The sequence below is a fragment of the Nonomuraea sp. NPDC049158 genome (genome assembly GCF_040648335.1).
Classification (GTDB): Bacteria; Actinomycetota; Actinomycetes; order Streptosporangiales; family Streptosporangiaceae; genus Nonomuraea.
The window spans coordinates 1-56,223 of the sequence record NZ_JBEZDM010000027.1 but is presented as its reverse complement, the minus strand read 5'-3'; the positions used below and the strand labels follow the sequence as shown (position 1 = coordinate 56,223).

Sequence of the window (56,223 nt, the reverse complement as noted above, 5' to 3'; positions counted from 1 at the left end):
CACTCAACAATGCCGGAAATATCCCGACAGACCAGACCGTGGTCGTCACCGCCCAGTCCGGCACCCTCAAGGGCGTCCGGATCCAGGGCGGCGGCAAGGCGGGCGATCTGCCGGGCGTGCTCAGCGCCGACGGCACCGCCTGGCGCAGCACCCGTACCGCCAGGCCGGGCACCACGTACACGATCACCACGCTGGCCGCCGGAGCCGACGGCAAGCCGATCGAGAGCACCAGCACGTTCTCGACGGTCAAGGCGACCAAGACCTTCGACATCGAGACGGTGACGCCGAACCGCTACGACACCGGCCTGACGGTCGGCGTCGGCATGCCGGTCATGATCACCTTCGACCAGCCGATCACCGACCGGGTGGCGGTCGAGCGCAATCTCATGATCCACAGCTCGAAGCCGGTCGAGGGCGCCTGGCACTGGTTCGACGACCGGCACGTGGACTTCCGGCCGCTGCACTACTGGCCGGCGCACACCAACGTCCGCATGGAGGCCCACCTGGCCGGCGTACGCGGGGCCGAAGGCGTGTACGGCAAGCGCGACTTCGCCTTCGACTTCAAGATCGGCCGCTCACAGATCACCAAGGGCAGCACCGACGTCCACGTGCTGACGGTCCGCCGTGACGGCAAGACGATCCGCACCATGCCGATGAGCGCCGGTCAGGGCGGCGACTGGAAGTACTACACGACCTCCGGCATCCACCTGGCCATGTCCAGGGAGCCGGTGACCGTCATGACCTCGCCCGGCATCGGGCCCGGCTCGGCGGGCTACTACCAGCTGACCGTCTACAACACCGTGCGCATCTCCAACAGCGGCGAGTACGTGCACAGCGCGCCCTGGTCGGTCGGCTCACAGGGCTACTCGAACGTGAGCCACGGGTGCGTGAACGTCAGCCCGGAGAACGCGGCCTGGTTCATCAAGAACACGCTGATCGGGGACCCGATCATCATCACGGGCTCGCCCCGGGTGCTGGAGCCGACCAACGGGTGGGGGCACTGGCAGGAGAGCTGGCGGGAGTGGCTCAAGTGGAGCTCACTCAAGGCCGCCCCCACCATGCTCCTGCACCGCTGAACGCTCCTTCACCGCTGAACGCTCCTGCACCGCTGAACGCTCCTGCACCGCTGAGGGCTCTTATCGCGGAAGGCTCTGTCGCTGAGAGCTCCACTCGTGGAGGGCTCTACCGCTGAGACCCTCTGTCCGTCCCTGTAGCCCTCGTGGCGGCCCTCTTGAGGGTCCCGCCGCAAGTCAGGTCCCGATGGCGTCAGGCTGGGCGGAGGGAGCGGCTGGTCTCTATCCAGCGGTCCAGGGCGGCGGCGGCGCGGCCGGAGTCGACGGCCTGGACGGCGCGCGCGTAGCCGTCGATCATCGCCGCGTCGAGGTCGTCGCCGGGTCCGTCCAGCGCCACCAGGGCCGCCGCCGCGTTGAGCAGCACGGCGTCGCGCACCGGGCCCGTCTTGCCGCGCAGGAGGTCGTGCACCGCCTGGGCGTTGAAGGCGACGTCGCCGCCCTTGAGGGCGCCCGCGTCGGCCCGGGGGATGCCGAGGACGGAGGGGTCGAAGACGGTCTGGGTGGCCACGCCGTCCTTGACGATCCAGACCGTGGAGGTCGTGGCGATCGTGAGCTCGTCGAGGCCGTCGTCGCCGCGGAAGACCAGGGCGGAGACGCCGCGCTCGGCGAAGACGCCCGCCAGGACCGGCAGCATGTTCTTGTCGAAGACGCCGATGGCCTGGGCCGCGGGGCGGGCCGGGTTGGTGAGCGGGCCGAGGAAGTTGAAGACCGTCGGGACGCCGATCTCCTTGCGCGGCGGCCCGGCGAAGCGCAGCGCGGGGTGGTAGACCGGGGCGAAGCAGAAGGCGATGCCCGCCTCGCGGGCGACCAGGGCCGTCTGCTCGGGCGTCAGGTCGAGGCGGATGCCCAGGTGCTCCAGCACGTCGGCGGCGCCGCACGAGGAGGAGGCGGCGCGGTTGCCGTGCTTGACCACACGGGCGCCCGCGCCGGCGGCCACGATGGCGGCCATCGTCGAGACGTTGACCGTGTGGGCGCGGTCGCCGCCGGTGCCGACGACGTCGACGACCGGGCCCTCGACGTCGAGGGGGGTGGCCAGGTCCAGCATGGTGCGGGCCAGGCCCACGACCTCGGCCACCGTCTCGCCCTTGGCGCGCAGCGCGATCGCGAACCCGGCGATCTGGGCCGGCGTCGCGGAGCCGGACATGATCTCCCGCATCGCCCAGGACGTCTCATCAGCGGTCAGATGCTCACCCGACAGGAGAGCCGAGAGCAGGGCGGGCCAGGTCGTCCGGGCATCCACGGCAGGCACCTACTTCGCGTTGAGTCGGGTCGAGGCGCGGCGGCGCATGAGGTCGGCGACGGTGTCGGCCAGCACCATGGGCTCCAGCGGCTGCGGGACCACGGCGTCGGCCTTGGACCAGTCGGCCAGCCAGCGGTCGTCGCGCCGGGCGATGATCAGGCAGACGGGCGGGCAGTCGTAGACCTCGTCCTTGGCCTGGCGCGAGACGCCCATGCCGCCGGCGGGCTGGGTCTCGCCGTCGAGGATGGCCACGTCGATCTCGCCGGAGCCCAGCCACTGGTGAACCTTGGGCTCGGTGGCGCACTCCACGATCTCCACGAGGGGGACATCGGCGGCGGGTCGCCGGCCGATCGCCAGCCGAACCTCTTCACGGGTGGCGGCGTCGTCGCTGTAGACGAGGACCCTCATCGTGTCGTCGGTGCTCACGGTCGCGCTCACTATCGGTCGTAGCTGTATGGTCACCTGGGATCGTACCGGTGCCCCGGCCCGCAATCCCAGGCCGCCGTCTCTGGCGGGCGTTTTGTCCTCATTTTTTGAGGTTACGGGCATGTTTGTTCCTGCTTACGGGGGGGTCGTGCGCGGGACCGCCCACAGAAGCCGCAATAATGCTGCCCGTGGCGACAGCATCCGCAATAACTTCGACGACGACAGCACAGCCGTACCGCAGACCCAATCTGGTCAGCGTCGGTACGATCGTCTGGCTGTCCTCTGAGCTCATGTTCTTCGCGGCGCTGTTCGCGATGTACTTCACCATCCGGTCGGTGAGCGAGGGCAACGGCCTCGAGTGGGGGCCCGCGCTCCTGCAGAAGGGCGTGGAAGCCGAAGGCGCTCACCTGAACATCCCGTTCGCGACGGTCAACACGATCATCCTGGTCCTGTCGAGTGTGACGTGCCAGCTGGGCGTATGGGCCGCGGAGAAGGGGCAGGTCGGCAAGCTCCGCTTCTGGTACCTCGTGAGCTTCCTGATGGGCGCGGTCTTCGTCGCCGGTCAGCTGTACGAGTACGGCGAGCTGGCGAAGGAGGGCGCGACCCTTTCCGCGAACGCCTTCACCTCGGTGTTCTACCTGACGACGGGCTTCCACGGCCTGCACGTCACGGGTGGCCTGATCGCGTTCCTCTTCATGCTGGGACGCACGTACGCCGCGAAGCGCTTCACGCATGAGCAGGCCACCAGCGCCATCGTCGTGTCCTACTACTGGCACTTCGTCGACGTCGTCTGGATCGGTCTTTTCGCGACCATCTACATTATTCGTTAAGGAACGGGATCTCTGTGACTAGGATCACCGCTTGGCGGCGGCATCCCCTCGCGAGATACGCCGTCCTGATTTTCGCGTTGGCGCTGGTCGGGATGGCATACACCGCCTTTATCCAGGTGGGTAAGCCTGCTGACGCGGCCCTCGCGTCAGGCAGGGTCGACGACGTGGCCGAGGGCAAGGCCCTGTTCGAGCTGCACTGCTCCAGCTGCCACGGGCTCAACGCGCAGGGCATCAGCGGGAAGGCTCCCACGCTCATCGGCGTCGGGGCCGCGGCCGTCGACTTCCAGGTGAGCACCGGCCGCATGCCCGCGGCCGACTCCGGCGCCCAGGCGCCGCGCAAGCCGGAGCACAAATGGGTCAACCCGGACTCGATCCGCAAGCTCGGCGCCTACGTGCAGTCGCTCGGCGGCGGTCCGCAGGTGCCCGGCAAGGAGCAGGTCGACGCCAAGCTCGGCGACGCGGGCAAGGGCGGTGAGCTGTTCCGCGCCAACTGCATCCAGTGCCACAACTGGGCCGGCGCGGGCGGCGCGCTGACGCAGGGCAAATACGCCCCCAACCTGAACCAGGCGTCTCCCACGCAGATCTACGAGGCCATGATCACCGGCCCGCAGGCGATGCCGGTCTTCAACGACTCGACGATCACGCCTGAAGAGAAGCGCAGCATGATCGCCTACATCACCAGTGTTCGCGAGCAGCAGGACCCGGGAGGTTTTGGCCTCGGGCGTATTGGCCCGGTCACCGAAGGTCTCGTAGCTTGGATAGCGGGCCTCAGTGCCCTCGCCCTCGCCGCCATCTGGATCACCGCGAAGAAGCGACAGAAGTCATGACAGACAACGAGCACGAGATCGAGCAGCCGGACGAGCGCGTCCCTCGGCGCGTCATCGGCACCCCAGCACCGGGCACCTCGATGCTCGGCGCCCCCGAACGCGAGGACGCCGAGGTGGAGACCCCGGGCGTCACGCTGCAGGACGAGCAGAAGGCGCGCAAGGCCGAGAAGATCGTGGCGCTCTGCTTCACGATCACGTTCCTCGCGGCCATCGCGTTCATCATCTCGTACGTCTACTTCCAGGTCGGCAGCCCGGAGAGCACCGGCGTGTCCAACCTGGCGCTCGGCGGCACGCTGACGGTGGCGCTGCTGGGGTTGGCCGTCGGCATCGTGATCTGGGTCCGCATGATCATGCCGAAATACTCCCTGGTCCAGGAGCGCCACCCCATGGTCTCCGCCGAGGAGACCCGGGATGGCGTCGCCGAGACCTTCATTCAGGGCGCCAACGAGAGCGGGTTCGTCAAGCGCAAGCTGCTGCGCCGCACGCTGCTGCTCGCGGCCGCGCCGCTGGGCCTGCTCCCGGTGGTGCTGCTGCGCGACCTCGACAACTCCAAGATGCCCGGCGCCGCCTTCAACAAGATGCTGCGGCACACGGTCTGGGGTGAGAAGACCAAGGACGGCAAGCCGCGCAGGCTCGTCGTCGAGGGCACCGGCCAGCCGATCCGCGCGGCCGACTTCAACTCGCCGGGCGGCATCCTGTCGGTGGTGCCCGATGGCTACCAGCACGACCTGAACGCCCTGGCCAAGGCGACGCTGATCCTGATCAAGTTCCGGCCCGAAGAGATCAAGTCGGGGACGAACCAGAACTGGACGCACGACGGCATCGTCGCCTACTCCAAGATCTGCACGCACGTGGGCTGCCCCGCGGCCCTCTACGAGCAGACCACCCACCATATCCTCTGCCCCTGCCACCAGTCGACGTTCGACGCCGCCGACGGAGCGAAGGTCATCTTCGGCCCGGCCGCCCGGCCGCTGCCGCAGCTGCCGATCACGGTCGACGGTGAGGGTTTCCTCGTCGCCAAGGGGGACTTCAACGTGCCGCCCGGTCCCAGCTACTGGGAGCGCGGCGACGCCGAAGCCGAGGCCAGGTCCAAGGGAGGCCAGGCATGAGCGAGCTGACCACTGTTCCCAAGGCCATCGCCGGCCCGTCGAACTTCCTCGACGAGCGCCTCGGCGCGGGCAACTTCCTCAAGCGCAACTTCCGCAAGGTCTTCCCCGACCACTGGTCGTTCCTGCTGGGCGAGATCGCGCTCTACTCCTTCGTCATCCTGCTGCTGACCGGTACGTTCCTGACGTTCTGGTTCAAGCCGAGCATGGCGGAGATCGCCTACGACGGGTCGTACGCCCCGCTCAAGGGCGTCATGATGTCCCAGGCCTACGCGTCGTCGCTGGAGCTCAGCTTCGACGTCCGGGGTGGTCTGCTCATGCGGCAGATGCACCACTGGGCGGCCCTGATGTTCGTGGCCGGCATGATGGTGCACGCGCTGCGGGTGTTCTTCACCGGCGCCTACCGCAAGCCGCGCGAGCTCAACTGGCTGATCGGCGTCGGGCTGCTGACGCTGGCGCTCGCCGAGGGCCTGACCGGCTACTCCCTGCCTGACGACCTGCTGTCCGGCGCCGGTCTGCGGATCACCGAGGGTGTGGCGATCTCGCTGCCGCTGGTCGGCACGTACGTCACGTTCTTCCTGTTCGGTGGGGAATATCCGGGTGAGGATGTCATCTCCCGGTTCTACTCGCTGCACATCCTGCTCATCCCGGGCATCATCCTGGCGCTCGTCTCCGCCCACATGGTGCTCATGTGGACGCAGAAGCACACCCAGATGCCCGGCAAGAACCGCAACAACCACAACGTGGTGGGAGCGCCCTTCTACCCGGCCTTCATGGCCAAGGCGGGCGCGTACTTCCTGTTCACGTTCGCGGTGGTGGCGGGGTTGGCGACCTTCGCCCAGATCAACCCGATCTGGCTGTTCGGTCCCTACACGCCCGCCGACATTTCGGCCGGTTCGCAGCCCGACTTCTACATGGGCTTCCTCGAAGGCGCGCTGCGCATCATGGTGCCGTGGGAGATCAACCTGTTCGGCACGTCCCATGCCGGGACACTGCCGCTCAGTGTCATCATCCCGGCGCTGGTGCCCATGGGCATCATCATGACGGGCCTGGCGCTCTATCCGTTCCTGGAACGCTGGGTCACGGGCGACAAGCGCGAGCACCACATCGCCGAGCGCCCGCGCAACAACCCGCACCGCACCGCGATCGGCATGACGGCCATCGTGTTCTACGGTGTGCTCTGGCTGCTCGGCGCCAACGACGAGATCTCGGCCAACTTCCACATCAGCCTGAACGTGACCACGTACGTGGGGCGGGTGCTGATCTTCGTGGCGCCCGCGCTGGCGTACGTGATCACGTATCGCATCTGCCTCGGCCTGCAGCGCTACGACGCGGGTGTCGTCTCGCACGGCGTCGAGTCCGGTGTGATCAAGCGGCTGCCGCACGGCGAGTACATCGAGTTGCACACGCCGGCCGACGACGACATCGCCGCGCACGTCCAGGGCAAGGAGCCGGTGCTGATGCTGCCGGCCGCGCCCGACAGCGCGGGCATCCCGCCGAAGGGGATGCGCGGCCCGCTCGGCAAGCTGCGCGCCCGGATGTCCAAGGCGTACGGAGGGGAGAAGATTCCTCTCGGCGACGGGCATGCGCACGGTGAAGGGCATGAGGAAGAGGAGCACGCGGCGATCGGCGCCGGCGACGACCACACGCTGACGCGGTAGTTTCTCTTCGGTTCGGGCCCGGGCGGATCATCCGCCCGGGCCCGTTCTTTTGCCGTCAGGGCCCGTGCGGTGAGGGGTCGACGGAAGCCACGGTCTCACCGTCTCGTCACGGCGCCCAGCCCCGCACACCTCAGGACCGTATCCCTGGACAGGGCCCAGCCCCGCACGCGCATGGGGGCTCACCGGGCCGGCCGTAAAAAAGCCTGATTTGCCGCGCTATGGGCGGCGCTCAGCCCGTGCCGGTCGTAACGCGGCTAATCCCCGTGGGCGGCTAGTCGCTTTCGCCGAAGCCGATGGAGAACGCCGCGTCGAGATCGTGCTTGGAGTAGGTGCGGAAGGCGATGTGGGTCTCGGTGTGGAGCACGCCGGCCACCTTGTTGAGGCGCCCCGGGATCACCTCGGCGATCTGCTCGTAGGCGGCCACCCGGACCATCGCCAGCAGGTCGTATTCGCCGGTGATGGAGTAGACCTCGCTGACCCCCTCGATCTCGGCGATCGTCTGGGCGACCTCCGGGATCCGGTCTACCTCGGCGTTGATGTGGACGATAGCCGTGACCATGGGGCAACTCTAGCGGCCCTGATCGAGGCCGCGGTAGGCGAGGTCGATGCGGGCCTTGTGGCGGGCGGCGCCATGGGCGGGCAGGCTCCACTCGCCGTCGACCTCCACCAGGCGGACCCCCGGTGACTCCAGCCAGCGCAGGATGCACTCGGTCTCTTCGGCGCTGGCCGCGTGGACGGGCCCGGGGCCGGGGATGACGCTCTCGGCCATGGCCACGAGGGACTCGACGTAGGGGACGGGGTGGGCGCCGCGTGGCATGACGCCGGCCGCGCTGAGGCGCCCGTAGCGGATGACATGGATGTCCCAGCCGCCGTCGAAGGCCGGGCTGGCGGCGACCAGCTGGGGGATGCGGGTGATGCCCGTGAGGCGCTGCATGCGGGCCGCGGCGCGGACGAAGGCCGCCAGACGGTCACGGTCGATGGACGCCTCCTCGTAGCGCTGCTCGACCGAGAGGCGCTCCATGCGGGCCGACACCGCGGAGAAGACGGACGAGGCGTCGAGGGTCATGGCCCGGCGGGCGGCCTGGGCGTGCAGCGCGTAGTCGGCCTGGCTCTCCCTGCCCTCGCACGGCGCTCCGCAGCGGCCCATCTCGTAGAGGACGCAGGCCGCGCGCTGGGTGCGCAGGCTGATCGGCTGGGTGCACTGGCGCAGCGGCACCGCCTCGTGCAGCGCGATGCGGGCGTCGTCGGCCGCGCGGCTGCTGGAGAAGGGACCGAGGTAGGCGGCGCCGTCGTCCTTGAGCTCGCGCACGATCGACAGCCGGGGGAACGGCTCGTCGGTGAGCTTGAGCCAGACGACCTTCTCCGGGAAGCGCGACCTGCGGTTGTAGCGGGGTTTGGCGCCGCCGATCAGCCGCAGCTCGCGTACTTCGGCTTCGAGGCCGGTGGTGCAGACGATGTGGCGGACCCGCTCGGCGATGCCGATCATCTCGCGGATGCGCGGGCGGGTCTCGCTGGCGGTGAAGTAGGAGCGGACGCGGTTGCGCAGGTTGGTGCTCTTGCCGATGTAGAGGACCTCGCCGCGTTCGTCCTCGAAGAGGTAGACGCCGGGGGAGTGCGGCACCGACTCGGCCAGGTGGCGCTTGCGCTGCTGCTCGGGAGTGGGGGCGCGGACGAAGGACTTGAGCTCTTCGAGCGTGTGGACCTGGAAGGAGCCGGCCCGCTCGATCAGCCCGTGGAGCACGTGGACGGTGGCCTGGGCGTCCTGCAGGGCACGGTGGCAGGGATCGGTCGGGCTGCGGAAGAACCTGGCCAGCGTGGCGAGCTTGGCGTTGGGCGTCTCGTCACGAGTCAGCACCCGGCGGGCCAGGTCGACGGTGTCGACGACCGGGTTGGCCGGTGGGGGATAGCCGTGGGCCGCGCAGGCCGCCTTGACGAAACGGGTGTCGAAGCTCGCGTTGTGGGCGACCAGGGTCGTGCCGCGGATGAACTCCAGGAAGGCCGGCAGCACCGACTCGATGCGCGGCGCGGCCACCACCATGGCATCGGTGATGCCGGTCAGCACGGAGATGAACGGCGGGATCGGCCCGCCGGGATCGACCAGCGTGGAGAACTCGCCGAGCACCTCGCCCGCCCGCACCTTGACCGCGCCGATCTCGGTGATCATGTGATCGGCCGGGGAACCCCCGGTCGTCTCGAGGTCGAACACGACGAACGTGACGTCGCTCAGCGGAGTGCCGAGCTCGTCGAGAGTGCCTTGAACCGGATCCACGAACCAAGACCATAGAGAGGTAGACCGACAGTTATCAGATTCGCACGAATAACTGTCCGGCTTGATCCTTAGTTACCCTTCCGTTTATGTCCGGGGGAAGACTCGCCAGCCGCTACTCACTGCTGCGGCCGCTCGGCAGCGGCGGCATGGGCAGGGTGTGGCTGGCCAGGGACGAGATGCTTGACCGCGAGGTGGCGGTCAAGGAGCTCACGCTGCCCGAGGGCCTGTCCGCCAAGGAGCGCGGCGACCTCGTGACCCGGGCCGTACGCGAGGCCCAGGCGACCGCCCGGCTGCGGCATCCGGGCATCGTGGCGCTGCACGACGTCATCGTCGAGCACGAGCGGCCGTGGCTGGTCATGGAGCTGCTGCGGGGCCGCACTCTCGCGGACGCGGTCCGGGAGCGCGGGGCGATGCCGCAGGAGCAGGTCGCCGACATCGGGGCGCGCGTCCTGGACGCGCTGTCCGCCGCGCACGCGCAGGGGTTGCAGCATCGCGACGTCAAGCCGGGCAACGTGTTCCTCACCGACGGCGGCCGGGTCGTACTCACCGACTTCGGCATCGCCCGGCAGGAGGGGCAGGCGACGCTGACGGAGCAGGGGCTGATGATCGGCTCGCCCGGGTTCATCGCGCCCGAGCGGCTGGAGGGTGAGCCGGGCGGCTCGGCCAGCGACATCTGGTCGCTGGGCGCCACGCTGTTCACGGCCGCCGCGGGCGGGCCGGCCTACGGCGGCACGCCGGCCGAGCGGATCAGGGCGACGCTGACGCTGCCGCCGCCGGTCGTGCCCGGCCCGATCGGGCCGGTCCTCGGCGCCATGATGGCGCGCCATCCCGCCGCCCGCCTTGACGCGCGGGCCGCCGTTCACGCGCTCGGGGAGGTCGCGGCGGGGCGGACGGTCCGGCTCGCGACGCAGCACGACCTCACCGCGCCCGGCCGGGTGAAGCGTCGCGGTAAGGCGATCGTCTGGATCGCCGCCGCCGCGGCGGTGCTGGTGATCGCCGCCGGCGTCACCTACCTTGTGACGAAAAATCAGGACAAGGTGCCGGAAGCCTTCAGCGTCCCCATGAACGTGTGCTCGCTCCTCGCCCAGGCCGAGATCGGCGAGCTGCTGAACACCCGGCAGCCGCCCAAGCCACAGCCCGGCTCCGACGAGGTGGGCCCCAAGTGCGGCTGGCCGGTCCAGGGCACCGGCGTGGGGCTGCAGCTCCAGAAGGACTCCGACACCGCCGACCCGTGGTCGATGACTCCGGTGACGGCCCACACGCTGTTCGGCAACCAGCAGCGCTACTGGGCCAAGTACGACCAGGTCGACTGGACCTGGCCGGAGATCGGCGTGAAGAACTCGCTCAAGGCCAAGCGCACTCCGGTCCACGCCCTCACCGGCGTCGGGGAGGAGGCCTTCGCCTTCGAGCTCACCGGGCCGTCGGGGCGGGTGCACTCCGCCCACGTCTACTACCGGCTGGCCAACCTGGTGGTGAGCGTCGAGTACACCACGCTCACCACCAAGCCCACCGACGAGGACATCAGGCAGTCGGCGCTGAAGGCGGCGCGGGCCAGCGAGCGGGCGTTGCGCAGTGCAGGCTGACTTCTACCTCCTGGCCGGCCGTTACCGCCTGGTGGAGCGGCTCGGCGAAGGCGGCGCGGGCACCGTGTGGCGGGCGCTCGACCAGACGCTCGACCGGCAGGTCGCGGTCAAGCAGATGCGGGTGCCGGAGGGGCTGACGCCGCGCCAGCGGGCCGAGTTCGCCGATCGGGCCATCCACGAGGCCAGGTCCGCTGGACGGCTGCGCGATCCCGCCATCGTGCTCGTCCACGACGTGGTGCTCGACGGCGACCAGCCGTGGATCGTCATGGACCTGGTCGCCGGGCGCTCGCTGGACAAGGTCATCGAGGAGCGCGGCCCGCTGCCGCCGCAGGCCGTGGCCCGCATCGGCGCGCAGGTGCTGTCGGCGCTGCGGGTGGCGCACGCGCACGGCATCCTGCACCAGGACGTCAAGCCGGGCAACATCATGCTCGACGCCGACGGCTCGGCCATGCTCACCGACTTCGGCATCGCGACCCCGATGAGCGGCCGGGGCGACCGGCGGGGCACCGCGGGCTCGCCCGGCTACATGGCTCCCGAGCGGCTGAACGAGCAGGCCGCCGGCCCCGCCTCCGACCTGTGGTCGCTCGGCGCGAGCCTCTACACCGCGGTGGAGGGCCGGGCGCCGTTCGAGCGCGCCCTGCCGGCCGCGGTGGCCGCCGCGGTCCTGCTGCACGACCCGCCGTTCCCGGCCAGGGCGGGGCGCGAGCTCGGCGGGCTGCTGATGGCCATGCTGGCCAAGGACCCCGCGACCCGGCCGTCGGCCGAGCAGATCGGCGAGCGGTTGAGCGGCGTGCCGGCTTCCGGTGCCGGCCGGTGGCTCGCGCCCGCTCGCCGGCGCCGGTGGTGGCTCGTGCCCGTCGTGCTGGCCGTCGTCGCCGTGGTGGGGGTGGGCGGCTGGTACGGCGTGCGCGTACTGAACGGGCCGAGGGAGACGGGCAGCTACACGGCGGCGCCCGACCCGTGCGGGCTGATCGGTGACGCGCGGGCCGGGCAGCTGCTGAAGGATCCTTCGTTGCCGGGCGCGGTAAAGCGGCAACGCACCAGAGCGGGCGAGTGCGTGTGGCAGGTGCGCGACGGCTCCCGGATCGTCCGGTCGATCACCGTGCGGACCAGGGCCGAGCAGCCCGACGGCGACTACAGCGGCCCCGCCGTGGCCCGGCTGCGGTTCGACAGCGAGCGGGGCAGCCGGGCGGCGGCGAAGGGCACGGTCTTCCGCAAGACCGTCGGCCCTCTGGCCGACGTGCCGGGGGTGGGCGAGGCGGCGTTCGTCCAAGACGCTTATGAGCTCTACATGAACAGCACCAAATCCGGCCGATCGGACAGCACGCTGCTCTTCCGTACGAGTAACCTCGTGGGCGAGGTCATCCTGCGCCGCGAGGACGTTCCGCCGAGCTCCCCGGCCGACCGGAAGACGGCGATCGAGTCCGCCCGCGTGGTCTCCGATGCGCTGCGCAACTGAGCCCTTCGCAAGCATCTTGCAAGTGGTGTGACTAGCATGTTTCCCCGCAAGTCAGGGCAACCTCAGGAGTCCCTCGTGAATCCCGGTAGCGCGTTCGAGCCGCCGACAAACCCCTATCCGATCCAGGGCAGGCAGTTCGAGCAGCCGACCATGCCACCTGGACCGCCCGAATCGCCCTGGTGGCCGCCCCCACCCCCGGCCCCGCCTCCGCCCCCGCCGCGCGGGCGGTCGTGGATCCTGCCCGTGGTGGCCGTCGCCGTGGTCGTGCTGATCGCGGGCGGCGCGGGCGCGTACATCGTGTACGGGAAGGCCGCCCGCTCCACGCCCTCGACCGGGGCCAAGCCGGTCAAGTCGCCCGTCTCGGCGGCGGCGCCGGCGCTCGACGTGTGCTCGATGCTGCCCAAGAGCGAGGCCGAACGCCTCGTGCCGCAGGCGACGGTGTCCAAGGGCGCCAACGACTCCGACTACACGCTCAGCTTCACCTGCAACTGGCTCAACCGCCGCATCTCGTTCGGCGAATACTGGCGCAGCCGCGAGATCGACGTCCGCGTCGAGCAGCACCGCGGCGACGGCGCCAAGACCGGCCGGACCATGGCCCAGAACTCCTACGACATCGACTACGGCAGCGGCAAGTACGCCGAGACGGCCAAGCCCACGCCGGAGAAGGGGGAGAAGGAGTACGTCTCCCCGGTCAAGGACGTACCCGGCATCGGTGACGCCGCGTACGCCCAATACACCTGGCGCCGTTCCGGCAAGCTGCTGTGGTACTCCTTCGGCGAGGCCCACGCCCGCGTCGACGACATGACGATCAGGGTCAAGTACCAAGCCGACCAGCAGCGCAAGGACGCGCAGATCCTCAGCAACTCGACCACCCAGTCGGTCACCGAGGCCAACGGGATCCGCGAGGCCAGCACCGTACTCGGGCACATCGCCAAGGGCCTCGCGGCCTGGAAGGCGCAGCACCCCAACGTGCTGGCCCAGCCGGACAAGGCCGCCGTCACCAGCACGCCCAAGCCCGAGGGAACGCCCTCGCCGACCAACCTCGCCGTCTTCCCGCCCGCCTGCCAGGCCATGAAAGAACCGGTCAGCCGGCTGGTCCCCACGCCCACACCGCGCGCCCGCGGCACCGAGGTGGGCAACGACGCGCAGACCGAGTGCCGGTGGCTGAACCTGGACATCCCCGTGGGCGCCGACGTCAAGCGGATCCGCAGCGCGCTGATCACCACGCACCGCTTCACCAACCGGGCCGGCGTCGAGGACGCGCCGGCCGCGCGTGCCTACTACACGGGGCAGCGCGGCAGCCGCGGCACCAACGCGGGCTCCACCATCGGCGGCATCTCGTGGAGCGGGCTGTCCGAGGTCAAGGGCCTGGGGGAGGCGGCCTTCAGCCAGTACGTGCGGATCATGCACGGCGAGACGTTCGCCTCCTCCGGCACGGTGGTGCTGCGGCAGGGGGCGACGGTGATCGTGGTGGACTACTCGGGCGCCGAGCGGCCCAAGGACGAGCCGGTCAACTCACCCAAGGTCAAGCTGATGCCCGACAAGGAAGCGCGCGACGGGGCGCTGTCCCTGGCCAAGGCGTATCTGGCGGAGCTGGCCAAGAAGCCGATCGGTAGCTGACCGGGCAGCGGGCGCCCGGCCTGACCGGGCAGCGGGCGCCCGGCCTGGCAGCCTGCTTCAGGCCGTCCAGCGGCCACTGTCGCGCACCGCCGGCCCGGTCGCGGTCAACGGGCATGACCGGCGCCGCGCCGGACGTCTGGGGGCCGCTCAGCTCCCCGCAGAGGCACGCGGCTCACCTTGGCGCGCGGCTCGGCAGGTGAGTCGCCCTTCGAGCCGCCGCGTACCCTCCCGTCGCGGATCGTCCCCTCCGCAGGAGCTTGACGGCGACGGTTACAGCTCTGCAAGTGCGCTGCAAGCGCGGTAAATAACGTGGGCCCCGCGAAGCAAATGAGCCGCGTGATCTAGCTTGTCCAGTACAGGGGCATGGGCAAGCCGGGGGAGATCCGCGGCTCGCTGCTTTCCCCGGCGAGGAAGGGCTCCAGCAGGCCGGGTACGGCACGTGCCGCCAGGTCGAGCCCCTTGCCCGTGCCGACGTCGACCACGTCGTAGTGCCCGTCTCCCGCCGCCGTCGTCGCCGAGAGCGTGAGCAGGCCGGCGCGGCGCTGGAAGAACGACTGCTCGACCGTCCAGCCGACGATGCCGCTCCTGTCGAGCGCGACCGTACGCCGTGCGGCCGAACCGCTCCTGGTGATCAGGTGATGCGGGCCGAGCGCGTGGCCCAGCCCCCGGTAGGCGTCGGCGGCCAGCCACAGGCCGCTCGGGAGCCCGATGACCAGCACGGCCACGGGCCAGATCCAGCCGCCCTGCCACGTCCAGAGGAGTGGCGGGACTGCGGCCAACGCGGCCAGTGCCGCGACGGCGACGACGGCGCGGACGACGCGCCTGCGCTTAGCCGCCGTTGGATGGGCCACCAGCCCGGCCCGCCACGGGCTTACGGCGGGCGACGTCGCGCCCCGCTCCGGGCTCACCGCGGGCGACGCTGCGGCCTGCCACGGCTCCGCCAGGGGCGTCACCGCTCCGGACCGCCCCAGGCCCATGACGTGTTCGGCGATCTGTTCGGCCAGGGCGCGGGGGAGCGGTGGGGTGAGGGCGGCCACGTCCTCCGTCTCGTTCTCGGCCGCCTTGCGCAGCCCGGTGGCGACGGCCTTGACCCGCGCGCCGCCGCCCAGCCGCAACAGCAGCGGCTCGCTGATCTCCACGCCGCGCAGCCGCCGCTCCTCCAGCGTCAGCGATCGGCTGGTCAGCAGCCCGCGCCGCAGCCGCAGCCGCCCAGGCTCGCGCTCCAGCCGGTAGCGCCCCCACGACTCGGCGAACAACAGCAGCGCGCCCGCCACCCCGATCACCACGTTGGCCGCCACGAGCAGCGGCACCGCCAGCCACGGCCGTCCCGTGACCCAGCCCCAGGCGCCCGCCGCCGTCCCGGTGGTGAACAGGTTCACGCCGAACGCGTCGAGCAGCTTGTAGAGCGCCCCCAGCACCAGAGCGCCGCCCGCGAACGACCACACCGACAGCGGCGCGTACCTGATCCAGGCCCACCGCAGCTCCGCCACCGCGCCGCCGTCCGCGAGGGGGACCTCGCCGGTCCGCAGCAGGGTGCGGCGCAGCTCCTCGGCCTCGCGCCTGGTCAGCGGGTCCAGGGTGAGCTCGGTCCCCTCGCCCGGGTGCTCCCCGGTGCCGATCTTGACGACGGTCAGCCCGAACACCCGCCGTACCGGATCCGCGGTGAGGTCGACGCTGCGCACGCGGTCGCGCGGGATCGAGCGGTGCTGCCGTACGGCGATGCCCGAGCGCAGCTCCAGGCGCTCCGTGGTGAGCCGCCACCGGGTCGAGCGGAGCCGCGCCCCGTCGTAGGTCAGGACCCCGGCCACGATCAGCACCGCCGCGCCCGCGCCTGCCGCGACCGTGGCGCCGAGCGTCCAGTCGAGCCCGATCAGCGCGCGCACCAGGACGGTCACCGCGGGCACCACGATCGCCAGCGACAGCACCGCAGACGCGCCCAGGCTCCGTGAGGAGAGCTTCCGCCAGCTCACGTCGCATCCCCCGGCGTCGCCTGCGTGATCGCGGTGAGCCGCTGTGCCAGCTCGGCCGCCAGCTCGTGGTCCAGCGCCTCGATCTTGATCGCGCCCGCCGCCGAGCCCGTGGTCACCGTGACGTCCGCCAGCCCGAACAGTCGCTGCACCGGCCCCCGCGCGGTGTCGACCGTCTGGATGCGCGACATCGGCGCGACCCGCCAGGTGTGGGTCAGCCAGCCCTTGCGCGTGTAGACGGCCTCGCCGGTGACCTCCCAGCGCTCCACCCGGTAGTACGCGCGGGGCACGGCCACCGCCAGCAGCAGGCAGCCCGCCACGAAGACGGCCGTCACTATCCCCAGCCAGACGGACCGGTCGGTGAACAGCCAGTAGGCCGCCACCGCGGCGGCGGCCACCGGCACGGCCAGGATCATCGCCTGGACCGTCCACCAGGAGATCGCCCGTCTGTCGGCCTGGTTACGCGGCGGACGCAGCGTCGTCGTACTCACCTCTGGCTCGCCCGATCGCGGTGTCGTGCTCACGTCCGGTTCTCCGTCTTGCGCATCGACGCCGAAGCCGAGAGCAGCACCAGCCCGAGCACGCCGATCACGATGGCGGCGAAGATCTCGCGGCCGTGGAGGAACGGCAGGATGTTGACCAGCAGCAGGTCGTGGGCCCACCGCCACCAGCCGAACAGGGTGTTGGCCACGCCGCCGACGCCCTGCGCCACCAGCAGCCAGCCGACCAGGTCGAGTATCACCTTCATGCCATCCAGCGTTCCGCGCCCGCGATCCCCGCCGCGTCGGCCGTAGGTCTCGGCGACCATCGACTTTGGTCGCTGTCCTTGGGCCCGGGCAGGCTCTAACCTCGTGGAACGTGACGGAATACCGCTGGCTGCTGCCCTCAGTCCTGCTGGGGGACGGCGTTGAGCGGCGTCCGGTGCGCCGCTCGACCCGCGACTGGATCGTCGACGTCCTGCTGTTCCTGGCCGCCTGCGGGCTGGCCCTGCTGAGCATGCCGGACCTGGAGGGGCAGCCGACGCCCGTGGTGGCGATCGAGCAGGTGGTCGGCGCGCTGGCGTGCGCGGCGGTGTGGCTGCGCCGCAGGTGGCCGGTCGGGCTGGCGCTGGTGACCGCGGTGCTGTCGGTCTATCTGTCGCTGGTGGGCGGCCCCAGCCTCGTCGCCCTGTTCACCGTGGCGGTGCACCGGCCGTTCAAGATCTCCGGGCCGCTCGCGCTGCTCGGCCTCCTGACGCTGATCCCGTTCTCCGTGCTCAGGCCCGACCCGGAGCTGGGCGTGCTGGGGCAGAACGCCTTCGGGGCGACCATCGTGCTGACCGTGTTCGCCTGGGGCATCGTGGTCCGGGCCAGGCGGCAGCTGGTCTGGTCGCTCAGGCAGCGCGCCGACAGCGCGGCGGAGGAGGCCAAGCGGCTCGAGCGCGAGCGGATCGCCAGGGAGATGCACGACGTGCTCGCGCACCGCATCTCCATGCTCAGCCTGCACGCGGGCGCGCTGGAGTTCCGGCCGGACGCGCCCGCCGAGGAGATCGCCAGGGCCGCCGGGGCGATCAGGAACAGCGCCCACCACGCGCTGCAGGACCTGCGCGAGGTGATCGGCGTGCTGCGCCATTCGGCGCCCGCGGCCGGCGACCCCGTGCCCGACCGCCCGCAGCCCACGCTGGCCGACCTGCCCCCGCTGATCGAGGAGTGCCACGAAGCGGGCATGGAGGTGGACTTCGCGCTCGACGCCGGTGACGCGCCGGAAGGACTGGGCCGCAACGTCTACCGCATCGTCCAGGAGGCGCTCACGAACGCGCGCAAGCACGCGAGCGGCGCCCCCGTGACGGTCACCGTCGCCGGCGGTCCAGGGGCGGGCCTGACGGCCGAGGTCCGCAACCCGCTCCGGGTACGCCAGAGCACGCGCATCCCCGGAGCCGGCGCCGGGCTCATCGGCCTGACCGAGCGGGCCCAGCTCGCGGGCGGGCGACTCGAACACGGCGCGACCCGCGAAGGCGACTTCCTGGTGCGCGCCTGGTTACCTTGGCCGGTGGAGACTTCCCGGGAGGACGCATGACCGCGCCGATCCGCGTGCTGATCGTCGACGACGACGCCCTGGTGCGAGCCGGATTGTCGATGATCCTGGGCGGCACGGGCGACATCGAGATCGTGGCCGAGGCGGGCGACGGCTCGGAGGTGCCGCCGCTGGTCGCCGCGCACCGGCCCGACGTGGTGCTGATGGACATCCGGATGCCCGACGTCGACGGGCTCACCGCGACGGAGGCGCTGCGCGCCGCCGGGTCGCCGCCCGAGGTGGTGGTGCTGACCACCTTCCATGCCGACGCCCAGGTGGTACGCGCGCTGCGCGCGGGGGCGGCGGGGTTCCTGCTGAAGGACATCCCGCCGCGCGAGCTGGTCGAGGCGATCCGGAAGGTGGCGGCCGGCGAGCCGATCCTGTCGCCCGCCGTCACCCGCCAGCTCATCACGCACGTCTCCGAGGACGGCGGCGGCGCGGGCCGGCGTACGGACAGGGCCCGCGATGCCCGCGACCTGCTGGCCAAGCTCAGCGAGCGCGAGCGTGACGTGGCGCTGGCCGTCGGCCAGGGGAAGTCGAACGCCGCCATCGGCCGCGAGCTCTACATGAGCGTGGCCACGGTCAAGGCGCACGTCTCGCGGATCCTCACCAAGCTGGACCTCAACAACCGGGTGCAGATCGCGCTCATGGTGTACGACGCCAGCCTTTGAGCATCCGCTCGATCGTGGCCCGGTGCAGCACCAGGTCGTCGGGGTCGTCCGGCATGGGCTGCTCGCCGAAGTGGATCCGGCGCTGCCATACCCTGGCCATGATGGCCCCGTGGCGCAGCGCCGCGTACATCTCGTAGAACTCCATGTCCCGCACCCGATAACCCGTCAGCTCCTGATACTTCCCGCAAACGTCGTCGCGTTGCATGAAGTCGGGAATTCCGGGCATGCCCAGGGCCTCCGTTAGGTCCTGGAAGAAACGGTGCAGGAAGATCATCCACGCCAGATCGAGCTCGCGCGGCCCCACCGCGGCCATCTCCCAGTCGAACACCGCCACCGGGCTGAAGTCGCGATACATCACGTTTCCGATACGGGCGTCGCCCCAGCAGAGCACGTCGGGTCCCGACTCGCGCGGCCAGTGCGCCTCCAGCCAGTCGAAGCCGCGCTCCAGCAGTGGGATTCGCATCCCGCCGTGCGCCCACTCGTAATAGGCGCGCTGCTCGTCCACGTGGCGGCGCAGCCCGCCCTCCGGGAGTACGGCCAGGTCCCGGTCGGTGAAGGGCGCGTCGTGCAGCGCGGCCACGATCGCCACCGTCGCGTCCTGCAACCGGCGCCGATCGTGCGGCGCCGCGTCGAGCATCCAGCCCTCGAACGTGTACGGCAGGACATCGGGCGGTACGTCACCATCCTCCCGTTCCATGATGAAAAAGGGCGTGCCCAGCGGGCCGGGGTCGGGCTCGAACCAGAGGGCCCTGGGCGCTGGAATCCCAGCTTTTTCCCTGGCCGAGCGCATGATCTCGAACTGGGCCCGCAGATCGTAGGAAGGGAAGACGGGCACCGCCTCCTGGGCGGGCGCCATCCTGGCCACGCACCGGACGCGCTGTCCGGGCCAGGACGCGGTGAAGAAGAGCGTTTCGCTGGACATGCCGTTTTCCATGGGCCTCGACAGCTCGGACACCGTCACCTGCCGGTCAACTCGCCCGCTGAGCCAGATTCCCAGCCGATCGTGCAGTTCCTCCAGGTCACGGGTGGAGGTGCGCATCTCGTCCGTCATGGTCGGCCTCCTGGATGAACACCGGGTGAACGCGGGTCCCGGCCCAGTCGTATACCCCTAGCAAGCGCTTGTCCATATGCGACCTGCCGTTACGGTCAGGTACACGACAGCCGTACCCTTGTCTGAAAGGGCATGTCACGAAGGGACCGTGGGATGAGTTCAGCGGGTGAAGGTCTGTCTCGCCCGCTTCCCGAGCAGGTGAGACTCAACGTCGTCGATCTGGCGGCGCAGGTCCTCGGGTCCATGCCCGCTGCCACGATTCCGCCGCCGCTGCGCGGCATCGCCAAGTTCGATCCGCGCAAGCGCGCCAAACTGGGCAGCGCGCCCATCGCCGCCCAGTTGGAGAACGACAAAGAGTTCCGCGAGGTGGTCGCCGAGTCGGTGGCCGCCGGATGGCCCGAGCTCGTCGCCTCGCTGATCGAGGGCAACGTGCCACCCGCCGCCGACCCCGTGCTGGTGGCCGCCGCGGCCTATCTGACGCGACCGGTCGGCTGGGCGGAGATGGTCGAGGCCGCCCGGGCCGATCTCGAGCAGTCGGCGGTCGCGGCCGAGGGGACCGAGCGCGAGGAGGTGGTGAGCCGACTGCGCGAGCAACTCGCCGCCCAGAAGAGCGCCGCCAAGGACGAGTCCGACCGGTTGCGCGAGCAGCTCAGGGCGGCCCGCGCCGAGAACTCCGACCTGCGCCGCAAACTCCACGAGGCCCGCGAGCGAAGCAAGGCGGCCGTGCGCCGCGCCGAGGAGATGGAGCACGCGGCCGACGACGCCAAGTCTGCCGCCACGGCCGCGGGCAGCGCGGGCGAGTCCGAGCTGCGCCGGCTCCGCGAGCGGCTGGCCGATGTGGAGAAGCAGCTCGAAGCCTCGCGCCGGGCCGCGCGTGAGGGCAGGAGTATCGAGGACGCCCGCGTCAGGGTGCTGCTCGACGCGCTCCAGGACGCCTCCGCCGGGCTGCGCAGGGAGCTGGCCCTGCCCACCATGATCAGCAGGCCCGCCGACTCGGTGGCCGCGCTCACGGGCGAGCGCCCCGGCGTCAGGGGCGTGCCCGCCCGCGCCCTGGCCGACGACGACCCGCAGCTCCTCGACCAGCTGCTCGCGCTGCCGCAGGTGCACCTGATCATCGACGGCTACAACGTGACCAAGACCGGCTACGGCACGCTGACCCTGGCCGACCAGCGCAACCGGCTGATGACCGGCCTCGGCGGGCTGGTCGCGCAGACCAGGGTCGAGGTGACCGTGGTCTTCGACGGCGCCGAGCTCAACGCGCCCGTCCAGGTGGTGGCGCCGCGCGGCGTGCGGGTGCTCTTCAGCGCGCCCGGCGAGATCGCCGACGACCTGATCCGCCAGCTCGTCCGCGCCGAGCCGCCCGGCCGGGCCATGGCGGTGGTCTCCTCCGACCGCGAGGTGGCCGAGTCCGTCCGGCGCATGGGAGCCAGACCGGTTCCGTCGGCTCTGCTGCTGCGCAGACTGGGCCGTGCATAGATTACGAATCGGTTGTTAGGGTGAAAGCACACCCGCCACTTCTGTACCATTTCGCCCCAGATATATTCCCCTGGAGGCGACACTGTGACGTTTGGCCGGGTGTCACTGGCCGCGGGACTCGCGATCGGACTGCTGCTTTTCCCCACAAGCGAGGCACTGGCCGCGCCGAAGCCCACGATCAAACAGGCGAAAGCCAAGCTCAAGAAGCTGAACGACCAGGCCGACAAGGTCGTCGACCGCTACAATACGGCGACTGAGAAGTACAAGGCGGCCCAAGGCGAGTACGGCAAGCTGAACGCCAGCTACAAGCGCAAGCTGGAGACGGTCGCCACGTTGCGCGCCCAGGTCATTGAGATGGCCGTCGACACCTACACGCGCGGCCCCGACTCCACCTCCTGGCCTACGATGATCGGCCAGTCGGATCCCACGGGCCTGCTGGGCAGCATGGCGCTCGCGGGACAGCTGTCGGAGGAGAAGGTGGCACGGCTGGCGGCCTTCGACCGCGAGAACCGCGGGCTCAAGGACGAGCGCGACAAGGCCGAGACGGCGCTGCAGGCGGCCGACAAGGAGCGCGACGGGGTCGAGAAGGAGCGCTCGGAGGTCCGCAAGCTGATCGCGAAGCAGAAGAAGCTGCTGGAGAAGCTCGGCGCCTACAAGACCGGTGACCCCAACAGCACCGGCATCAAGTACACGGGCTCGGCCTCCGGCAACGCCGCGGCGGTGCTCAGGTTCGCCTACGCGCAGGTGGGCAAGCCGTATGTGTTCGGCGGCACGGGACCGCGCGGCTGGGACTGCTCGGGCCTCACGCAGGCGTCGTGGCGCGCAGGGGGCGTCTCGCTGCCCCGCACCACGTGGCAGCAGTGGGCCTGGGGCTCGGCCCGCAAGGTGGATCTGAAGGACCTGCAGCCTGGCGACCTGATCTTCAGCTCGGGTCTTGGACATGTCAGCATTTATGCGGGCAATGGGCAGATCGTGCATGCCCCCCAGACCGGCGACGTGGTCAAAGTCGTCACCCTGTCTTCCTACGGCGGCACCCTGGTGGGAGCTATCCGTCCGTAGGGCCTTTCTGGCGCTCACTTATTTCCTGTACGGCAAGCACGGTGGGCCCCATCCGCCGTCCGTGGCTGGGCTCTGTCCAGGGACACGCTCCTCCGGTGGGGCGCGCTGGGCGCCGTGACGTGCGCCCTCTTGGCCCCGGTCCGTGGCTTTAGGTGGCCATGGACCGGATGGTCCGCCGATGGGCACTTGGCGGTCCATGTGGACTCACCGGCTTGCTGGTCAACGGACCCGGCCTGGTGGTCAACGGGCTCCGATCGGCTGTTCAACGGGCTTCGGTCGCTTGTTCGGCGGAACCCGACCGGCTGTTCAACTGACCCCGATTTGCTGGTCAACGGACCTCGGCGCGCAGGTCGATACCGCTGGTCGGATCGGCTGAACGCTGCTCGATGCCTTCGGCCGGTGACGACGATCACTGATCTCGGCCCGTCTGCGACCCTCGCGACGCCCAATTCCGCGCAGCCGCGACACGATCACCGGACCCTCAGGCGTGTTACTAGCGGGACCAGTGTGACAAGAGTGACAAAAGGGACCTGACAGATCACTGTGTCGTCAAGTGTGAGAAGGGTCACATTTGAGTAACATAACCCGGCACTCCAGCTGCGGTTCGGGACTTTACTGACACCTCTGAGTGATCCTGACAACCCCATGACGGCTTTGCCAGCGCGTTACTCAAGGGCGTAACTTCTGGCGTCGCGGCGAACAAGCCATGGCGTCGCGACTCTCCATCGGGTCCCCGATGTGGACAGATAAGAAATCCGTTAGGTCACCGCCTTTCCATTTGTCATTACGTGGCGGTGGCCTGCCGAGTCCGTGCAGCCAGGAGGCACGGAGCCGGGGACCCAGCGATCCCGCCCTCGGGATCAGGGGTGAATCGGCGCGTATCGCGCCGTAGGGCGACTTCCAGGCCCGAATCCGTCAGCTAACCCGGTAGGCGTTCGTGGAAGCTCCAAGGAGAAATCCTGTCTACCTCCCCCAGTAACCCCCGTCTGTCCCGCATTGCCCTGAGTGGCGCAGCGCTCACGATGACCGTGGCGGCCGGAGGTTTGGTCCTCCCTGCCCCGACGGCGCAGGCGGCGACAACGCGTGATGCGGCCGAAGTTTCCGGAACTAATACAGCGGCGAAAGCCGTCAGTTCCGTGAAGAAGGTCGCGCAACAGACAGCGGTCGCTCGGCAAAAGGTGAAGGCCCGCACGGCCGTCGCCGTGGCCAAGGACCAGATCGGTGACCCCTACAGTTACGGGGCCACAGGACCTGGTTCCTTCGACTGCTCCGGTCTCGTCCAGTACGCCTGGAAGAAGGCCGGTGTCAAGATCCCGCGCGTGACGAACAGCCAGTTCGCCCGCATCAAGAAGAAGGTCTCCTGGAAGAATCTGAAGCCAGGTGACCTGCTGTTCTTCCATGGGCTCGGCCATGTGGGCATGTATGTCGGCAACGGCAAGATGGTCCACTCGCCGAGGACGGGTTCGACGGTGCGCGTCGAGAAGCTCAGCGGATGGCGCAAGGCGTCGTTCGTGGGCGCGGTGCGTCCCGGCCTGTAAGTCCGGCCTGATCTGGCCTGCAAGACCGTCACGAAGGTCCCGTCCCAGCTGGGACGGGACCTTCGCGTGTTCCGGGTCTCTCCGTGACGACGTTCTTCGCGACCACGAGCCTGGCCTCTCCGCGACGGCCGGTCCGCGGCGCGGGGCGACTACGATCGGGGAACGTGTCCGTGCAGGTGAGCCGCCGAGTCTTGGTGGTGGGGGTGCTGCTCCTGGCCCTCGCCTCGGCCAGCGCCGCCCCGCACCGAATTCCGGCGACGGGCGACCTCTCGGCAGCGGTTCGTGACCTGTCGACCGGTGGGCCCGATCGGCCCGCGTCGGTTCGTGGTCTGCCGTCCGGTGGGCCCGATCGGTCTGCGTCGGATCGCGGTCTTCCCTCTGGCAGTCTCGATCAGTCCGCGACCGTCCCAACCCTGGCGGCCGGTGATCGTGAGCTTCCGGCGGAGGCGCGGGGCCTCTGGGGGGACGGCGCCGAGGTCGTACGGGGTGTGCGTTCGGTTGTCGTCGGTCAGCACGCGGCGTCCGAGTCGCTCCGAGACCTGGCGCGCAGGGCTGATGCCGCCGGAGCGCGGGTCTCCGCCGTGCTCGGCCAGCCGGTGCGGCCCGTGGTGCTCGTGCCCGGCTCGGCGGCCGAGGCTGCCCGGGTGGCCGGGGTGGGGAGTGTCGACGGGCTGGCGGCGGTGGCCGATGGCGGGAGGGTGGTCGTGGTGCCCGAGAACTTCGCCCGGCTGACCCCGACCGGGCGGGACATCGTGCTCACGCACGAGCTCACTCACGTCGCGGCCGGGACGAAGCGGTTGCCGGTATGGCTTTATGAGGGGTTCGCCGACTACGTGGGCTACCGGGACGCGGGGTTGCCGGTCCGGGTGGCCGCCGCCGAGTTGGCCGCCGAGGTGCGGGCGGGGCGTGTGCCGGGCGAATTGCCGGGGCCTGCGGCATTCGCACCGTCCGCTCGGGAGCCTGAACGCCTGGCACGGGCGTACCAGGAGGCGTGGCTGGCGTGTCGCTTCATCGCCGAGCGGTTCGGTGAGGGGACTCTGGTGAGGCTCTACCGTGATGCTCAGACGGGTGGCATCGACCGGGGGCTCACCGGACTCGGGCTCTCGGCAGAGACGCTGACGGCACGGTGGCGCGACTACGTGCGGGACCAGCTTGCGTAAGGGGAACGCGGATGGAAGATCTGCAGGGCACCGACGACATGCCGCCTGACGACGACGCGGGCTCCGATCAGCACCCGGCACCTCCGTCCGGCGAGCCGGCCGCACCGTCCGGGTCGCCCGCCCGGCCGGCCGCGCCACCTGGGCCATCCGGCGAGGCCGCCACCTCAGGCGACTCCGCCACCTCAGGCGAGGGCACCGCGCCAGACGACCGTTCGGTACCAAGCGACCGAGCGGCGTCAAGCGACCGTGCGATACCAAGCGACCGTGCCGCGTCAAGCGACCGTGCGGTACCAAGCGACGGGGCCGCGCCAAGCGACCGTGCCGTGTCAGGTGGCTGGGTCGCGGACCGTGGGGACGTCGAGGTCGGCCGGGCCGGGGCCGGTTGGGCGTTGGTCGTTCTCGGCGTGGTGATCCTGGCCGTGGTGGCGTTCACGACGCCCTGGCGGGTCATGCCCTCGGGCACCCCCACGGTGACGCCGGACCCGGCGCGCGACTTCAGTGCCGCCGAGATCGCCAGAGCCGCCGCCTTCGACGCGGCCACGAGCCTGCCCAGCTACCTGTCGCTCGGGCTGACCGTGCTGTTCGCGGGGCTGCTCGTGCTCACGCCGTTCGGCGCCAAGGTGCTGGGCCGGCTGCGCGGGCCGTGGTGGGTGCGGGTCGTGCTCGGAGTCGTGGTGCTGACCGCGATCGTCGAGGCGATCAGGTGGCCCCTGGGCATCTGGTACGAGGTGCAGCTGCGCGACTACGGCCTGTCCACGCAGGACTGGGCCGGCTGGACCGGCGACCGGCTCAAGAGCCTGGCCGTGAACGTGGTGCTGCAATCCATCATGGTGCTGGTCGTGGTGGCACTGGCCAGGTGGCTGCGGCGCTGGTGGATCCCGGCCGCCGCGGGCGCGTTCGCGTTCACCCTGGTGGCCTCGTTCGTGTATCCGGTCGTGTTCGAGCCGCTGTTCAACGACTTCCGCCCGATGCCGGGTGGCGCGCTCAGGGCCAACCTGATGATGCTGGCCGAGCGCGCCCATGTCCCGGTCGAGGACGTGCTGATCGCCGACGCCTCCCGCCGGACGAACGCGCTCAACGCCTACGTCTCCGGTTTCGGCGCCACGCGCCGGATCGTCGTGTACGACACGCTGCTCAGGGCTCCGCAGTCCGAGGTCGAGCTGGTCGTGGCGCACGAGCTGGGCCACGCCAAGTACGGGGACGTGCTGGTCGGCACGCTGGTGGCCGGGCTGGGCGCCGCGTTCGGGACGATCCTGCTGTTCCTGCTCCTGGGCATGCTGCGGCGGCGTACGGGCATCGCCTCGGCGGCCGACCCGCGGGCGGTGGGAGTGATCATGGGCTTGATGAGCCTGGCCACGGTCCTCTCGGGGCCGGCCCAGAACGTGATCAGCCGCCACATCGAGGCCCGCGCCGACCTCCACGCCCTGAACCTCACGAAGGACCCGGCCACGTTTATCTCGATGCAGAAACGCCTGGCAATCACCAATATTTCCGACTTGTCGCCGGATCCGGTGGAGTATGCCCTCTATGCATCACACCCCTCCGGTCCCGAACGCCTCGCCATGGCCCGGGAGTGGGCCGCGCTGAACGGCCAGCAGCAGCCGTGACCGGTGTGCTCATCGTCACGAACGACTTCCCGCCCCGCCCGGGCGGCATCCAGTCGTTCGTGCACGGGCTGGCCCTGCGCACCCCCGGCGTGGCCGTCTACGCTCCGGCCTGGCAGGGGTGCGCGGAGTTCGACCGCCGCCAGCCGTACCGGATCGTCCGTCACCCCACCTCGCTCATGCTGCCGACCCCGGCGGTCGCCCGCCGGGCCGCCCGCCTGCTGGCCGAGCAGCGGGCGGACACCGTGGTGTTCGGCTCGGCGGCCCCGCTGGGCCTGCTCGCGCCGGGGTTACGGGCGGCCGGCGCGCGGCGCGTGGTGATGCTCACCCACGGCCACGAGGCGTCATGGGCGAGCGCGCCGCTGTTCCGCGGGGCGCTGCGCAGGATCGGCGCGCACGCCGACGTGGTGACCTACCTCGGCGAGTACACGCGCGCCCGGCTGGCCGCCGCGATCTCGCCGGCCAAGCTGGTACGGCTGGCACCGGGCGTGGACACCGGCCAGTTCCACCCGGCTGCGGTCAAGGCCGAGCTCGGGCTGGCCGGGCGGCCCGTGGTGATCTGCGTGTCGAGACTGGTGCCGCGCAAGGGCCAGGACCAGCTCATCCGGGCCTGGCCCCGGGTGCTGCGGGCGGTGCCGGAGTCGGTGCTGCTGTTCGTGGGCGGCGGGCCGTACCGCAAGAGGCTGGAGAAGCTGGCGCGGGGGCAGGAGTCCGTCCGCTTCACCGGTACGGTCCCGGCGGGGAGCCTGGCCGGCTACTACGCCGCCGCCGACGTGTTCGCGATGCCGTGCCGTACCCGGCTGGGCGGCGTCGATGTGGAGGGGCTGGGGATCGTGTTCCTGGAGGCGTCGGCGACCGGCCTGCCGGTCGTCGCGGGCGCGTCCGGCGGCGCCCCGGACGCGGTACGGCACGGCGAGACCGGCCTCGTGGTCGACGGCACCGACGTGGCCGAGGTCGCCGCGGCCCTGATCGAGCTGCTCGGCGACCCCGAACGGGCCCGGAAGATGGGTGCCCGGGGCCGTGACTGGATCGCCGGCGAGTGGACCTGGGACCAGGTCGCCGCCCGCTTCCACGCGCTCCTCTAGCCCTTGGTGGCCCCCAGCGTGAGTCCGGCGACGAACTGCTTGTGCAGCATCTGGAAGACGATCAGCGTCGGCAGCGCGACCAGCATCGAGCCGGCCGCCAGCAGGTTGTAGTCGGTGAAGAACTGACCGCGCAGGTTGTTCAGGGCCGAGGTGACGGGCAGCTTGTCGCCCGACGACATCAGCACCAGCGCCCACAGGAAGTCGTTGTACATGAAGGTGAACTCCAGCGTGGCCAGCGCCGCCAGCACCGGGCGGCACAGCGGCAGCGTGAGCTGCCAGTAGCGGCGCCACACGCTGGCCCCGTCGACCAGCGCCGCCTCGGTGATCTCCTCCGGGATCGTGCGCATGAAGTTCGACATGACGAACACGCAGAAGCCGAACTGGAACGCCACATGCACCAGGATCAGCCCGAGGTAGGAGTCGTACAGCGACTGCGAGTCCGACAGCCACGAGGGCAGCGGCACGAGCGTGTAGAGGGTGTAGAGCGGGGTGATGAGCACCTGCGGCGGCAGCAGGTTGCCCGCCGTGAACGTGATCAGCAGCGCCTTGCGCCCCGGAATGCGCAGCCGCGCGATCGCGAACGCGGTGAACGACGCCATGAACAGCGTGATCAGCACGCCCGGGATCACGATGATCAGCGTGTTGAGGTAGTAGCGGGGCAGGTCGGCCTGGCTCCACGCCTGCCCGTAGTAGTCCAGCGTCAGGTGCTCGGGCAGCGAGAAGTACCCCAGCCGCGCGGTCTCGTCGTACGGGCGCAGCGAGGCGTAGAGCGCCAGCGCGAGCGGCAGGACCCAGCCCAGTGCCACGAGGCCGAGGAAGACGTGCAGCAGGATCCGCAGCGGGCGCGCCCGGCGGCGCACCGGCTCCCGCCGATCCTGGACCGGGGGCGTGGTGATGGGCGCGGTGAGCGTCATCGTTCCTCCCTGAACAGCTGGGACAGGTAGGTGACGATGAACCCGAGCGTGATCGCCAGCAGGATCACCGCGATGGCCGAGCCGAACCCGATGCGGCTCGCCTCGCCCACGATGTTCTCGGTGACCAGCACCGACAGCAGCTCCAGCCCGTTCCTGCCCTTGTTGATGGCGTAGACGATGTCGAACGCGCGCAGCGCCTCGATCACCGTGATCACCAGCACGATCACGTTGACCGGCCGCAGCGTCGGGAACACCACCCGGAAGAACGCCTGCGCCTCGTTGGCCCCGTCGATCGCGGCCGCCTCCTTGAGCGCGGGATCGACCGCCTTCAGCCCGGCCAGATAGATGATCATCACGTACCCGACGTGCCGCCAGCCGGCCGCCACCATGACCACCCAGATGTTGATCGACCGGTCGCCCAGCCAGTCCACGGTCAGCCCGGTCACCGCGTTCAGCACGCCGTAGTCGGAGGAGTAGACGAGCTGCGCGATGAACCCCACCACGGCCAGCGACAGCACGACCGGCGTGTACAGCGCGCTCTGGTACACGCGCGACAGCCGCAGCCGCCGGTCCAGCAGCACCGCGCAGAACAGCCCGAACGGCGTCGCGACCAGGCCGAGGAAGCCCAGCCAGAGCACGTTGTTACGGATGGCCGACCAGAACGGCGGATAGTCGTTGACCAGGTCGGTGTAGTTGCGGCCACCCACCCACTCCATCGGCTTGATGCCGTTCCAGTCGGTGCCCGACAGCCCGATGGAGGCCAGCGTGGGCCCCCAGATGAGGCCCACGTTGACGATGATGGCCACCCCCAGCCCGATGACCAGGATGGTCACGTCGCGGGCGGAGTAGCGACGGGTCTTGGCGGCCATCAGCGGAAGATGTTGGTCTTCTGCTTCTCGATGCTCGACAGCAAGGAGTCGATCTCGTTCGGCTTGCCGACGAACGACTGCAGCGACGGGATCATCACGGTCGAGGCGAAGTCGGGCCGGGTGTCCCGGTCGAGGAACTGGGCGAGGTGCGTCGCCTTGGACACCAGCTCCGCGCCGCGCTTCTGCAACGTGCTGTAACCGCTGGTGTCGGCCTTGGAACTGGAGGCCAGCGTGCCCGGGTCCAGCTTGGTGGCGATGTTCTGCGAGCTGCCCTGGGCCAGGTGCTTGAGCACGGCCTTGGCCCCGTCGACGTTCTTGGCCTTGCCGGAGATCATGTAGCCGTCGATGGGCGCGTCGATGGAGTCGGTGCCGTAGGCCGGGTTGATCTCGGGGAAGGTGAAGAAGTCGATGTCGTCGCGCTCGTTCTCCGGGAACTGCTGGGCGACGAACATGCCGAGCAGGTACATGCCGGTCTTCTTCTGCTGCAGCGCCTGCCCGGCCTCCTGCCAGGTACGGCCCAGCGCGGCGGGCTGGTGATACTCCATCAGCCCGCGCCAGGTGTCGAAGACCTGCTTGACCTTGGGGTCGGTCCACGACTCCTTGCCGGCCATGAGCGAGATGTGGAAGTCGTAGCCGTTCGTCCGCATGTTGATGATGTCGAACGTGCCCATCGCGGGCCAGCCGTCCTTGTCGGCGAACCCGATCGGGATCAGCCCGTCGGCCTTCATCTTCTTGGCCAGCGCGGTGAACTCGTCCAGCGTCTTGGGCGGCTCGTAGCCCTTCTCCTGCCACACGCTCTTGCGATAGAAGACGGCCCACGGATAGTACGTGAACGGCACGAAGTACTGCTTGCCATCGGTGCCCGTCGAGGCGGCCTTGAAGGCCGGGGTGTAGTCGCTCCCGATCTCCTGCCACACATCCGAGATGTCCGTCGCGAGCCCCTGCTCGGCGAAGAACTGCATGCGATATCCGGCGAACCAGGTGAAGACATCGTCCGGCGTGCCTTTGAGGTAGCGGTTGATGTTCTCCTGGAAGGTGTTGTGGTCGACGGTATTGATCTTCACCTGGGCCTGAGTGAAGCCCTTTAACACGGTTTCGAGGGACTTCTTGGGGATTTCGTCCGAGGCGTTGGAACCGAACGTGACCGTGCCCAGGTTTCCGGACGACTTACCACCCGGCGGCGCGGCGGGCTGGCTGGAGCCGCAGCCGGCCAGGACAGCGGGGACGCCGAAGGTGGCGGCCGCGCCGAGCAGCAGGTTGCGACGGGAGATCGGCAGACGTTGGACCATGGTGGTTCCTCCTTGCCAGGACCCTCACATTCCCCCGAATTCGCTCGATTTCCTTCAGAGAAGAGCACACTCAACCAGCTGTCAACGCACGATTTGATGTCGAATGCCGCCCACGAACCACCACAACCCAGCACGGGCCTTGAAATCCGCAGGTGGCGTGTCATGATGCGTCCGAATGGCATGTCGAGAAATGTCGGGAAACTGTTGGGAACTGGGTGATGCGATGCTCGCCGTCCAGCGACAGCAGACGATTCTGGAGCTCGTACGGCTGAACGGTGCTGTCAAGGTGGTCGACCTGGTGCGCGAGTTCGGCGTCTCGGACATCACGATCCGCCGCGACCTCGAACTGCTGGCCGAGCGGGGGCTGCTGGCCAAGGTGCACGGCGGCGCGACCGTCATCGGCGCCGGCTCGACCGACGAGCCCGGCTTCGCCGCCAAGTCGGGCCAGCAGGAGGACGAGAAGCTGGTCATCGCCCGCCGCGCCGCCGAGCTGGTGTTCCCGGGCACCGCCGTGGCGCTCTCGGCCGGGACCACGACCTGGACGCTCGCCCACCAGCTGGTGACCACGCCCGGCCTGACCGTGGTGACCAACTCGGTGCGCATCGCCGACGTCTTCCAGCACGGAGGCCGGCCGGACCAGACGGTGGTGCTGACGGGCGGCGTGCGTACTCCCTCGGACGCGCTCGTCGGCCCGGTGGCGGTGGCCGCGATCCGGCTGCTCAATGTGGACGTGCTGTTCCTGGGCGTGCACGGGATGACCACGCGGGCCGGGTTCACCACGCCGAACATGATGGAGGCCGAGACCGACCGCGCCCTGGTCGAGGCCGCGAGCAGCCTGGTCGTGCTGGCCGATCACACCAAGTGGGGGACCGTGGGCATCAGCACGATCGCCCGGCTCAGCGAGGCCGACGTGGTGATCTCCGACGGCGGGCTGCCCGAGTCGGCCAGGACCGCGCTGTCCGAGCAGGCGGGCGAGCTGGTCATCGTTTGATCTTGGTGGAGCCGGGACTGGCGGTCCCCGCATACCAATCCGATCACATGGCATGCGCTGAGCCAGAGTGATCCTACCTTTCTGTGGGATCAAGCCTTATCTTTGCAGTGCTTAGCTGTTACCCCTAGTAGTGGTCCTACCTATTCACACGCATCATTTCGCGCCCCCATCGAATGATCGGATGAGTGAGAAGGGTGGCACAGTGAATAAGCTGTTCGCGGCCGGGGCGACGACCCTCGCCGTGGCTCTCGTGCTTAGTGCCTGCTCAAGCAGTTCGCCCAGTGGAGACCAGTCCTCGGCGCCGGCTTCCGGCGGCAAGCAGAAGGTCTCCTTCCTGGTGTTCCCCTCGCCGAACCTGCCGGAGTCGTACTGGAAGGCCCAGGTCGATCTGGTGACCAAGGCCAACCCCGACCTGGAGGTCGAGCTGGTCGCCGCGCCTTCGGAGTCCGAGCGCAACGACTACGCCAAGCAGCTGGCCGCCTCGGGGCAGCTGCCCGACGTACAGATCGGCATGCAGGACCTGATCGCCCTGGAGCCGAGCCTGGCCACGTGGACGCCGGATGAGCTCAAGGACTTCCTCTGCCCGACCTGTGGCGCGGTCAATGGGAAGGTCCTCCAGCTGCCGACCAACACGCAGACGATCCCGAACGTCTACTACAGCAAGAAGCTGTTCCAGAAGGCCGGCATCGCCGAGCCGCCGAAGACCTACGCCGACCTGCTGGCCGACGCCGAGAAGCTGAAGGCCAAGGGCATCACCCCGTTCGTGTCGGGCGGCGTGTTCGTCACCTCCCAGCCGTGGACCGCCATCCTGGCCACGGACCTGTACGCCAAGACGCCCGACTGGATGACCAAGCGGCGCAACGGCGAGGTGAAGTTCGCCACCGACCCGGCCATGAAGGCCGCCACGCAGAAGTTCACCGACCTGGCCGCCAAGGGCTACCTCGACAAGCGGCAGATCGGGCAGGACTATCCCAAGACGCAGGAGGCCTTCCTCGGCGGCAAGGGCGCGATGTACCCGATGGGCAGCTGGTTCGCCGCCGCGGCCGACGGCTCGCCCATGAAGGACGACATCGGGGTCTTCGCCTGGCCCGGCGACGACGGCGCCCTGCACATGCCGACCTTCACCGGCGGCGGGCTGTCCGTCAGCGCGACGGCCAAGAACATGGCCGCGGCCAAGAAGTTCGCGCTGGCCTTCCAGCTCACCAAGGAGAACCTGGATGCCTCGGTCAAGGCCGACGCGCTCTTCCCGGCGATCAAGGGCTACACGCCTCCGTCGGACACGGGCCCGGTGTTCAAGGCCGTCTACGACCTGTGGCAGAAGGCGCTGACCGAGAAGGCGACCGTCCCCGCGTTCAGCTGGGAGGCCGGGGACACGGCGATGCTGCCGGGCATGCAGGGCAAGTTCTGGTCCACGGCGCAGGACCTGGTCAGCGGCAAGAAGACGGTCGACCAGGCACTGGCCTTCCTCGACACCGAGTGGGAGAAGTCCGGCTGATCCGGCGGGGCGGGCCGCCGAGCGCCCGCCCCCCGATCTGACCGGGGTCCGATTCCGACCAGGAGGGGTCTGGCCTGATGGCCGCTGGCACCACCATCCACCATCACAAGCCCGGCCACGCGCAGGCCCGAGTACGCCGGCGACGGCCGGGCGGCAAAGGGGCCGGGCTGTGGCATTTCCTGTCGTTCGCCGCGCCCGGCACGCTCATCTACTTCTGCCTCGTCGTGCTGCCGATCACGCTCAGTTTCGGCTACAGCCTGACCGACCAGGCATTGCTGCGGCCCAAGACGCACTTCGTCGGGCTGCGCAACTACCAGTTGCTCTTGCAGGACGAGACGTTCCTGCAGTCACTGCGGGTGACCACGATCCTCACGCTGATCGTCGTCATCGTGCCGAACGTCCTGGGCGTGGCCATCGCGGTGCTCCTCGACCGCCGCGGCTGGCTGTACAACGCGCTGCGCAGTGTCTTCTTCACCCCGATGGTGATCAGCTCCGTGGTCATCAGCGTCATCTGGACGCGCATCCTCGCCGACGACGGGCCGATCAACCAGGCGCTCAGGGCGCTGGGCGTCAGTGAGCCGCCGGGCTGGCTGTCCGACCCGGACATCGCGCTCTACTCGCTGTCGTCGATCGTCTGCTGGCAGATGCTCGGCTTCTGCGTGGTCGTCTATCTCGCCGGGCTCCAGGGCGTACCCCAGGAACTGGCCGAGGCGGCGGCGATCGACGGCGCGGGCCCGGCGCGCAGGTTCTGGAGTGTCACCTGGCCGCTGCTGGCGCCCGCGCTCACCATCAACACGGTCGTCCTGCTGATCTCCGCGTTCAAGATCTTCGACCACGTGAAGGTGATCACCAACGGCGGTCCCGGTACGGGGACGACCGCGAGCGTGGCGCTCGTCATCCTGCAGGAGGGGTTCGTGGAGAACCGCACCGGCTACGCCTCGGCGGAGGCCGTCGTCATGCTGATCGTCATCGCTCTGCTGTCGGTGATCACGCTGCGCGTGCTGCAGCGCAGGGAGGTGCAGCTCTGATGCGCTCCACCGTGCCATGGCTGCGCCCGCTGGTCGCGCTGGTCGTCGGCGGGGTGTTCTTCATCCCCCTGTACATCGCACTGATCAACGTCTTCAAGGAGAGCCGGCAGGTCGCCAGCGGCGCCATGTCGCTGCCGATCCCGCCCACCTTCGACAACCTGATCCGGGTGCTGACCAGCCCGGACAGCCTCTTCTGGTCGTCGCTGCGCACCAGCGTCCTGGTCACCTCGCTGTCGATCATCATCCTGACGGTGCTGTCGGCCATGCTCGGCCACTACCTGGCCAGGCAGAACACCTGGTGGTCACGGGTGATCATGGTCCTGCTGCTGTGCGGGCTGATGATCCCGCCGCAGGTGATCCTCATCCCGATCACGCAGGTGCTCAAGGCGCTCGGGCTGATGTCGACGCTGCAGGGCCTCGTACTCTTCAACGTCGGTTACTACGTGCCGTTCGGGGTCTTCGTCTTCTCCGGCTTCATGAAGGGCGTGCCGCGGGAACTGGAGGAGGCCGCGGCCATCGACGGGGCCACGCGGTGGCAGACGTTCTGGAAGATCGTCTTCCCGCTGCTGCGCCCGGCGACGGCCAGCGTGCTGATCTTCCTCGGGGTGTGGATCTGGAACGACTTCCTCAACCCGCTGATCATCTATGGGCCGCGCGAGGGTACGACGATCATGACGGGCATCTACAAGTCGCTCGGGCAGTACGCGGCGGACTTCGGCGGGATGTTCGCGCTCATGTTCCTGGCCACGCTGCCGATCCTGGTGTTCTACCTGCTGCTGCAGAAGCAGTTCGTCAAGGGGCTCACGGGCGGGGCGACGAAGGGCTGACACGCGAACGGCCCCCGGCGCGTGGTGCCGGGGGCCGTTCGCGTTGCTGGTTAGTTGACGTCGAGCTTGCGCTGGATGGCGACGAGGATGTGCATCATCTCCGTCTGGGTCTGCTGCATCGACGCCTGTCCGGCCTGGAGCCCGTCTATCGACGTCTGCATCGTTGCCTGTCGGGCCTGGAGCTCGTCTATCGACGCCTGCATGGAGGTGACCTTGGTGTCCAGGGCGGTGACCTTGGCGTCCAGGACGACGACCTTGCCGTCCAGGACGGTGACCTTGCCGTCCAGTGTCTTGACCCGGTCCGCGACGCCGTTGATGCGCTCAGTGAGCTGCTGACCCATCTCCATCTGGTCGGCCCCTATCCGGACGAATTCGTTCTCGATGCTGCCGATGAACTGCATACCCGCTTCCTTGATGCTCACCGTTATCTCCCCTACCTTTGAAGGTAGGGACCGGGGATGTATCAGATCTCCGGTCCCGATTGCTTTTTCAGGCTAGCGGGGTGGCGTCAAGAGCGTCCAGAGAATCTGGGACAACGGGTAGCGGTTTCTATACCCAGCGTAGTCATTTATACAGAGCGTCCACATCCTTGGCGAAGTCTCGCATCACCACGTTGCGCTTGATCTTCAGGGTCGGCGTCAGGTGCCCGCTGTCCTCGGTGATGTCCACGTCCAGGATGACGAACTTCTTGATCTGCTCCGCCTTGGACACCGTCAGATTGGCCGTGTCGACGGCCTTCTGCATCTCCGCCAGTACGCGCGGATCCGTGCAAAGCTCACTCAGCGTAGCCGTCGGCAGGCCGTTGACCGTCTTCCAGTGGTCCAGCGCCTCCGGGTCCAGAGTGATCAGCGTCGCCACGAACGGCCGCCCGTCGCCGACGACCATGGCCTGGGAGATCAGCGGGTGCGCGCGGAGCGCGTCCTCCAGCGGGCCGGGGGCGACGTTCTTGCCCGCCGCCGTCACCAGGATCTCCTTCTTGCGTCCCGTGATGCGCAGGTAGCCGTCGGCGTCGAGCTCGCCCACGTCGCCCGTGTGGTACCAGCCGTCGGCGTCGATCGCGTCGTCCGTCGCCTGGTCGTTGTGCCAGTAGCCGTGGAAGACGTGGCGGCCCTTGGCCAGGATCTCGCCGTCGTCGGCGATGCGGATCGACACGCCGGGCAGCGGCTTGCCGACCGTGCCGATCTTGTTGGCGCCCGGCATGTTGACCGAGCAGGGCGCCGAGGTCTCGGTCAGGCCGTAGCCCTCGAACACCTCGATGCCGACGCCCTTGAAGAAGTGACCGAGCCGGTCGCCTAGGGCCGAGCCGCCGCACACCGCCGCCGTCAGCCGGCCGCCCGTGGCCGTGCGGAGCTTGCCGTACACCAGCCGGTCGAACAGGGCGTGCCGCAGGCGCAGGCCCAGGCCCGCGCCGCCGGAGCTCTCGGCCTTGCTCCACGCGACGGCGGTGTCGGCGGCGCGGGCGAAGATCGCGCCCTTGCCGCCGGCGATGGCCCGCTGCTCGGCGCCGTTGTAGACCTTCTCGAACACGCGGGGCACGCCGAGCAGGAACGTCGGCTGGAACTCGGCCAGGTCCGGCGCCACGTTCTTCATGTTCGGGGTGTGGGCCAGGATCGCGCCCGCCTCGATGATGGCGACCTGGATCATGCGGGCGAAGATGTGCGCGAGCGGCAGGAACAGCAGCGCCGCCGGCGACTTGCCGGCGAAGAGCGACTCCAGGGGACCCGCCACCACGTTGCGGGCGGTGAACAGCAGGTTGTCGTGCGTGATCCGGCAGCCCTTGGGCCGGCCGGTGGTGCCGGAGGTGTAGACGACCGTGGCCAGGTCGGCCGAGCCGACCCGGGCGCGCCGCTCCTCGAAGGCCGCGTCCGTCACCTCGGAGCCGTCGAGGGTCTCGTCGACGCGCCAGATCGGCTTCAGGCCGGGCGCGGCCTCGCGCACGGTCTCCTCGTGCGCGTCGAGCTCGACGAACACCGCCTTGGCCTCGCTGTCGGACAGGATCCACTTGACCTGCTCGACCGCCGACGTCTCGTAGATCGGCACGGTGACCGCGCCGATCGACCAGATCGCGTAGTCGATCAGCGTCCACTCGTAGCGGGTACGCGACATGAGCGCGACCCGGTCACCGTGCTCGATGCCGGCCGCGATCAGCGCCTTGGCCAGCTCGACCACCTGGTCGCGGAACTCGGACGCGGTGACGGCGGGCCAGCCGGCGCCTGACTTGCGCCGCATGACGACCGCGCCGGGCTCCTGCTCGGCCCGTCTGAAGACCGTGTCGGGCAGGCTCGCGGAGGCAGGTACGTCGACCAGCACCGGGACGCTGTACTCGCGCACGAATCAACTCCTGTTCGGGGGACCGCCTGGACGCTATCGCGTTGAATTACCCACGGGTAGGGGTCATTCTCACGCTAGCAGCCACTCTCATAGGATTTCCCGCATGAGGGTCCATGTCATCAGCGACGTACACGGCAGGGCGGACGCGCTGGCCGGCGCGGCGGCGGGGGCCGACGCGCTGATCTGCCTCGGTGATCTGATCCTCTTCATCGACTACGACGACCACGCGCAGGGCATCTTCCCGGACCTGTTCGGCGCCGAGCGGGCCGCGGAGTTCATCGCGCTGCGCACGGCCAAGCGCTTCGACGAGGCCAGAGCCCTGTCGGCGCGGCTGTGGTCCACCCTCGACGGCGACCCGCGCGAGCACATCGAGCGCAACGTACGCGCCCAGTACAAAGATCTCTTCGCGGCCATGCCCGCGCCCGCCTACCTCACCTACGGCAACGTCGACATCCCGCGACTGTGGTCCGACTACCTCCAGGACGGCCACCAGGTGCTCGACGGCCAGAGCGTGGAGATCGGCGGCTGGCGGTTCGGCTTCGTCGGCGGCGGGCTCAAGACCACCTACCGCACGCCGTACGAGATCAGTGACGAGGAGTTCGCCGCCAAGGTCGAGGCGGTCGGTGAGGTGGACGTGCTGTGCTGTCACATCCCGCCCGCGGTGCCCGAGCTGCTGTACGACGTGGTGGCCCGGCGCTTCGAGCGCGGCAGCGAGGCCACACTGGCGGCGATCAAGCGGACGCAGCCGCGCTACGCCCTGTTCGGGCATGTGCACCAGCCACTTCACCGGCGCACCCGTATCGGGCGCACCGAGTGCGTGAACGTGGGTCATTTCCGGGGAAAGGGGGTTCCGTTCATCCTCGAATGGTGACCCGACCGGTACGGTGGTCGCATGGCTGATCGCACCACTTCGAGCATCACCGTCGGCGCCGACCGGGCCGCCGTGATGGCCGTCATCGCCGACTTCGCCACCTACCCCGAATGGGCGGGTCAGGTGAAGGAGGCGGAGGTCCTCAGCACCGGGGCCGACGGCAGGCCGGAGACGGTGCGGTTCGTCCTGGACGCCGGCGTGATCAGCGACGCCTACACCCTCGGCTACACCTGGCAGGACGACGAGAGCGTCCGCTGGCAGGTCGTCGAGCCGGGCAAGATGCTCGCCGAGCTCGCGGGGAGTTATCAGCTGGCCGAGACGGGCACGGGCACCGAGGTGACGTACGAGCTCTCGGCCGACCTCAAGGTCCCCATGATCGGCATGATCAAGCGCAAGGCGGAGAAGGTCATCGTGGACACCGCGCTCAAGGGCCTCAAGAAGCGCGTCGAAGGGCACTGAGGTGAGCCCACGAGTTCTGCTCTTCACCGGCAAGGGCGGTGTGGGCAAGACCACCGCCGCCGCGGCGACCGCCACGCTCGCCGCCAAGCGCGGCCTGAAGACGCTGATCGTCTCCGCCGACACCGCCCACTCGCTGGCCGACGCGCTCGGCGTCGAGCCTGGCGAGGTCGCGCCGGGGCTGCACCTGCACCAGGTCGACACCCAGAAGACGCTGGAGCGCCACTGGGGCGAGCTGCAGGACTACGCCAGAGGGCTGCTCGCCGAGCTGGGCCTGGACGAGATCACCTCCGAGGAGATCACCATCCTGCCCGGCGCCGAGGAGATCATCGCCCTCCTGGAGCTGCGCGAGCACGCCCGCGAAGGACGCTGGGACGTCATCGTCGTCGACTGCGCCCCCACCGCCGAGACCCTGCGCCTGCTGGCCCTGCCCGAGGCGCTCGACTGGCACATGACCAGGCTGATGCCGGTCGGCCGCAAGATCATGAAGATCGTCTCGCCGTTCGTGCGCAGCGTCGCCCGCGTCAGCGCGCCCGGCGAGGAGGTCATGAGCGCGGGGGAGCGCTTCCACCGGGGCCTGCTGGAGGTGCGCGAGCTGCTCACCGGCGACAACGCCTCGGTGCGCCTGGTGTTCACGCCGGAGGCCGTGGTGCTCGCCGAGGCCAGGCGCACCCTCACCTCGCTCAACCTGTACGGCTACCGCGTCGACGCGGTGATCGCCAACCGGGTCTTCCCCGCCGAGGGCGCCGACGAGTGGCGCGCCCAGTGGGTGGCGGCCCAGTCCAGGCTCCTGGCCGAGGCCGAGGAGTCGTTCACGCCGCTGCCCATCCACGTCGTGCCCTACCTCCCGGCCGAGCCGGTCGGCAAGGACGCGCTGGCCCAGGTGGGCGGGGCGATCTACGGCGAGGTGGACCCGTTCGCCGCCCCGGACGTGGAGCCGCCGCTGCGGCTGTCCGCCGACGAGCTGACCCTGGCCCTGCCGGGCGCCGACCGGGCCGAGGTGGACCTGGCCCGCAAGGGCGACGAACTGATCATCACCGCCGGCCCCTACCGGAGGATCCTGGCACTGCCGGCGGCGCTGGCCCGCAGACGGATCAGCGGCGCGGCGCTCCGCGACGGCCTGCTCCGGGTACGGTTCACAGCAGGAGGGCCAGATGACTGAGAGCAACAGAGACCCGATAGGCACCGTCACGGACGAGGCGCGCAAGCTCTTCGACAGCATCCAGGGGCGGGCCACCCGTCAGGTCGGCAGGACCGTGCTCAACTCGTTCACCGGGGGCGGCGGCGGGCAGAGGGACAGGGACGTGTGGAGCGAGGCGGTGTCCGAGCCCCACGACGAGTACATCTGCCGCGCCTGCCCGCTCTGCCGGGCCATCGCGGCACAGCGGGAGTCCGGCAACGACGTGGCCGGGCACCTGGTGGCGGCCGGCGGCGAGCTGTTCGCCGCCTTCCGCCAGACGATCGACGCGCTGAGCAGGCCGGCCCCTCGCAGGCCACGCGACGATCAGAGCGGCGAGCACGGCCGCGACAACGTTGAACATATTGATCTGGGTTAGTCCAGGTTTGGGATAGAGGAGATACAGGGGCATGCTCACGATCGGTGTGGACATCGGCGGCACCAAGGTCGCCGCGGGCGTGGTCAACGACAACGGCGAGATCATCGCCCACGCGCTCAAGCCCACCCCGGCCGACCAGCCCGAGCAGGTCGCCGCGACGGTGGCCGAGGTCGTGCGCGAGCTCGCCCAAGGCAGGGAGATCGAGGCCGTCGGCGTCGGCGCGGCCGGGTTCGTCGACGAGACCCGGTCGGTCGTCCGGTTCGCGCCCAACCTGGCCTGGCGCGAGGAGCCTCTGCAGAAGAAGATCAGCGGGCTGGTCGGCCTGCCGGTCGTCGTCGAGAACGACGCCAACGCCATGGCCTGGGGCGAGACCAAGTTCGGCGCGGGGCGCGGTCAGTCGCACGTCGTCTGCATCACGGTCGGCACCGGCATCGGCGGCGGCCTGGTCTTCGACGGCAAGCTGTTCAGGGGCCACTGGGGCATGGGGGCCGAGCTCGGCCACATGCAGGTGGTGCCCGAGGGCCGGCTGTGCGGGTGCGGCCAGCTCGGCTGCTGGGAGCAGTACGCCAGCGGCAACGCCCTGGTCATCGAGGCCAGGCAGATCTCCACCGCCCAGCCGGAGCGAGCCCAGATCCTGCTCGGCCTGGCCGGTGGCAAGATCGAGGGCGAGGAGGTCACCGAGGCGGCCAAGCTGGGCGACGAGGCCTCACTCGCCGCCTTCGCCAGCCTCGCCGACTGGCTCGGCCAGGGCATGGCCGACCTGGCCGCGATCCTCGACCCGGGCTGCTTCATCGTGGGCGGCGGCGTCTCCCGCGCGGCCGACTTCTTCCTCGACCGGGCCCGCGAGACCTTCGCCCGCCAGCTCACCGGCAGGGGCCACCGGCCGCTCGCCGAGATCCGGCTGGCCGAACTGGGCGCCGCCGCCGGGGTCGTCGGCGCGGCCGACCTCGCCAGGATGCGCTGACCGGGTTCCCTCGCGATGGCGCGCGTGGCCACGTACAACGTCCGGGCGCTGCGTGACAGCGTGCCCGCGCTGGTCCGGGTGATCGAGTCGATGCGGGCCGACATCCTGTGCCTCCAGGAGGTCCCGCGCTTCCTCAACTGGCGCGGCCGGCGGCGGGAGCTCGCCGAGGCGTGCGGCCTGCGGGTGGTGGCCGGGGGCAGGCTCGGCGGCGTCGCGGTGTTCGCCCGCCCCGGGATCGAGGTGCTGGCGGCCGAGCACCACCGGCTGAAGGTGTTCGCCGGGCTGGAGATCCGCGGGCTGGCCGTCGCGGTCCTGCGGGTCGAGGGAGCGCCGCTGGCCGTCGGCTCGATCCATCTCGATCTCCACGGGGCGGCCAGGCTGCGGCACGCGTACGAGGCCATGACGCTGATGGAGCGTACGGCGGCCGCGCACGGCGCGGCCATCGTGATCGGCGGCGACCTCAACGAGCAGGAGACCGAGCCCACCTGGCGGTATCTGGCCGGTCGGCTCACCGACTGCCGGCCGGCCGCGCCCCGGGGCGAGGGGCTGACCTTCCCCGCCCGGCAGCCGCGCGAGCGCATCGACGCGGTGTTCGCCGGGCGCGAGCTGACGGTCGTCTCCTGCGGTGGCGTGGACGCCGCCGAGGCCGACCTGGCGGCCGCTACCGACCACCTGCCGGTACTCGCCGAGCTGCTAGTCGGGGCCTAACGGGGCGGGGAGGTCCGCGAACCCGTAGCATTTGCTCATGACCCGTCGCTATCAGCGGCGTGCGCTCACCCTGATCTTGGCGACGTCCGTGGCCTTGTCGCAGGTCACGCCCGCCGCGCATGCCGATCCCCACCCCGCCACCATTGAGGCGTGGCAGCAGTCGACGAGCGTCCGCCTGGACGCCGACGGCTCGCTCTCCGACGTTACCGCGCTCTCGTCAGGCGATGTCTGGGCCGTCGGCCAGCAGGAGATCTGGGACGTCTGGAAGAACCGTGGCACGGTCCGCCACTGGAACGGCTCCAGCTGGTCCGAGGTGACCCTGCGCGACGCCACCGGGGCCGGCAACCTGCGCGGCGTGGCCGCCACCTCGCCGTCCGACGTGTGGGCCGTGGGCGACGGTCACGACGGCCTGCCCTACCTCGCCCACGGAGACACCGGCGGCTTCGACCGGGTCAGGGCGCAGGGGATGCGGGCGGGCGACTGGCTCGGCGGCATCGACGCCCGTCCGGGGCGTGTGGTGGCCGTCGGCAGCCGCGACGACTACGGGCTCATCCTCACCGGCCAGGCCGGCGCCTGGAGCGCCCAGCAGACCAAGGAGAAGGGCGCGCTCTACGCGGTGTCCAGCAACTTCGCCGTCGGCGACACGGGCAGCGCGCCGCTGATCATGCACTACTCCGGCGAGAGCTGGAAGGCCATGCCGGTGCCCGAGGTCCCCGGTGGTTACCTGCGCGACATCCAGGTCGACAGCGCCAAGCGGGCGCTGGCCGTGGGCGGCGTCTACCGCGGGGCCGACCAGGTCGACCCGCTGGTGCTGTCGTGGAACGGCAAGCGCTGGCAGCGCGAGCGGCTGCCCGAGACCGAGTCGCGTCTCTACGGGGTCACCGGCGACGGCAAGGGCCGCTTCTGGATCTCCGGCTTCGACCCGTCGCGAGCCGCCGAGCCGTTCATGATGCGCTGCGAGAAGAGCGACTGCGAGATCATCCGGGGCGGCGCCGCGAAGGGCAAGGACAGCGTGCGGTTGCAGGCGGTCACCTACCTCGCGGGCAAGGGCGACGTCTGGGCGGTCGGTCACGCCGTGGACGCCCGCGAGCGCTACACGGACGTGGTGGAGTTGTTCGGGCCCAGAGTGCCTTCGCTGAAGGACTCCTAGCCGGGCTCGGAGCTCGGCCGGCCGGATCTCAGAGCACGGCGCCGTCGTCCCAGCCGTCGCTGGGCGGGCCGTCGCCCATCCGCACCACCAGCGCCACGAAACCGCCGATGAACGCGGCCACGGCGGTGAAGAGCGCCCAGCCCTCCATCTGCCAGTTGGCCATCGCGGCGATCAGCAGGTAGGCGGGGCCGCCGAACAGCGCCACCCAGGCCAGCTTGGTCGGCAGGTCGAGCTTGGGCAGCGGCGGCGGGGGCGGCGGCACGAAGCGCTCCTCGCCGTCCTCATCCTCGTCGAGATCCTCGTCGCCCTGCTCCGCCTCCACGTCGGCGTCCTCGTCGACCGCGGGTTTGACCACCCGGGCGACGGGCTCGACCGGTACGTTCTCGCTGTCCGGCCATGGCTGGTCGGCCGAGTCGCGCTCGGCTGTGTCGTTGAAGGACGCGACGATCTGGCGCCAGACCTCGTCCTCGTCACTCTGGGGCGTCACCTAGATCGGCCTCTCCGCAGCGATCGCGACTTCCCCCTGGGTGCGATCAGTCCCTCTGCAAGGGTACCGAGGCATGTGTCCGGATGAAGTCGAGGCTACCGGCAAAGATCTTGTCGGCATCGTTGTCCAGCGTCGCAACATGGTAGCTATCGGTAAGCTCCTCGATCGTGGCCTGCGGTACGTTCTGGCGAATGATCTCCACGCTCCTCGGTTTCACCACATGGTCCTCGGTGCTGTGGAAGACCAGCAGCGGCTGCGTCACCTTCACCAGGTCGGCCTGGACCAGCGACCACAGGCCGGGCAGCGAGGCGGCCGCCTTCACGGGCGTGCGCGCGTAGGCCAGCTCGGTCACGCCCGGCTTCTTGACGTCGTTGGCCACCCCCGGCACCGACGGCAGGAACCATTTGAGCACCGGGGCCAGCATCAGCAGCGGCACGTCGCGCACGATCGACGGGTTGACCACGATGACGCCGCTGATCGCGTCCCCGTGCACCTCGGCCAGCCGCAGCGCCAGGCAGCCGCCCAGCGACAGCCCCGCCACGAACACGTTCGCGCAGCGGCCCTGGAGGTCCTCGAACGCCTTCTCGACCTCGGCGTACCAATCGTCCCAGCGGGTGCGGTTCATCTCCTGCCAGGTGGTGCCGTGTCCGGGCTGGCGGGGGAGGGAGACGCTCACCCCCTGCCCGGCGAGATACTCGCCCCAAGGCCGTAGCGACTGCGGGGTGCCGGTGAAGCCATGGCACAGCAGTACGCCGACCTGGCCTGCTTCGTGGTGATAGGGCTCCGCGCCTGGCATGAGCGGCATAACAGCTCCTCGATGGGATTTCATCCCGGAATTGCCCGATCGTCGCACGATCGAGGTGGATTGTGCGAGAGGTGAGGTAGGAGCATCGGTTCTGAGATGCGAAGATGACTTTGCTTACAGATCGCGCTGTAGGGAAGAGGTGGCCGGGTGTTCTACTGGGTGGTCAAGGCCATCTTGGGGCCGATCCTCCGCGTCGTCTTCCGGCCGTGGGCGGAGGGTGTGGAGAACGTGCCCAGGCAGGGGCCGGTCATTCTGGCCGGAAACCATCTGTCGTTCGCCGACCACTTCTTCGGGCCGCTGCATCTGCGCCGCAAGGTCATTTCGCTCGGCAAGTCCGACTACTTCACCGGGCGCGGCGTCAAGGGCTTCTTCACCCGGCTGTTCTTCAGCGGCGTCGGCACCGTGCCGATCGACCGCTCGGGCGGCAAGGCCAGCGAGGCCGCGCTGCGCACCGGCATGCGGGTGCTGCGCGAGGGCAACGTCCTGGGCATCTACCCGGAGGGCACCCGCTCACCCGACGGCCGCCTGTACAAGGGCAAGACGGGCGTCGCCCGCCTGGCCCTGATGTCGCGGGTGCCGGTGATCCCGTGGGCCATGGTCCACACCTTCGAGATGATGCCCCCCGGCCATCCGCTGCCCAAGCTCGGCATCCGGCCCGGGGTGCGGTTCGGCAAGCCGCTCGACTTCTCCCGCTATTACGGGATGGAAGAGGACCGGCTGGTGCTGCGCGCCGTCACCGACGAGATCATGTACGCGCTCATGGAGCTGTCGGAGCAGGAGTACGTCGACAAGTACGCCGCCAGCGCCAAGGTCGAGATGGAGCGCGCGGCCCGGGCCGCCAAGGGCTGACCACCGCTCATCGCGGGGGTTGCCCTGGTGCCTGCTCGGTCTCGCGCCCGGCGGTGGTCATTGCCGTAGTGCCTGCTCGGTCTTGCGCATGGCGGCGGTCATCGTCTCCAGCTCGCCGCGGGTCATCCGGTCGATGAGGTAGGCCCGGACGACCTCCACGTGGCCGGGCGCGACGCGCTCCAGGCAGCGGACGCCCGCGTCGGTCAGCACGGCCAGTACGCCCCGCTCGTCGGACGGGCAGGTGGTCCGCTCGACCAGGCCCGCCTTCTCCAGCTGCCCGATCTGGTAGGTCAGCGCGGACTTCGACACCACGACGCCCTTGGCCAGCTCCGTCATGCGCATCTGGCGGTCTGGGGCGTCGGCCAGGCGGGCCAGCACCTCGTACTGCGGGTGGGTCAGCCCGGCCGCGGCCTTGAGCTGCTCTTCGATGCGCCGCTCCAGCAGGTGGGAGGTGGACAGGAAGGCGCGCCAAGCCGCCATCTCCGTCTCGTCGAGCCACGCGGTGTCCGTCACGGCGTCCAGTGTACTTGTTGTTCAGATTTGAACTTCCGGGTAGAGTGCTGGTTCAAATCTGAACTACTGCCTTTGGAGAGCGCATGCTTGACCAGTCACGTTCCGTAGCCATCCTGGTCGCCCGAGTGGCCGTCGGTGTGATCTTCCTGGTGCACGGCTACCAGAAGTTCGCCACGATGGGGATCGCCGGGACCACCAAGTTCTTCGAGTCGGCCGGGATTCCGCTGGCCGGGGCCGCCGCTCCGGCGGTGGCGGTGCTGGAGGTCGCGGGCGGCCTGGCGCTGATCCTCGGTGTGGCGCTGCCCGTCGTGGGGACGCTGCTGGCGCTCGACATGGCGGGTGCGATCCTGTTCGTCCACGGGGCCAACGGGTTCGCGGTGGACAAGGGCGGCTTCGAGTTCGTCCTGTCGCTGGCGGCGGGCGCGCTGGCCGTCGGCTTCAGCGGAGGCGGCGCGCTCGCCCTCGACCGCGTGCTGTCCAGCCGCCGCACCCCTGAGAACGTCGCGGCCTGAGCTTGACGTGGCTCAGGACAGGTGGGCGCGGATCTGCTTGATGTGCTCGGGAGTGGTGCGGCAGCAGCCGCCGATGAGCGAGGCGCCGGCCCGTTGCCACTCCTCGGCCGCCTGGCCGTACTCCACGGGCTCGGCGGTGCCGCGCCACCGGCCCTGCTCGGAGTCCCAGTATTCGCCGGAGTTCGGATAGACGATCACCGGCAGGCCGCCGGCCAGCGAGGCGATGAGGCCGGGGATGTGCCGCGGCGCGGTGCAGTTGACGCCGACGGCCACCACCTGCGAGCTGCCGGCGAACAACGCGGCGGCCTCGGCGATCGGGGTGCCGTCGTTGAGGTGCGCGGCGTCGCGGCAGGAGAAGCTCACCCACGCCTTGACCGACGGCGTCTCGGCGAGCAGCCGGGCCAGCGCCCGCGCCTCCGGGTAGGACGGGATGGTCTCGCAGGCGAGCAGGTCGGGCCCGCTCGAGGCGAGGATCTCCCAGCGTGGCCGGTGCCACGAGAGCAGGCCCAGCTCGTCGAGATCGTAGTCGCCGGTGTATTCGGCGCCGTTGGCCAGGTAGGCGCCGTAAGGGCCGATCGAGGCGGCCACCAGACCGCCCCCGGCCTCGTCACGGGCCTGGGCGGCCAGCTCGACCGAGAGCCTGATCAGCCGCTCGGCCTGCGCCTCGTCGAGCCCGCGCCGGACGAACCCCGGGATCGACGCCTGGTAGCTCGCGGTCGTGGCCACGTCGGCGCCGGCGGCGAAGTAGTCGGCGTGCACGCGCCGGATCAGCGCCGGATCCTCCACCAGCAGCCGCGCCGACCACAGCTCGTCGCTCAGGTCGGCGCCGAGCATTTCCAGGCGGGTGGCCAGGCCGCCGTCCAGGACAAGGGTGCTCACCCGTCCAGAGTATGGTGCCGCGCGTACTCGACAGGACTTTCCGGCCCGGGTGAACCGGTCGAATAAGGCGGGTGAATTGCCGGCCGGGGCTATTGCGTTTGCCGGTTGTCATGGAAAGCGCGGATTATCTCGTCCAGCATGGCCGGGACGTCGGCCGGGCCGGCCACGGTGAAATCCGCCTGCCGGGCCAGTTCGTCGCCTGTTTCGCCGTTCGCCACCGCGACTCTGACCCCGAGGAACTCCGGGTCCACTTCCTCGCGCGTCCGCAGGGCCTCGAAGGCGCGGGCGTCGGACAGGTCGTCGCCGAAGTACCAGGCCCTGGTCAGGGCGGCGCTCTCCGCTTCGACGACGGTGCCCTTGTCGCCGTGCACCGGCGGCTTCAGCTCGACCACCATGCGGCCCAGCTGCTCGGCCAGGCCCAGCTCGGCGGCCTTCGCCGACGACCATCTCTCCACCGCGCCACGCAGCGCCGGATCGGCTCTGTAGTGCAGCGCCACCATCAGCGCCTTGTCCTCCACCAGCACCTTGCCCGGCAGGTCGCGGGCGGCGTCGGCGACCAGGCGGCGGATGACCGGCGCCCATGGCTCCGCCTCACCGGCGTTCCTGATCTCGCCGTCGACCACCGTCTGCAGGCCGTACAGGCCGAAGAGCCGCACGCCGGGGGCGCAGGAGAGGCGGTCGCGCAGGAACGCGGCGGGGCGCGCGGAGACGACGGCGACGCGGGCGAACAGCTCCGCCAACGCGCTCAGCCGCTCCACCGCCCCGGGGACGGGGAGCACCGCGTCCGGATCGTTCATGATGGGCGCGACGGTGCCGTCGAAATCGAAGAAGAAACCCGATTCCCGGGCCGCGGAAACGGTGGCGGAGATCGCCTCGGCGAAGCGCAACGGTGCGCGAGAGGTCGCCATGTACGGTGACGATAGAACAGCCCGCCGGACTCCGATAGACGGCTATTCGTATTTCGGATGAACCTTGCCGGAGTTCGCCGCCGAGCCGGCCGGAGTGGTCTTCGCGATGCGGGCGAGCGCTTCGGCGTCCTTCACCGTCACCTCGCCGTCGCCGATCTCGACGAGCTCGCGACGCTCGAAGGAGCGCAGGGCCCGGTTGACGCTCACCCTGGTCGCGCCGATCTCGGCCCCCAGGCCCGCCTGCCCGGCGTGCAGCAGGACCCGGCCGCCCTCGCTCCGTCGTACCAGCCACTTGGCCACCCGCGCGGAGACGTCGAGCACGACCGCGTCCGTGAGCCGCTCGTCGAGGTCGCGCACGGTCCGGGCGAGCGTACGCATGAGCCGGGCCGCCACCGACGGCTCGGTGGCGATCACCTCGAGCACGGCCACGCGCGGCAGGTAGGCCACCTCCACCGGGGTGAGGGCCGTCAGCGTGGCGCGGTGGGTGCCCTCCACCAGGAGCGTCGTCTTGTCGAACGCCACGGGAGCGGCGTCCACCGACAGCACCACCTCGCGGCCGTCCACGCTCACCCGCCCGGCCTTGACCCGGCCGCCGAGCAGCACGATCAGCTGGTCGGCCGGGTCGCCCTCGGTGCAGAGCACCTGCCCCGCCGGGTAGCGCCGCTGCCGCGCGACGGACTCCAGCCTGCGCAGCCCCTCTTCGCCCAGCTCACGGAACATCGGGAGGGCGGCCAGCGTGTGCGTCATGTATCAGGTGATACACCACGGCCGTGCCCGGTGATGCGGCGACCGTCCAGCTCGCGGGCCTAGCGTGCGGGTATGGCGAGATTTGTGGTGCAGCCGGCGTTCGACGACGATCCCCGGCGGCTGCGGATCTGGTCGCCCGGCCCCGGCTCACCGGTCTATGGAGTGTGGGGTGTCCGGACACACCCCACACCCACAGGTCACACCGGCGGTGCCGTCAGGTGCGCTTCCAGAACGGGCGGCGGGGCGTACCCGGCACGGGCGATCCGGTCGGGGCCGAGGGTGATCCGCTCGTGAGTGCGGTGAGCACCTCGATGGCGTGCGCCCGCAGCGCTTCGGCGTCGATGCCCGGTTGCTCCGCCGTCTGCAGCTCGCGGCCCAGTTCGGCCAGCTCCGGATGCCCGCCCAGGTAGGCGGCCAGCGCCGCGAGCCGGGAGCCCAGATCCGCCAGGTAGAGCGGGTCGGGAGCGCCGAGCAGCGCCCGGAGCCGGTCGAGCTCGACGACCAGCTGCGTCCTGACGGACTCCAGGCCGGGCCCGGCCGGACGGGGGGCGGCGGGCGGCGCGAACCGCGGCGACGGGCTCATCCGCCCACCGGCCGAGCTACCGCCGAAACCACCGGCTGAGCCTCCGCCGGGGCTGCGGGGCGCGCCGCCGGGACCCGCTTCCGCCTCCCAGTCGACCCCTCTGGTGCGGCGGGCCGCGTCTGGGGCGCCGGTCTCCTGGGTGCCCATGAGGCCGTGACTCTGGCCGGGGGCGAAGCCCGGGTCGGGGATCGACATGGGGCGGGACGGCGCGGCCATCACCGCGGCCTGGGCCATGAAGGGCATCATCGGCGGGTTCTGCGGCATCTCCCAGCCGCTCGGCGGCTCCACGGGCTGGATGACGCGGTGCTCCGGCTCGCCTTCCGCCACCTTTCTGGTGTCGATCGCCACGTAGGCGGTGAAGCGGCACAGGACGCCGTTGTCCAGCGAGACCCGGACGATCTCCGCCTCCAGCTCGTGCTCGCCCATGGCGTACCGGTCCTCCAGCTCGCGCAGGTGCGCGCGGGCCCAGACGGCGCGGATCGCCGGGTTGTCCACCACGGTGCCCGTCACCTGCTGCTCCCACGGGGCGCCCGCCGCCAGCCCGCGTACGGTCACCGACGAGCCGTCCCGGTAGCGGCCGTGCACGCGCAGCGGGACGCCGGGGAAGAGGGAGCCCAGGTGGGTGACTGTGCCGGGCTCCAGGTCGAGGCCTTTGAGGGACAGGTCGGTCACGAGGGGTGCGCCGATGCGGCGGTGGATCTGCTCCATGGCGGCGTCCAGGCGGTCCTCCGACTCGACCAGCTCGCAGCGGCCCGCGCCCAGACCGGCCAGCCGGCCCAGGAACCCGGCGTTCACCGCCCGGTCGATGCCGACGGTGTGCACCCGCATGGCCGACAGCGCGCCGCCGGTCTGCTCCAGGATCTGGTCCTCGTGGCCCACCTGCCCGTCGGTGACGAGGACCAGGACGCGTTCGCGCCCGTCCTGGTCGTGGAGGAGAGAGATCGCCTGGCGCAGCGGCTCCAGCAGCTCGGTGCCGCCGCGGGCGTCCACGCGCGCGAGATGCTCGACCGCGCGGTAGCGGTTGCGGTCCGAGGCCGTCACGAGCCCCTCGAACGCCTGCTCCACCACCGAGTCGAAGGTCAGCACCGCGAAGCGGTCCTGCTCCGTCAGCGTGTCGACGATCCGCGCCGCGGCCCGGCGCGCGGCGACCATCTTCCAGCCGCCCATGCTGCCCGACCTGTCCAGCAGCAGGACGAGGTCACGCGGCGTGCGCGGCGACTCCAGCGCCGGGGGCAGCACGGTCAGCGAGAACGCGCCCCGGCCGTCGAGTTGCAGCGCGGTCGAGGTCTCGAACGACAGCCGCAGGATGAAGTCGCGGTCCAGCCGCTCGCCCGGCCGCAGCCGTACCGTATGACCCTCCTCCTCGACCACGTGCAGGCTGGAGGCCAGCTCCCGCAGGTCCAGCCCGGCGGGGTCGATCGTCGCCGTCAGCGACAGGCGTACCGGGTCGGGGAAGCCGGGCAGGAGCACCGGCGGCGTGATGCGCGAGGCGTCGGGCACGGCGTCGGTGTCGGGTGCGGTGCCGTCGCCGGCGCCGGGGCCGTCGAGCGGCGTGCCCGGAATGTAGCGGGGGGCGACGACCAGCGGGAAGCGGAACGTGGCCGCGCCGTCCTCGTACGGCAGCGGCTGGCTCAGCGTGAGCCGGACCGTCACCCGCTCGCCCGGCAGCAGGTTGCCCACCGTGATCGTGAACACGTCGGGCCGGTCCTCCTCGGCGATCGCGGCCCGCTTCCCCTCGCGCAGCGCCCGGTCGTAGTCGGCCCTGGCCTGGCCGCGCTCCTTGAGCACGCCGTCGATCACCCGGTCGTCGGCCTCCATCCTGAACCCCGTCACCGCCGCCCTGTCGGGCAGCGGGAAAACGTAGGTGGCCTCCAGCGTGACGTCGTACGGGTTGCGGAAGCCCTGCGTCACCTCGACCTCGGCCATGAGGCCGGAGATGTCGGCGGACACGTCGACGCTCTGCAGGGGCAGGTTCCCGCGCGCGGTCCGCAGCGCGCCGAACCCGGAGTCCGGCACCGGCAGGCACCGGGTGGGCTCGAGCGAAGTGATCTTCATGCTAGCTTCCTCTCGTCGAGCAGCGCCAGCAGCGGTGCCGCCGCGGTGAGTACCGCCTGGATGTCGTCTTCAGCCGGGGTACGGCCGGCGCCGTCGAGCACGAGCGTCACTCCGTCGGCCAGCCTGACTCCGCGCACCAGCGCCCCGTGCCCCGTGGGCCGGGGGAGGGGTGCGGAGCGGCGGCCCGCACCCTCTGGCGGAGGAGTGCCGGCCGGTCGGAGAACGCCGGCGGGCAGGGGAGCGTCGGTGGGCGGGGGATACGGAAGGGCGGGGCCGGTCGCGTCGGCGGGGTGCGCGGCCCAGAACCGTCCGCGCGGGTTCCCGGACCGAGCCGCCGAGCCGTCGGGGAGGGCCGCCGCCTCAGGCGTCTCGCCCTCCGGAAGGTCCGCCGCCTCAGGCGTCTCGCCCTCCGGAAGGTCCGCCGCATCGCGAGCCACCTCGCCCTGGGGTGCCGTCGTAGTGTCCAGAACGGCCGCCGTCGCCGCGACGTCCTCGTCCAGGGGCGACCAGTCGGGGTGGGCGGTCCGCTCCAAGGTCGTGTCCGTGGCGCCGGTCAGGGCGGTCTGGATCTCCGCGATCGACCGCCCGGCCGCCTGCAGCCGCTTGATGGCCACGAGCTGCAGCAGATGCCGCCTGCCGTACTGGGCGATCCGGCCGCGCCTGGTCAGTGGCGGGTCGACGAGGCCGATCGTGGTGTACCACCTGATCAGCCGCTCGCCGGGCACGTCGCGGACCCGGCCGTTGAGCGGCTGGGCGTCTGGCCGGGCGTGCGCGCGCAACGCGTCGGCGGCGCGCTCCGCCAGCTCACGGATGGTCCAGGTCTCGCTCATACCTTCACAATTACACTGTCACTATTGCAGTGTCAACCAAGAGAAAGCGGGCAAGGAGGGTGCGTCGCATAGAGACCCTGATGTCGAACCACGGGGAGGAACACATCATGGCTACGATCACCGGTCCGCTCTCGGGCGACGCGAAGAAGACGGTCGCGACGGCCCTTCAGGGAGCCCTGGTCGATCTCCTCGATCTCTCGCTGCTCGCCAAGCAGATGCACTGGAACCTGACCGGCCCGCACTTCCGGCAGATCCATCTCCAGCTCGACGAGGTCACCGCCCTGGCCCGTGAGCACGCGGACACCATCGCCGAACGCGCCGTCGCCCTGAGCATCAACCCGGACGGCCGGGCGGCCACCATCGCCAAGTCCACCAAGCTCTCCCAGCCGGAGAACGGCTGGATCGAGGACGGCAAGGTCGTGGCGACGATGACCGACATCCTGGAGGCCGTCGGCAAGCGGATGCGCGAGCGCGTCACCGCCACCGACGAGCCCGACCCGGTCAGCCAGGACCTGCTCATCGCGGTGGCTCAGGACATCGACAAGCAGCACTGGATGTTCCAGGCCCAGCGCTGACACCGCACCGCCCGGGGCCGGCGCTCGCGGTCCCGGGCGGCCGGTCCGCCGTCGCGATCCACCCGACGGCCAGAGATTTCGCGCAGAGTTTGATCTCGCGCCTCCCTGTCATTCATGTCGGCGGGGTCGACTGGCGTGGCACCTAGAGGGAGGCCGCACGATGTCCAGCAAGACTCTCCTCCGCACGGGCCCGCTCTGGCAGGGCGGGATGAGCCCCTACGGCCCGCTGGAGCCGCCAGGCGGCGACGATCTGGCTCTGCCCGGAGGGTTCAGCGGCCGGATCGTGGCCCGCTCGGGCCAGAAGGTGGCCGGGCTGACGTGGCACGCGGCGCCCGACGGCGGGGCCTGCTTCCCTGACGGCACCGGCTGGATCTACGTGTCCAACTCCGAGCTGCCGCTGCTCGGCGGCGCGTCCGCGCTCCGGTTCCGCGCCGACGCCTCGATCGCCGACGCCTACCGCATCCTGTCCGGCACCGACCTCAACCGCGCGGGCGGCGCGACACCGTGGCACAGCTGGCTCTCCTGCGAGTTCGGTCATCGCGGCCGGGTGTTCGAGTGCGATCCGTACGGCATGCGAGCCGGGCGCCCCCGCCTGGCCATGGGCCGGTTCAAGCACGAGGCCGCCGCCTGCGACCCCGACCGTGAGGTCGTCTACCTGACGGAGGGGGAGCCCGACGGGTGCTTCTACCGGTTCAGGCCCGGCGACTGGGGCGATCTCACCGAGGGCACCCTGGAGGTGCTCTGCGTCGCCGGTGACTGGAAGCCGGTGCCGTCGCCCGCCGCCCTGCTCAAGGCCACGCGCCACCAGATAGACGACGCCCGCCACTTCGACGGCGGGGAGGGCTGCCACTACGCGGGCGGCGTCTGCTACTTCACCACCGAGGGCGACAGCGGCCTGTGGGCGTACGACGCCGAGACCTCCACGCTCGACCGGATCTGCGACGACGTACGCGCCATCACCGCCGCCCCCTCCGGCGACCTCTACGTCGCCAGGCGGTCGACGGAGATCGACGTCATCACCCCCGATCGGGCGGTCACGCCGTTCCTCAAGCTCGGTGGCCTCGACGGGGCCGAGCTCACGGGGCTGGCGTTCGCGCCCGACGGCGGCCGGCTCTACTTCTCGGCCAGACGGGGCCGCGACGACGGCCGCACTTTCGAGGTGGCCGGGCCCTTCCGCGCCTGAGGGCCCTCCTCGGCCGGTGGCTCAGAGGTCGCGGCTCCACTCCTGCTCGGTGACCTCGATCCCGTTCTCCGTCTCCTTGTGCTCCGACTCCAGCGCGAACCCGGCCGCCTGGTAGATGCGCCGCGCGCTGTCCAGGCAGTCGCGGGTCATCAGCGTGATCCGTTTGTGGCCCTCGGCCTTGGCGTGGCGCAGGCACTCGGCGACGAGCCGTCCGCCCAGGCCCAGCCCGCGGGCGGACGGCTCGACCAGCAGGAGCCGCAGCCGCGCGGTGGTGTCGTCCTCCCGTACGCAGAACACGCACCCGGCGGGCTCTCCGCCGACCTCGGCGATCCACCCCATGTCGCGCGACGGGTCGTATGCGCCGATGATCCTGGCGACCAGCCGCTCGAAGTCCATGCCCCAGCCGTACTCCCGGCTGTAAAGGACGCCGTGCCGGTAGACCACCCAGCTCAGGTCGCCCGTGCGCAGGGGCCGGATCACGTACGGCTCGCGCTCGCCGGCGCCCTCCAGCAGCGTCCTGATCGTGGCCATGCTCGTGACCAGGCGTTCCTGTCCCGGCTCGGGCAGTGTGGCCAGCAACCGCTCGGCCTCCGCGTCCGACCGCGTGTCCAGCAACCCGAACGACTCGGTGCCCGCCGCGGTGAGCCGGACGACCTGCTTGCGGGCGTCGGTGGCCGCGCGCTCCTTCGAGATCAGCCCGTCGCCCTCGAGGCGGGTCAGGATCCTGCTCAGGTAGCCCGCGTCGAGACCGATGAGGGCGCGCAGCTCGCCCGTCTCCAGTTTGCCCGCGTGCCCGAGCTCGAACAGCACCCTGCACTCGGCCAGCGAATAGGGGGAGTCGAGCATGCCGGCCTGGAGGACGCCGATGACCTTCGTATAGAACCGGTTGAAGGCCCTGATTTCGGAGACCCTTGCCTTCGTCAACGAATTCATTGCCTCAGTCAAGCATGAGAAGATGCCTCCTGTGAAGCACCTGTATATAGGCGGATATGGGCCCGGCATCGTCACCCCCGGCGGAGAGCTGACCCGGCTCACCTCATCCTCGTTCCTGGCCGCGCACCCGACGCTGCCCGTGCTGTACGCGGTGGGTGAGCTGGCCCAGGGCTGGCTGAGCGCGTTCAGCACGGAGGCGGCCGCGCTCGCCCCGCTGGACGAGCGGCCCAGCATGGGTGACAGCCCCTGCCACGTGGCGGTCGATCCGGAGGGCGCGCTGCTCGCCGTCGCCAACTACGGCGACGGCACGGTCAGCCTGCATCACCTCGACTCCCGCGGCGCGTTCGAGGGACGCCCGATCGTGCTGCGCCACGAGGGCTCCGGGCCGCACCCCGAGCGCCAGCAGGGCCCGCACGCCCACCAGACGGTCTTCCACGACGGCCTGCTGTACGTCTCCGACCTGGGCACCGACCAGATCCGCCGCTACACCCCCGAGGGCGAGGTGCTGGAGCCGCTGCGCCTGACCCCGGGCACCGGGCCGCGCCACATGGTCTTCTCCGGCTCGCGCCTGTACGTCGTGGGCGAGCTCGACGGCATCGTCACCCTCATCGACGGCGAGAAGACGGCGGGCACCCTCGCCTCGCGCGCCGAGGGCGTCAACCAGCCCTCCCACCTCGACCTGGACGGGGACTTCCTGTACGTGGCCAACCGCGGCCCCAACACGATCACCGTGCTGCGGGCCGAGGACCTGACGACGGTGGCCGAGGTGCCGTCGGGCGGCGAATGGCCCCGGCACTTCGCCATCGACGGCGACCGCCTGTACGTGGCCAACCAGCACTCAGGGGTGGTCACCGAGTTCGCGCTGAAGGACGGCGTACCCGAGCCGACGGGTGAGGTGCTGGAGGTCGACAGCCCCTCTTGCGTCCTGCCGGCGTAAAGGCCCTTACGCGTCCGGGGCCTTCTTGCGTGCCGCGGGCGTAAGGACTTCCCCAAGTCGCCGGTCCGGTGGGCGGGGGGTCGTGACCATGGTGCGCTGTGCGCAAGTCCTTGATCGTCGTGATCCTGCTGCTGTCCGCGTGCGGCACCACCACCCCCGCCGCCCCGGGGCCCGCCCCCCCCCCCCCGCCCCCCGCCCCCCCCCCCCCCCCCCGCCCCCCC

General features: G+C 70.2%; 54 protein-coding genes and 1 riboswitch (1 of these 55 only partly in view). Of the genes, 32 read left to right on the top strand and 22 right to left on the bottom strand.

Annotated elements, in window-relative coordinates:
• Positions 1-1,076, top strand: the 3' portion of a protein-coding gene (locus tag AB0B61_RS40725) for an Ig-like domain-containing protein (protein ID WP_358444053.1). Its footprint begins 208 nt before the window's first position; 1,076 of the gene's 1,284 nt are visible here — the last part of the coding sequence; the start codon falls outside the window, past its left edge; its stop codon occupies positions 1,074-1,076.
• Positions 1,077-1,266: 190 nt separating this feature from the next.
• Here AB0B61_RS40725 and trpD read toward each other — a convergent pair whose 3' ends face one another.
• Together trpD and AB0B61_RS40715 are read right to left on the bottom strand one after the other, a co-directional pair.
• Positions 1,267-2,313 carry an anthranilate phosphoribosyltransferase gene (gene trpD / locus AB0B61_RS40720; RefSeq protein ID WP_358444050.1) on the bottom strand — a complete coding sequence of 349 codons (1,047 nt, stop codon included), beginning with the start codon at positions 2,311-2,313 and terminating at the stop codon, positions 1,267-1,269.
• Positions 2,314-2,322: 9 nt separating this feature from the next.
• Positions 2,323-2,721, bottom strand: a complete 399-nt coding sequence (locus AB0B61_RS40715; RefSeq protein WP_357641975.1) for a hypothetical protein — start codon at positions 2,719-2,721, stop codon at positions 2,323-2,325.
• 197 nt (positions 2,722-2,918) lie between these two features.
• On the opposite strand from AB0B61_RS40715, the gene AB0B61_RS40710 reads away from it, so the two are divergent.
• The 4 genes from AB0B61_RS40710 to AB0B61_RS40695 are packed head-to-tail and all read left to right on the top strand — an operon-like array spanning position 2,919 to position 7,163.
• Positions 2,919-3,569 carry a heme-copper oxidase subunit III gene (locus tag AB0B61_RS40710; protein WP_225298440.1) on the top strand — a complete coding sequence of 217 codons (651 nt, stop codon included), beginning with the start codon at positions 2,919-2,921 and terminating at the stop codon, positions 3,567-3,569.
• Between the two features lie 14 nt (positions 3,570-3,583).
• A complete protein-coding gene (locus AB0B61_RS40705) occupies positions 3,584-4,396 on the top strand; it encodes a c-type cytochrome (protein WP_358444047.1) in 813 nt (270 codons plus the stop codon).
• Entirely contained in the window at positions 4,393-5,505 is a 1,113-nt protein-coding gene (locus AB0B61_RS40700; protein ID WP_358444044.1) for a Rieske 2Fe-2S domain-containing protein, read from the top strand. The genes AB0B61_RS40705 and AB0B61_RS40700 overlap by 4 nt, the downstream gene beginning before the upstream one ends.
• Positions 5,502-7,163 (top strand): ubiquinol-cytochrome c reductase cytochrome b subunit, encoded by a 1,662-nt coding sequence (locus AB0B61_RS40695; protein WP_358444042.1) that lies wholly within the window; start codon positions 5,502-5,504, stop codon positions 7,161-7,163. Before AB0B61_RS40700 ends, AB0B61_RS40695 begins: the two co-directional genes overlap by 4 nt.
• A gap of 271 nt (positions 7,164-7,434) precedes the next feature.
• Here AB0B61_RS40695 and AB0B61_RS40690 read toward each other — a convergent pair whose 3' ends face one another.
• Together AB0B61_RS40690 and AB0B61_RS40685 are read right to left on the bottom strand one after the other, a co-directional pair.
• Positions 7,435-7,722 (bottom strand): Lrp/AsnC ligand binding domain-containing protein, encoded by a 288-nt coding sequence (locus tag AB0B61_RS40690; protein ID WP_225298448.1) that lies wholly within the window; start codon positions 7,720-7,722, stop codon positions 7,435-7,437.
• Between the two features lie 9 nt (positions 7,723-7,731).
• Positions 7,732-9,432 (bottom strand): DEDD exonuclease domain-containing protein, encoded by a 1,701-nt coding sequence (locus AB0B61_RS40685; RefSeq protein ID WP_358444039.1) that lies wholly within the window; start codon positions 9,430-9,432, stop codon positions 7,732-7,734.
• A gap of 86 nt (positions 9,433-9,518) precedes the next feature.
• Between AB0B61_RS40685 and AB0B61_RS40680 the strand changes: the two genes are divergently transcribed.
• From AB0B61_RS40680 to AB0B61_RS40670, 3 genes are all read left to right on the top strand, one after another.
• Positions 9,519-11,015, top strand: a complete 1,497-nt coding sequence (locus tag AB0B61_RS40680) for a serine/threonine-protein kinase (RefSeq protein ID WP_358444037.1) — start codon at positions 9,519-9,521, stop codon at positions 11,013-11,015.
• A complete protein-coding gene (locus AB0B61_RS40675) occupies positions 11,005-12,474 on the top strand; it encodes a serine/threonine-protein kinase (protein WP_358444034.1) in 1,470 nt (489 codons plus the stop codon). Before AB0B61_RS40680 ends, AB0B61_RS40675 begins: the two co-directional genes overlap by 11 nt.
• A 75-nt stretch (positions 12,475-12,549) precedes the next feature.
• Positions 12,550-14,094, top strand: coding sequence for a hypothetical protein (locus AB0B61_RS40670; protein WP_358444031.1), 1,545 nt, complete (start codon positions 12,550-12,552; stop codon positions 14,092-14,094).
• A 341-nt stretch (positions 14,095-14,435) separates the two neighbouring features.
• Here the strand turns inward: AB0B61_RS40670 and AB0B61_RS40665 are convergent, their stop codons facing one another.
• The 3 genes from AB0B61_RS40665 to AB0B61_RS40655 are packed head-to-tail and all read right to left on the bottom strand — an operon-like array spanning position 14,436 to position 16,809.
• Positions 14,436-16,064 carry a PH domain-containing protein gene (locus AB0B61_RS40665; RefSeq protein ID WP_358444028.1) on the bottom strand — a complete coding sequence of 543 codons (1,629 nt, stop codon included), beginning with the start codon at positions 16,062-16,064 and terminating at the stop codon, positions 14,436-14,438.
• Positions 16,061-16,585 carry a PH domain-containing protein gene (locus AB0B61_RS40660; protein ID WP_358444025.1) on the bottom strand — a complete coding sequence of 175 codons (525 nt, stop codon included), beginning with the start codon at positions 16,583-16,585 and terminating at the stop codon, positions 16,061-16,063. Before AB0B61_RS40660 ends, AB0B61_RS40665 begins: the two co-directional genes overlap by 4 nt.
• Complete coding sequence (locus AB0B61_RS40655) at positions 16,582-16,809, bottom strand: hypothetical protein (protein WP_358444022.1); 228 nt, start codon at positions 16,807-16,809, stop codon at positions 16,582-16,584. The genes AB0B61_RS40660 and AB0B61_RS40655 overlap by 4 nt, the downstream gene beginning before the upstream one ends.
• 110 nt (positions 16,810-16,919) lie before the next feature.
• Between AB0B61_RS40655 and AB0B61_RS40650 the strand changes: the two genes are divergently transcribed.
• Both AB0B61_RS40650 and AB0B61_RS40645 read left to right on the top strand, forming a co-directional pair.
• Entirely contained in the window at positions 16,920-18,116 is a 1,197-nt protein-coding gene (locus AB0B61_RS40650) for a histidine kinase (protein WP_358444019.1), read from the top strand.
• Positions 18,113-18,784, top strand: a complete 672-nt coding sequence (locus tag AB0B61_RS40645) for a response regulator transcription factor (RefSeq protein WP_358444016.1) — start codon at positions 18,113-18,115, stop codon at positions 18,782-18,784. Before AB0B61_RS40650 ends, AB0B61_RS40645 begins: the two co-directional genes overlap by 4 nt.
• On the opposite strand, the gene AB0B61_RS40640 is transcribed toward AB0B61_RS40645, so the two are convergent.
• The gene (locus AB0B61_RS40640) at positions 18,759-19,835 is read right to left on the bottom strand and encodes a phosphotransferase family protein (protein ID WP_358444013.1); all 1,077 of its coding nucleotides are present in this window, start codon (positions 19,833-19,835) and stop codon (positions 18,759-18,761) included. The two genes, AB0B61_RS40645 and AB0B61_RS40640, sit on opposite strands and share 26 nt — an antisense overlap.
• Before the next feature lie 198 nt (positions 19,836-20,033).
• On the opposite strand from AB0B61_RS40640, the gene AB0B61_RS40635 reads away from it, so the two are divergent.
• From AB0B61_RS40635 to AB0B61_RS40610, 6 genes are all read left to right on the top strand, one after another.
• Positions 20,034-21,311 carry an NYN domain-containing protein gene (locus tag AB0B61_RS40635; protein WP_358444010.1) on the top strand — a complete coding sequence of 426 codons (1,278 nt, stop codon included), beginning with the start codon at positions 20,034-20,036 and terminating at the stop codon, positions 21,309-21,311.
• An 84-nt stretch (positions 21,312-21,395) separates the two neighbouring features.
• Positions 21,396-22,370, top strand: a complete 975-nt coding sequence (locus tag AB0B61_RS40630) for an NlpC/P60 family protein (RefSeq protein ID WP_358444007.1) — start codon at positions 21,396-21,398, stop codon at positions 22,368-22,370.
• A 790-nt stretch (positions 22,371-23,160) separates the two neighbouring features.
• Positions 23,161-23,319, top strand: a riboswitch (cyclic di-AMP (ydaO/yuaA leader).
• Between the two features lie 73 nt (positions 23,320-23,392).
• A complete protein-coding gene (locus AB0B61_RS40625; protein WP_358444005.1) occupies positions 23,393-23,908 on the top strand; it encodes a C40 family peptidase in 516 nt (171 codons plus the stop codon).
• Between the two features lie 164 nt (positions 23,909-24,072).
• Positions 24,073-25,068, top strand: a complete 996-nt coding sequence (locus AB0B61_RS40620; protein ID WP_358444002.1) for a hypothetical protein — start codon at positions 24,073-24,075, stop codon at positions 25,066-25,068.
• Positions 25,069-25,391: 323 nt separating this feature from the next.
• Positions 25,392-26,675, top strand: coding sequence for a M48 family metallopeptidase (locus AB0B61_RS40615; protein WP_358443999.1), 1,284 nt, complete (start codon positions 25,392-25,394; stop codon positions 26,673-26,675).
• The gene (locus AB0B61_RS40610; RefSeq protein ID WP_358443996.1) at positions 26,672-27,757 is read left to right on the top strand and encodes a glycosyltransferase family 4 protein; all 1,086 of its coding nucleotides are present in this window, start codon (positions 26,672-26,674) and stop codon (positions 27,755-27,757) included. The genes AB0B61_RS40615 and AB0B61_RS40610 overlap by 4 nt, the downstream gene beginning before the upstream one ends.
• Here the strand turns inward: AB0B61_RS40610 and AB0B61_RS40605 are convergent.
• From AB0B61_RS40605 to AB0B61_RS40595, 3 genes are read right to left on the bottom strand one after another with little or no spacing between them, the layout of a single operon-like run.
• Positions 27,754-28,671 carry a carbohydrate ABC transporter permease gene (locus tag AB0B61_RS40605; protein WP_358443994.1) on the bottom strand — a complete coding sequence of 306 codons (918 nt, stop codon included), beginning with the start codon at positions 28,669-28,671 and terminating at the stop codon, positions 27,754-27,756. The genes AB0B61_RS40610 and AB0B61_RS40605 overlap by 4 nt on opposite strands.
• A complete protein-coding gene (locus tag AB0B61_RS40600) occupies positions 28,668-29,540 on the bottom strand; it encodes a sugar ABC transporter permease (RefSeq protein WP_358443991.1) in 873 nt (290 codons plus the stop codon). Before AB0B61_RS40600 ends, AB0B61_RS40605 begins: the two co-directional genes overlap by 4 nt.
• Positions 29,540-30,829, bottom strand: a complete 1,290-nt coding sequence (locus AB0B61_RS40595) for an ABC transporter substrate-binding protein (RefSeq protein WP_358443988.1) — start codon at positions 30,827-30,829, stop codon at positions 29,540-29,542. The genes AB0B61_RS40600 and AB0B61_RS40595 overlap by 1 nt, the downstream gene beginning before the upstream one ends.
• A gap of 223 nt (positions 30,830-31,052) precedes the next feature.
• On the opposite strand from AB0B61_RS40595, the gene AB0B61_RS40590 reads away from it, so the two are divergent.
• From AB0B61_RS40590 to AB0B61_RS40575, 4 genes are all read left to right on the top strand, one after another.
• Entirely contained in the window at positions 31,053-31,820 is a 768-nt protein-coding gene (locus AB0B61_RS40590; protein WP_358443985.1) for a DeoR/GlpR family DNA-binding transcription regulator, read from the top strand.
• Positions 31,821-32,022: 202 nt separating this feature from the next.
• Positions 32,023-33,315 carry an extracellular solute-binding protein gene (locus AB0B61_RS40585; RefSeq protein ID WP_358443983.1) on the top strand — a complete coding sequence of 431 codons (1,293 nt, stop codon included), beginning with the start codon at positions 32,023-32,025 and terminating at the stop codon, positions 33,313-33,315.
• A gap of 77 nt (positions 33,316-33,392) precedes the next feature.
• Positions 33,393-34,343, top strand: coding sequence for a sugar ABC transporter permease (locus AB0B61_RS40580; protein WP_358443981.1), 951 nt, complete (start codon positions 33,393-33,395; stop codon positions 34,341-34,343).
• Complete coding sequence (locus AB0B61_RS40575; protein WP_357945026.1) at positions 34,343-35,170, top strand: carbohydrate ABC transporter permease; 828 nt, start codon at positions 34,343-34,345, stop codon at positions 35,168-35,170. The genes AB0B61_RS40580 and AB0B61_RS40575 overlap by 1 nt, the downstream gene beginning before the upstream one ends.
• A 50-nt stretch (positions 35,171-35,220) precedes the next feature.
• On the opposite strand, the gene AB0B61_RS40570 is transcribed toward AB0B61_RS40575, so the two are convergent.
• Positions 35,221-35,592, bottom strand: coding sequence for a hypothetical protein (locus AB0B61_RS40570; protein WP_358443978.1), 372 nt, complete (start codon positions 35,590-35,592; stop codon positions 35,221-35,223).
• A gap of 142 nt (positions 35,593-35,734) precedes the next feature.
• The gene (locus AB0B61_RS40565; RefSeq protein ID WP_358443975.1) at positions 35,735-37,501 is read right to left on the bottom strand and encodes an AMP-dependent synthetase/ligase; all 1,767 of its coding nucleotides are present in this window, start codon (positions 37,499-37,501) and stop codon (positions 35,735-35,737) included.
• Positions 37,502-37,604: 103 nt separating this feature from the next.
• Here AB0B61_RS40565 and AB0B61_RS40560 point away from each other — a divergent pair, with 103 nt between their 5' ends.
• Genes AB0B61_RS40560 through AB0B61_RS40530 form a run of 7 tightly spaced genes read left to right on the top strand, consistent with a single transcriptional unit; the run spans position 37,605 to position 43,206 of the window.
• The gene (locus AB0B61_RS40560) at positions 37,605-38,372 is read left to right on the top strand and encodes a metallophosphoesterase (RefSeq protein WP_358443972.1); all 768 of its coding nucleotides are present in this window, start codon (positions 37,605-37,607) and stop codon (positions 38,370-38,372) included.
• A gap of 21 nt (positions 38,373-38,393) precedes the next feature.
• On the top strand, positions 38,394-38,831 hold the full coding sequence (locus tag AB0B61_RS40555; protein WP_358443969.1) for an SRPBCC family protein: 438 nt from the start codon (positions 38,394-38,396) through the stop codon (positions 38,829-38,831).
• Position 38,832: 1 nt separating this feature from the next.
• Positions 38,833-39,990 carry an ArsA family ATPase gene (locus AB0B61_RS40550; RefSeq protein ID WP_358443966.1) on the top strand — a complete coding sequence of 386 codons (1,158 nt, stop codon included), beginning with the start codon at positions 38,833-38,835 and terminating at the stop codon, positions 39,988-39,990.
• A complete protein-coding gene (locus AB0B61_RS40545; protein WP_358443963.1) occupies positions 39,983-40,384 on the top strand; it encodes a hypothetical protein in 402 nt (133 codons plus the stop codon). The genes AB0B61_RS40550 and AB0B61_RS40545 overlap by 8 nt, the downstream gene beginning before the upstream one ends.
• Before the next feature lie 31 nt (positions 40,385-40,415).
• The gene (locus tag AB0B61_RS40540) at positions 40,416-41,348 is read left to right on the top strand and encodes an ROK family glucokinase (protein WP_358443960.1); all 933 of its coding nucleotides are present in this window, start codon (positions 40,416-40,418) and stop codon (positions 41,346-41,348) included.
• A 15-nt stretch (positions 41,349-41,363) separates the two neighbouring features.
• Entirely contained in the window at positions 41,364-42,056 is a 693-nt protein-coding gene (locus AB0B61_RS40535; protein WP_358443957.1) for an endonuclease/exonuclease/phosphatase family protein, read from the top strand.
• A gap of 37 nt (positions 42,057-42,093) precedes the next feature.
• Complete coding sequence (locus AB0B61_RS40530) at positions 42,094-43,206, top strand: hypothetical protein (RefSeq protein WP_358443954.1); 1,113 nt, start codon at positions 42,094-42,096, stop codon at positions 43,204-43,206.
• A gap of 28 nt (positions 43,207-43,234) precedes the next feature.
• On the opposite strand, the gene AB0B61_RS40525 is transcribed toward AB0B61_RS40530, so the two are convergent.
• Together AB0B61_RS40525 and AB0B61_RS40520 are read right to left on the bottom strand one after the other, a co-directional pair.
• On the bottom strand, positions 43,235-43,693 hold the full coding sequence (locus tag AB0B61_RS40525; protein WP_358443951.1) for a hypothetical protein: 459 nt from the start codon (positions 43,691-43,693) through the stop codon (positions 43,235-43,237).
• Positions 43,694-43,739: 46 nt separating this feature from the next.
• Complete coding sequence (locus tag AB0B61_RS40520; protein ID WP_357639918.1) at positions 43,740-44,498, bottom strand: alpha/beta fold hydrolase; 759 nt, start codon at positions 44,496-44,498, stop codon at positions 43,740-43,742.
• A 147-nt stretch (positions 44,499-44,645) separates the two neighbouring features.
• Here AB0B61_RS40520 and AB0B61_RS40515 point away from each other — a divergent pair, with 147 nt between their 5' ends.
• Positions 44,646-45,347 (top strand): lysophospholipid acyltransferase family protein, encoded by a 702-nt coding sequence (locus tag AB0B61_RS40515; RefSeq protein WP_225298509.1) that lies wholly within the window; start codon positions 44,646-44,648, stop codon positions 45,345-45,347.
• A gap of 57 nt (positions 45,348-45,404) precedes the next feature.
• Here the strand turns inward: AB0B61_RS40515 and AB0B61_RS40510 are convergent, their stop codons facing one another.
• The gene (locus AB0B61_RS40510; protein WP_358443949.1) at positions 45,405-45,860 is read right to left on the bottom strand and encodes a MarR family transcriptional regulator; all 456 of its coding nucleotides are present in this window, start codon (positions 45,858-45,860) and stop codon (positions 45,405-45,407) included.
• A gap of 83 nt (positions 45,861-45,943) precedes the next feature.
• Between AB0B61_RS40510 and AB0B61_RS40505 the strand changes: the two genes are divergently transcribed.
• Positions 45,944-46,372, top strand: coding sequence for a DoxX family protein (locus AB0B61_RS40505; RefSeq protein WP_358443948.1), 429 nt, complete (start codon positions 45,944-45,946; stop codon positions 46,370-46,372).
• A gap of 12 nt (positions 46,373-46,384) precedes the next feature.
• Here AB0B61_RS40505 and mmuM read toward each other — a convergent pair whose 3' ends face one another.
• The 5 genes from mmuM to AB0B61_RS40480 form a co-directional block, all read right to left on the bottom strand.
• Positions 46,385-47,251 (bottom strand): homocysteine S-methyltransferase, encoded by an 867-nt coding sequence (mmuM, locus tag AB0B61_RS40500; protein WP_358443946.1) that lies wholly within the window; start codon positions 47,249-47,251, stop codon positions 46,385-46,387.
• An 89-nt stretch (positions 47,252-47,340) separates the two neighbouring features.
• Positions 47,341-48,159 carry a trehalose-phosphatase gene (otsB, locus tag AB0B61_RS40495; RefSeq protein WP_358443945.1) on the bottom strand — a complete coding sequence of 273 codons (819 nt, stop codon included), beginning with the start codon at positions 48,157-48,159 and terminating at the stop codon, positions 47,341-47,343.
• 42 nt (positions 48,160-48,201) lie between these two features.
• Positions 48,202-48,906 (bottom strand): Crp/Fnr family transcriptional regulator, encoded by a 705-nt coding sequence (locus AB0B61_RS40490; RefSeq protein WP_358443943.1) that lies wholly within the window; start codon positions 48,904-48,906, stop codon positions 48,202-48,204.
• A gap of 214 nt (positions 48,907-49,120) precedes the next feature.
• The gene (locus AB0B61_RS40485; protein ID WP_358443941.1) at positions 49,121-51,544 is read right to left on the bottom strand and encodes a VIT domain-containing protein; all 2,424 of its coding nucleotides are present in this window, start codon (positions 51,542-51,544) and stop codon (positions 49,121-49,123) included.
• On the bottom strand, positions 51,541-52,374 hold the full coding sequence (locus tag AB0B61_RS40480; protein ID WP_358443939.1) for a MerR family transcriptional regulator: 834 nt from the start codon (positions 52,372-52,374) through the stop codon (positions 51,541-51,543). The genes AB0B61_RS40485 and AB0B61_RS40480 overlap by 4 nt, the downstream gene beginning before the upstream one ends.
• 107 nt (positions 52,375-52,481) lie before the next feature.
• On the opposite strand from AB0B61_RS40480, the gene AB0B61_RS40475 reads away from it, so the two are divergent.
• A complete protein-coding gene (locus AB0B61_RS40475) occupies positions 52,482-52,949 on the top strand; it encodes a DNA starvation/stationary phase protection protein (RefSeq protein ID WP_358443937.1) in 468 nt (155 codons plus the stop codon).
• Between the two features lie 160 nt (positions 52,950-53,109).
• Complete coding sequence (locus AB0B61_RS40470; protein ID WP_358443935.1) at positions 53,110-54,132, top strand: alkaline phosphatase PhoX; 1,023 nt, start codon at positions 53,110-53,112, stop codon at positions 54,130-54,132.
• A 21-nt stretch (positions 54,133-54,153) separates the two neighbouring features.
• Here AB0B61_RS40470 and AB0B61_RS40465 read toward each other — a convergent pair whose 3' ends face one another.
• Positions 54,154-55,065 (bottom strand): helix-turn-helix domain-containing GNAT family N-acetyltransferase, encoded by a 912-nt coding sequence (locus AB0B61_RS40465; RefSeq protein ID WP_358443933.1) that lies wholly within the window; start codon positions 55,063-55,065, stop codon positions 54,154-54,156.
• Between the two features lie 22 nt (positions 55,066-55,087).
• Here AB0B61_RS40465 and AB0B61_RS40460 point away from each other — a divergent pair, with 22 nt between their 5' ends.
• Complete coding sequence (locus AB0B61_RS40460; RefSeq protein WP_358443930.1) at positions 55,088-56,002, top strand: lactonase family protein; 915 nt, start codon at positions 55,088-55,090, stop codon at positions 56,000-56,002.
• Positions 56,003-56,223 lie beyond the last annotated feature (221 nt).

Coding starts and splice junctions, on each gene's coding strand:
- AB0B61_RS40715 (WP_357641975.1), bottom strand. CDS start 2,721: ATGAGGGTCCTCGTCTACAGCGACGACGCCGCCACCCGTGAAGAGGTT.
- AB0B61_RS40710 (WP_225298440.1), top strand. CDS start 2,919: ATGCTGCCCGTGGCGACAGCATCCGCAATAACTTCGACGACGACAGCA.
- AB0B61_RS40700 (WP_358444044.1), top strand. CDS start 4,393: ATGACAGACAACGAGCACGAGATCGAGCAGCCGGACGAGCGCGTCCCT.
- AB0B61_RS40695 (WP_358444042.1), top strand. CDS start 5,502: ATGAGCGAGCTGACCACTGTTCCCAAGGCCATCGCCGGCCCGTCGAAC.
- AB0B61_RS40690 (WP_225298448.1), bottom strand. CDS start 7,722: ATGGTCACGGCTATCGTCCACATCAACGCCGAGGTAGACCGGATCCCG.
- AB0B61_RS40680 (WP_358444037.1), top strand. CDS start 9,519: ATGTCCGGGGGAAGACTCGCCAGCCGCTACTCACTGCTGCGGCCGCTC.
- AB0B61_RS40655 (WP_358444022.1), bottom strand. CDS start 16,809: ATGAAGGTGATACTCGACCTGGTCGGCTGGCTGCTGGTGGCGCAGGGC.
- AB0B61_RS40645 (WP_358444016.1), top strand. CDS start 18,113: ATGACCGCGCCGATCCGCGTGCTGATCGTCGACGACGACGCCCTGGTG.
- AB0B61_RS40640 (WP_358444013.1), bottom strand. CDS start 19,835: ATGACGGACGAGATGCGCACCTCCACCCGTGACCTGGAGGAACTGCAC.
- AB0B61_RS40625 (WP_358444005.1), top strand. CDS start 23,393: ATGACCGTGGCGGCCGGAGGTTTGGTCCTCCCTGCCCCGACGGCGCAG.
- AB0B61_RS40605 (WP_358443994.1), bottom strand. CDS start 28,671: ATGACGCTCACCGCGCCCATCACCACGCCCCCGGTCCAGGATCGGCGG.
- AB0B61_RS40600 (WP_358443991.1), bottom strand. CDS start 29,540: ATGGCCGCCAAGACCCGTCGCTACTCCGCCCGCGACGTGACCATCCTG.
- AB0B61_RS40595 (WP_358443988.1), bottom strand. CDS start 30,829: ATGGTCCAACGTCTGCCGATCTCCCGTCGCAACCTGCTGCTCGGCGCG.
- AB0B61_RS40590 (WP_358443985.1), top strand. CDS start 31,053: ATGCTCGCCGTCCAGCGACAGCAGACGATTCTGGAGCTCGTACGGCTG.
- AB0B61_RS40580 (WP_358443981.1), top strand. CDS start 33,393: ATGGCCGCTGGCACCACCATCCACCATCACAAGCCCGGCCACGCGCAG.
- AB0B61_RS40575 (WP_357945026.1), top strand. CDS start 34,343: ATGCGCTCCACCGTGCCATGGCTGCGCCCGCTGGTCGCGCTGGTCGTC.
- AB0B61_RS40560 (WP_358443972.1), top strand. CDS start 37,605: ATGAGGGTCCATGTCATCAGCGACGTACACGGCAGGGCGGACGCGCTG.
- AB0B61_RS40555 (WP_358443969.1), top strand. CDS start 38,394: ATGGCTGATCGCACCACTTCGAGCATCACCGTCGGCGCCGACCGGGCC.
- AB0B61_RS40545 (WP_358443963.1), top strand. CDS start 39,983: ATGACTGAGAGCAACAGAGACCCGATAGGCACCGTCACGGACGAGGCG.
- AB0B61_RS40540 (WP_358443960.1), top strand. CDS start 40,416: ATGCTCACGATCGGTGTGGACATCGGCGGCACCAAGGTCGCCGCGGGC.
- AB0B61_RS40535 (WP_358443957.1), top strand. CDS start 41,364: ATGGCGCGCGTGGCCACGTACAACGTCCGGGCGCTGCGTGACAGCGTG.
- AB0B61_RS40530 (WP_358443954.1), top strand. CDS start 42,094: ATGACCCGTCGCTATCAGCGGCGTGCGCTCACCCTGATCTTGGCGACG.
- AB0B61_RS40520 (WP_357639918.1), bottom strand. CDS start 44,498: ATGCCGCTCATGCCAGGCGCGGAGCCCTATCACCACGAAGCAGGCCAG.
- AB0B61_RS40505 (WP_358443948.1), top strand. CDS start 45,944: ATGCTTGACCAGTCACGTTCCGTAGCCATCCTGGTCGCCCGAGTGGCC.
- otsB (WP_358443945.1), bottom strand. CDS start 48,159: ATGGCGACCTCTCGCGCACCGTTGCGCTTCGCCGAGGCGATCTCCGCC.
- AB0B61_RS40490 (WP_358443943.1), bottom strand. CDS start 48,906: ATGACGCACACGCTGGCCGCCCTCCCGATGTTCCGTGAGCTGGGCGAA.
- AB0B61_RS40485 (WP_358443941.1), bottom strand. CDS start 51,544: ATGAAGATCACTTCGCTCGAGCCCACCCGGTGCCTGCCGGTGCCGGAC.
- AB0B61_RS40480 (WP_358443939.1), bottom strand. CDS start 52,374: ATGAGCGAGACCTGGACCATCCGTGAGCTGGCGGAGCGCGCCGCCGAC.
- AB0B61_RS40475 (WP_358443937.1), top strand. CDS start 52,482: ATGGCTACGATCACCGGTCCGCTCTCGGGCGACGCGAAGAAGACGGTC.
- AB0B61_RS40470 (WP_358443935.1), top strand. CDS start 53,110: ATGTCCAGCAAGACTCTCCTCCGCACGGGCCCGCTCTGGCAGGGCGGG.
- AB0B61_RS40465 (WP_358443933.1), bottom strand. CDS start 55,065: ATGAATTCGTTGACGAAGGCAAGGGTCTCCGAAATCAGGGCCTTCAAC.
- AB0B61_RS40460 (WP_358443930.1), top strand. CDS start 55,088: ATGCCTCCTGTGAAGCACCTGTATATAGGCGGATATGGGCCCGGCATC.